Raw genomic sequence first — 54,534 nt, forward strand, 5'->3', positions numbered from 1 at the left:
TTCTATGGTCGATTTGAGCTGAAACGTCGGGTCTGCCGCCGAGAGCATCGGCGACGGATGCGCGGTGATCACATGCAGATGCGCCTTGGCCAGACTGGCGATGTCGTAGCCGTGATCAATGATGGTGCTGTGCAGATGCCGATGCTCACCATCGGCATTGCCGACATCGACGGCGGCGAGAATCACTTTGTCTTTCCACGAACCGGCGGTTTTGACCAGCAGCACCGGGGTAGGGCAGTGGCGCAGCAGCTTCCAGTCGGCCGGGGTCAGCAGGGCTTTTTTCAGCGAGCTGTCGGGGAAGTGCTGTTTGATCACCAGGCCGCAACCCTCGGCCTGCTGCACATCGATGATGGTTTCGTGCAGGCTCTCGTTCCATGCCTGTTCGGTGGTCACGCTGTACCCTTCGGCTAGCAACGCCGCCTTGAGCACACTGAGCAGGCCGGCGTGGTCATGCTTCTTGTCGCACACCAGAAGATGCAGATGGGCCTGAGTGACACCGGCGATCAGCTTTGCGCGTTTGAGCGCCAGGCTTTCTGCATGTTCAGGTTCGATGACCACCAGAATGCTGCGAATGGCTTGCATGAGCGGAGTCTCCAGCAAAGAAAAGGCACGGCGTTGCACAACTATAGTTGCTACCCGAACGTCTGCGACTTGATGCATATCAACAGCCCCCGCTGGTGGTCTGCGGACAGGCCGGTATAATCGGCGCCCTTCGCTCGAACACCTTTTACCGTGAGCCCCATGATCCTTCCCGAAATCCACGAATTCCTTGGCTGCCGCACCCCCGACGCCTGGGTCCAGGCGGCATTGGCCGACCAGGAAACCCTGCTGATCGACCACAAGAACTGCGAGTTCAAGGCTGCCAGCACGGCGCTGAGCCTGATTGCCAAGTACCACGCCCACGTCGACCTGATCAACATGATGTCGCGCCTGGCCCGGGAAGAACTGGTGCACCACGAGCAGGTCATGCGCATCATGAAACGGCGCAAGATCGAGCTGCGTCAGCTGCACGCCGGCCGTTACGCCTCGGGCCTGCGCAAAGTGGTGCGCAGCCACGAACCGGTGAAACTGGTCGACACACTGGTGGTTGGCGCGTTCATCGAAGCACGCAGTTGCGAACGCTTCGAAGCACTGGTGCCGCATCTGGATGAAGAGCTGGGCAAGTTCTATTTCGGCCTGCTGAAAAGCGAGGCGCGGCACTTTCAGGGTTATCTGAAACTGGCCTATCAGTATGGTGATGCCAAGGATGTCGCGCAGGTGATCGAGCGCGTCCGTGTGGCCGAGCAGGAACTGATCGAGTCGCCGGACGAGGAGTTCCGCTTCCACAGCGGCGTGCCGGTCGCCGCATGATCGGGTAGGAGCTGCCGCAGGCTGCGATCTTTTGATCTTGTTGTTACAAATCGAAAATCAAAATATCGCAGCCTTCGGCAGCTCCTACAGAGGTCCGCAATTCAATCGGACATCATTGTCGGATTGTAAAAAAATCTTAAAAGTATGAAACATCACCGAAAACCGGCCCAAGTGGCCGGTTTTTGCTGTCTGCCGTCATCGCCTGTGCGATGAATGCCAGCATAATATCGGCCCTTCCACGTTTGGCTTGGCAACGATCGTTATGGATAACCTGGGTTTCGGCAAAGTCCTGCTGGTCGAAGACGATGAGCGTCTCGCCGCACTGATCGCACACTTTCTTGAACAACAGGGCTACGAGGTGCGCACGGTGCATCGCGGCGATCTCGCCATGGCTGCATTCCTGGAATTCAAGCCGAAAGTGCTGGTGCTCGACCTGATGTTGCCGGGGCAGAGCGGTTTGCAGGTCTGTCGGGAAATTCGCAGTGTCTCGGACACGCCGATCGTGATCCTCACCGCCAAGGAAGACGATCTCGATCACATCCTCGGTCTGGAGTCCGGCGCTGACGATTACGTGATCAAACCGATCAAGCCGCCGGTACTGCTCGCGCGGCTGCGTGCGCTGCAACGGCGGCAGACGCCGGACAGCAGCGTGGTGAGTTTTCTTGAGTTCGGGCAATTGAGCATCGACCGCAGTTGCCGTGAAGTGCGCTTGACCGGTGAGCTGATCGAGCTGACCACCATGGAGTTCGAATTGCTCTGGTTGCTCGCCAGCGCGGCAGGCAAGATTCTTTCCCGCGATGACATTCTCAATCGCATGCGCGGCATCGCTTTCGACGGCCTCAATCGCAGCGTCGACGTCTACATCAGCAAGTTGCGCAACAAGCTCAAGGACAACCCTCGCGAGCCGGTGTGCATCAAGACCGTGTGGGGCAAGGGCTATCTGTTCAATCCGTTCGCGTGGGAGCTGTAGATGCTGCGTTTGTTCCTCGGGCTGTTTCTGGTGATGACGGTAGGGCTGGTGCTGGCGTTGCAGACGGTCGAGCACACCTTCAACGCGTTGCTCGACAGCCAGACGCAGGATTACAACCGTGAAGCCGTGCGCGGTCAGGCGTGGTCGCTGGTCGATCATCTGCAAGGCCGCCAAGGGGCCGAGCGTGAACAGAAACTCGATTCATTGCGCGCGCACTATGGTCTGTCGCTGAGTCTGGTCGAGGCCGATCAACTGGCCCTGACACCGCAGGAAAAAGCCGAGCTCGCGCGGAACCTGTTGGTGATCCGCGACGATTACACGCAGTTCATCAGCAACATCGATGGCGGCTCGCAATTGCTCAGCATCAAGCTGCCGCCGGAGCCGAGCCTGATGCCGTTCTACATCACCGCGGCGTACATGATGCTCGCAGTGCTGATCGGCATCGTTCTGTTTTTCTGGGTGCGCCCGCACTGGCGCGATCTGGAAAAGCTGCGGCTGGCGGCCGAGCGTTTCGGCGACAACGATCTGTCGGTGCGCATCCAGTTGTCGCGGCGCTCAAACATCCGCGATCTGGCCGAGCACTTCAATCTGATGGCGGCGCGCATCGAGGGCTTGATCGCCAATCAGCGCGAGCTGACCAATGCGGTGTCGCACGAATTGCGCACACCGATTGCGCGGCTTTCTTTTGAGCTCGATCAGCTCAAACAGCAACCGGACGCGAGCCAGAATCGCGAGCTGATCGCCGACATGTATGCCGACCTCGGTGAGCTGGAGGAGATGGTCTCGGAGCTGCTGACCTACGCCAGCCTTGAACACGGCGCGACAGTGATCAAACGGGAGAATATTCATGCGGCCGACTGGCTCGACAGCGTTGTCGGCAGTGTGGCGCTTGAGGCCGAAGCAGTGGGCGTGCAGTTGACGATCGCGGGTTGCCAGGTCGACACCGTAAGCATCGAGCCGCGCTTCATGGCGCGCGCGGTGATCAACCTTTTACGTAATGCCATTCGCTACGCCGAGCAGCGCGTCGAGGTGTCGCTGCTGCGCAATGGCGATGACTATGAAGTGCGGGTCAGCGATGACGGGCCGGGTGTGCCGCTGGAGGGACGGGAAAAAATCTTCGAACCGTTTTCCCGACTGGATGCCAGCCGTGATCGGCGCACCGGTGGTTTCGGACTGGGCCTGGCGCTGGTGCGGCGGGTGTCGCAGTCCCATGGCGGGCAGGTTGAGGTTGGCGACTCGGTGTGGGGCGGGGCGTTGTTCAGGATGACCTGGGCGCATCTGGACTGATTGATATTGCCTGACCCGGCCCCTTCGCGAGCAGGCTCGCTCCCACAGGGGATCGCATTCCAAATGTGGGAGCGAGCCTGCTCGCGAAGGGCGCGGTGTTCAGCGAGTTACACCGAGTCGCTCATGCCACTGGGCGATCGATTCTTCAGGATATTCATCAAACTGCTGATCCTTCGGCTTGGCCTCCACCTCGACCCACGGCGCTTTCGAGCCAAGCATCAGGTGCGTGTGTTCCGGCGGCACCGGCAGTGGCGTGTCGATCGCCGAGGCGAATGGGTGAATCAGCTCTGGCCACTCCGGGCTGAACAGCCACAGGCCGCTGCCGCACAGCGAACAGAAGTGGCGCTCGGCGCTGCTGCGATGGGCGCGCTTGTCGCCGTCAGCTTTCATCTTCGCGTGATAAATGCTGATGTTTTTGCGCCCGCGAACCTTGAGAGTGGTCGCGTCGCCGCCAAGGTTGATCGCATAACCGCCGCCGCCCTGAGTCTTGCGGCAAATCGAGCAATAGCAGCGTTGATAGGGGTAAGGATGGGCGCTGTCGAGGCTGAACGTGACTTCGCCGCAATGGCAGGAGCCTTCGAGGTGCATGGTGCTCTCCTGTGTCTGAATGGTCCGGTTCAGCCTAGAACATTCTGCTGGATGCTTGCCGGTGTGATGCGACCGGCGGGCGCAGCGTCTAGCCCCAGTGTCCCCGCGATCCCATGGGGCGAGACTTTCGGAACCCGGCATGCAAGCGCTGTTGAACGAGATCCTTGACGCCGTCCGGCCCCTGATCGGGCAGGGCAAAGTTGCTGACTATATTCCCGCCCTCGGCACGGTACCGGCCAACCAGTTGGGCATCGCCGTGTACAGTAACGATGGCGAAATGTATTGCGCCGGCGACGCTGAAACGCCGTTCTCGGTGCAGAGTATTTCCAAGGTATTCAGCCTGGTGCAGGCCATCGATCATTCCGGCGAAGCGATCTGGGAGCGGCTTGGCCACGAGCCGTCCGGCCAGCCGTTCAACTCGCTGGTGCAACTGGAATTCGAGCGCGGCCGCCCGCGCAATCCGTTCATCAATGCCGGTGCGCTGGTGATCTGCGACATCAACCAGTCGCGCTTCGCCGCGCCGACACTGTCGATGCGCGACTTCGTCCGGCGTCTGTCGGGCAACCCGCAAATCATGATCGACGGCAAGGTCGCCGACTCCGAATATCAGCATCGCGCGCGCAATGCGGCGATGGCCTATCTGATGCAGTCGTTCGGCAACTTTCACAACGATGTCGAGGCGGTGTTGCGCAGCTATTTCAGCCACTGCGCACTGCGGATGAATTGCATCGATCTGGCCCGGGCGTTCTGCTTTCTGGCCAATGACGGTTTCTGCAAGCACAGCGGCGAGCAGATCCTGACGCGCCGCCAGACCCAGCAGGTCAACTCGATCATGGCTACAAGCGGTTTGTACGACGAGGCGGGCAATTTCGCCTATCGCGTCGGCTTGCCAGGCAAGAGCGGGGTCGGCGGCGGCATCGTTGCGGTAGTGCCGGGACAGTTCAGCGTGTGCGTGTGGTCGCCGGAGTTGAACGCCGCCGGCAACTCGCTGGCGGGGATGGCGGCGCTGGAGTTGCTGAGCTCAAGGATTGGCTGGTCGGTGTTCTGAAGACACACCACGATTTCCAGTGTGGGAGCGAGCCTGCTCGCGAAGAGGTCGGCACATTCAGCATTGATGTCGTCTGCTCGGACGCTTTCGCGAGCAGGCTCGCTCCCACCGGGTGCAGTGTTGCTTTGCAGGATCGTGTTCTATACATTTTCCGGCCGCCCTCTGCATGGTGAATCCGCTTCATGTCTCTTGCGCTCGAACGTCTGGTCGCTGGCACGCCGATCCCTTTCGCTGGTAACCGTGTCACCGTGGTCAGCCCCGAACTGGCCGCGCGGTTTCAGCCCGGTGACCATCTGCTGGTCGAGCAGGTCAGTGGCGAGTTGTTGCTGATCCCCGTGGCCGATCAGCGGGCCGCCTCGGTGGCAATCGAGCGTGCGGCTGCGGCATTCACCGCGTTGTCGGCGGTGTCCGATGAAGCCATCAGCCAATTCTTCGACCTGTTTGCCCAGCGCCTGGAAAATCCTCAGTGCTGGACGCAGATCGAAGCCGCCAACCGCGCCGACATCGAGCGGGCCAAGGCGCGCGGTCGCTCGACCACACGCTTGCTCGCCGATGAACGCATGCGCCGCGACATGATCGCCGGGCTGCGCGCCTGGCGTGATGCGCCGCCCACGCGTGGCAAAGTGATCAGCAGTGTCGAGCACGACGGCTGGAAGGTTGAGCAAGTCGTCTCGCCGCTGGGCATCGTCGCGTTTGTCTTCGAAGGCCGTCCCAACGTATTTGCCGACGCCGCCGGCGTGTTGCGCACCGGCAATACGGCTGTGCTGCGCATCGGCAGCGATGCGTTGGGCACTGCGCAAGCTATCGTCACTCACGCCTTGAACCCGGCGCTGGCCGAAGCCGGTTTGCCGGTGGGGGCGGTGTCGTTGGTCGAAAGTGTCAATCACGCCGCCGGTTGGGCGATGTTTGCCGATCGGCGTCTGTCGCTGGCGGTGGCGCGCGGCTCGGGCCGTGCGGTCAGCCAGTTGGGCAGCATTGCCCAGCAGGCCGGCACTGCCGTCAGCCTGCACGGCACCGGCGGCGCGTGGCTGATTGCCGACCGTGACGCCGACGCAACACGCTTCGCGGCGGTGGTGCGCAACTCGCTGGACCGCAAGGTCTGCAATACCCTCAACGTCTGCCTGATTCAGCGTGAACGCGCCATTGAGCTTGTGCCGCTGTTCCTCGAAGCTTTGAAAGACGCCGGTACTGCGCGCGGCCAAGGCTGCAAATTGCACATTGTCGCGGGTAGTGAAAGTTGCCTGCCAAGCGAATGGCAGAACGCAACAGTCGAGGTTTATCGCGCCGAGGGTTACCAGACCGAAGCGCTGGCCGAATCCCTGCCCGAGTCGGACCTGGGCCGCGAGTGGGAATGGGAAGAAACCCCGGAAGTCAGCCTGATGATTGTTGACGATCTGGATCAGGCGATTGCGCTGTTCAACCGTTACAGCCCGCAATTCACCGTGTCGTTGATCAGCGAGGATGCGGCGGTTCAGGAACGCTTCTACAACGCGGTGAATGCGCCGTTCGTAGGCAACGGCATCACCCGTTGGGTCGATGGCCAGTACGCGTTGAACAAGCCGGAACTGGGCCTTTCGAACTGGGAGAGCGGGCGCCTGTTTGCGCGCAGTGCGATTCTTTCCGGTGACGGCGTGTTCACCGTGCGCAGCCGGATGACTCAGGTTGATCTCACGGTAAAACGCTGATCTGTTGATCGTTCCCACGCTCCGCGTGGGAATGCAGCCCGTGACGCTCCGCGTCACTGGACGCAGAGCGTCCCTAGAGGCATTCCCACGCAGAGCGTGGGAACGATCACGGTGGGGAGTCAGGCAGCGTGGCTGGCTTGCGCGCTGATCGCGCAAGTCTCAGGCTGCTCGGCCAGCGGCACAAAGGTGCGACGATCGGAAGAGAGTGCGTCGATCGAACCGGTCTCGATGTCGTAAACCCAGCCATGCAGATTCAACCGGCCTTGCTCCTGGGCCAGGCGCACACTCGGGTGGGTCTGGATATTCGCCAGTTGCGCGATCACGTTCTCGCGCACCATCGAACTCAATTTCGCCGCGTCGCTGCCATGCACGCGCGCTTCGTTGACTACCTTCGCCGATTCGGCATGCTGCAGCCAGCCACTGACAGCGGGCAGGTGATCCATGCATTTGCACTGGGCAATTGCGGTCATCGCACCACAATCGGAGTGGCCGCAAATCACGATATCGGTCACCCCCAGCACTGCCACCGCATATTCCACCGTCGCCGACACCCCGCCCGGATGCGGGCTGTAGGAGGGCACGATATTGCCGGCGTTACGGATCACGAACAGCTCGCCGGGCTCTTGCTGGGTCAGCAGCTCAGGCACCACACGGCTGTCGGAACAGGTGATGAACAGCGTGCCGGGTTGCTGAGTCGTGGCCAGGTGTTTGAACAGTTCGCTGCGTTGCGGGAAGGCTTCGTTCTGGAATTTCAGGAAGCCGTCGATCAGGGCTTTCATGGCATGTCCTCGTGGCAGAAATGAGATGGCCCGCACGCAGGTTGCGGGCCGGGCGCATCAGAACGGACGCAGCGGCAGGAACTTGCCGTCGAGGGTCACCACGGCGCGGGAGCCGCCTTCCGGGTCTTCGACTTTCTTGATGTCCAGTTTGAAGTTGATCGCACTGATGATGCCGTCACCGAACTGTTCATGAACCAGCGCTTTCAGCGTGGTGCCGTAGATCTGGATCATTTCGTAAAAACGGTAGATGGTCGGATCGGTCGGCACGCCGCTGAGGCTGCCGCGCAAAGGAATGATCTGCAGAGCGGCGACGTCATCTGCGCTGAGGTCAAGCTTGTTGCCGACCACTTGAGCAGCGTTTTCCGGCAAAGGATGCTGGCCGAGCAGGGCGGCGGTGACGTAGGCAAGGCTGAGGCCGGTGCCGTCAGCAAGATCCTGCCACGACAGATCTTTTTTCGCCTTGGCGTCGAGAACGCGGGTAGTCAGGGCCAGGCTGTTGTCGTTGTAGGCGTGGGACTGTTGCATGGTGTCACTCCTTTCAGGGGTTGGCTTGCTGTGTGTGGAAGCAATGTTGCGCCGGTCGATTCATAGCGTCCAAGACCGATATACAATGCTGCGCATAAGCCCTGCCTATAGATGGTGTACTCATGCTGTTGCGACATTTGCGTTATTTGCTCGCCGTTGCCGATCACGGTGGCTTCACCCGCGCCGCCGAAGCGCTGCATGTGTCGCAGCCGACGTTGTCGCAGCAGATCCGGCAGCTGGAAGAAACCCTCGGCGTCAGCCTGTTCGATCGCACCTCCCGCACGGTGAAACCGACCGATGCCGGCGCGGCATACATTGAATGCGCACGGCGCGTACTGGTGGAGCTGGAAGCCGGGCAGCGCGCCTTGCACGATGTGAAGGATTTGTCGCGCGGCACCCTGCGCCTGGCGATGACGCCGACGTTCATGGCGTATCTGGTCGGGCCGTTGGTGCGTGATTACAGGGCACGGTTTCCCGGGATTCATCTGGAAATCTTCGAGTTGTCGATGGACGACATCGAGGCCGGGCTGGCGGATGATTCGCTGGATGTCGCGATCGCGTTTACGCCGGTGCGCAATGCCGATATCGAATGCTTACCGGCGTTTACCGAGACGCTGGGGATCATGGTCGGGCCTGGGCATCCGCTCTATGACAGCCCTTCGGTGTTGACGCCGACGGAATTGGCTTCACTGGATTTCGCCTTGCTGGCGCCGGGCTTCATTACGCGGTTATTGGTGGATGAGTATTTCCGTGAGCAGGGGATTACGCCGCAGGTGCGGATTGAAGTGAATTCGGTGAGTACGCTGCTGGAAGTGGTGCGGCATGCGCCGCTGGCGACCATGCTGCCCGAGGCGATTGCCAGCGAAGACCGCGCGTTGCGCCGCTTGCGTGTTGAAGGGGAGGCGCCGCAGCGGGGAGCGGCGTTGTTGCGGCGCAGGAATAATTATCACAGCGCGGCGGCGTTGGCGTTTGTGGAACTGGTGCTCGGCATGAAAAGCCCCTCACCCTAACCCTCTCCCAGCGGGAGAGGGGACTGACCGAGGTGTTTGGTCAAGTCACGCCGACCTGAACGAGCTTCGTTGACTCATAATCGCCACGGTCATTCAGGTCTACGGTTGAGCTGAGGCAACTCGGTCGGCTCCCTCTCCCTCGGGAGAGGGCTGGGGTGAGGGGCGGCGGGGGCACTCACGCCGCATAACTCAAAAGAACAACAAAGGGCCTGCTCCCAATCGGAAGCAGGCCCTTAGTCAAATAATCTACAACTCAATAAAACCGATCAATCACCCGAACTTCATTTTTGTTCTGCATCGAATCCCACGCCTGTTTCAGCGTCTGCAGCACGTTCCCAATGAAGTCCTTGTCGGCCGCAGCCTTCTTGCCGACATAACCGTGGCCGCGGCGGTACATCTTCAGGCGGGCCAGCAGGTTCTGGTGATTGCGGTCGAATTCTTCTTCGCCAGCGTGGGGCGACAGGCAGTCGATGTGCACCTGGCCCGACTTGCTGATCCAGAGAATATGGCTGTCGTGGCTGTCTTTTTGCGCCGCGAACATACGCGCCAGTTCTTCGATGGTGGGTTGATTGTTCAGATTCATTGTTATGCCCCTTGACCAGTCTGGTGATCTTTCAAAGTTGATTCGCTAATACAGGTAGCCCATCGGTTAGTTGATCCCTGGCACCGAAACCAGGACGTCAGCGTTCGCCCGTGTGAAGTACGGGGTCGTGCATCTGTTGCATGTAGTCGTGTTGAATAACTGCTACGCAATAGCGTCACAACGAGGAGAAGCAGCGAAAACCGGGAGGCTCCTTGACGACAATCCAGTGTCGGCCACAAGCGTCTTGAGAATTTTCGCCAGCGCTTCTCGTCCTTGTACTGGACGTTCAGGCCAGGTCAGCTTCTTCAATCTGCCTTGTGGGCAGCGTGTATCCGGAAAAAACAACTCGGCGGTCAGACGAGTTTGCTCAAGCGTGTTACCAGTGCTCCCGATCGGGGAACGTCTTCATCATGCAAAAGCAAAACGACGCCGTCAACGGTTTTGTAGTGATTATTTTCAAGCACTACATATTGTCGGACAAAGCTGTTTTGGAATGAGAAAAGATCCGTTTCGACAACGTCGAGAAGGGAACGGCGATGCATTCAGCGAGTCGACGGACGCGCCGTGCGTTTGCGCGTACCGGCGGTTTTGCTGGCCGTCGACTTGCGCTTTTTTTTCCACGGCGCTGCGGTTTTGCCGGCAGGCGGCGGGCCGCTGATGGTCAGGCTGAGGGCGGAGCAGCGGGTGACCTGCTTGCTCATCCACGCGGCCTGTTTGGTGACGAATTCTTCCAGACTCATCTCGCCGCTCTGCACCATGTCCAGGGCCTGTTCCCAGATCGCCGTGGTGCCAGGGTCGGCGATCGCGCGAGGCACTGCGTCGATCAGGCTGAACGCGGCAGGTGTCGCCGCCAGCGCCTTGCCGTTCTTGACCAGATAACCGCGATCCAGCAGGCCCTGAATGATCGACGCGCGGGTGGCTTCGGTGCCGATGCCGGTGGTGTCCTTGAGTTTCTGTTTGAGCAGCGGATCCTCGACCAGTTTGGCGACGTTCTTCATCGCCTTGATCAGATCGCCTTCGGTGTAGGGTTTTGGTGGCTGCGTCCAAAGATCCTTGAGATTCACTTTCGCCACAGCGCATTCGACGCCCTGGCTGAGGGTCGGCAAGGTTTGCGGCGCGGGGGCTTCGCGGCCCCTGGCCGGTGCCAGTGCTTCGGGCAATGCGCGCTTCCAGCCCGCTTCGATGATCTGCTTGCCCACCGCGCGCAGGGCCTGCCCGTTGCAATCGAAATCGGCCTGGGTGCGATCGTATTCGTGGTTGGGCAGGAACTGCGCCAGGTAGCGCGCGCGAATCAGCGTGTACACCGCGCGATGTTTGCCGGTCAGACGTTCAAGATTCTTCGCGGCGATGGTGGGAATGATGCCGTGGTGAGCGCTGACCTTGGCGTCATTCCACGCCCGCGAGCGCCGTTGCGGTTCGAGATAACCCTGCAAGGCTTCAAGGCTCGGATCGGCCTGGCGCAACGCTGTGAGGATCGATGGCGCCTCACTGTGTTGGCTCAAGGGCAGAAAGCCGCAATCACTGCGCGGATAGGTGATGACTTTGTAGGTTTCGTAAAGGGCCTGGGCGATGTCGAGGGTTTCCTGCGCGCCAAGGCCAAGCTTTTTCGAGCAGACTTCCTGCAAGGTGCCAAGATCGAAGGGCAGCGGCGCCACTTCGCGCATGCGCTCGGTCTTCAGCTTGATCACCCGTGCGCTGTCAGCACTGCTGATCGCCGCCGCTGCCTGTTGCGCCAACGCCTGATTAAGGCAGCGATCCTGATCATCACAAATGTCCGACGGCGCGCGCCATTGCGCGGTAAACGCCGTTCCGTCGTGCAGCAAATCCACGTCGATTGCCCAGAACGGTACGGGGACGAAATCGGCGATGCTGCGGTCGCGGTCGACCACCAGTCGCAGGGTGGGCGTTTGCACTCGGCCCACAGGCAGCACGCCCTGATAACCCGACTGCCGGCCCAGCAAGGTGAACAGTCGACTCATGTTCATGCCGATCAGCCAGTCCGCGCGTGAACGGCCCAGCGCCGAGTGATACAGGCTGAAGGTTTCGGCCCCCGGCTTCAGCGCAGCGAGGGCCTTGCGAATCGATGCCTCGTCCAGCGCCGACAGCCACAAGCGGCGGATCGGCCCGCGATAGCGGCAGTGCTCGACCAGTTCCCGGGCGATCATCTCGCCCTCACGGTCGGCATCGGTGGCGATGATCAGTTCGCTGGCTTCGCCGAGCAGGCGCTTTACCGCTTTGTACTGGCTGGCAGTGCGCGGCTTGACGGTCATTTTCCACTTGTCCGGGATAATCGGCAGATCGGCCAGCACCCAGCGTTTGTAGCGCGCGTCGTAGGCGTCCGGCGGCGCGGTTTCGAGCAAATGGCCGATGCACCAGGTCACTGTGACGTCCGTCCCCAACCAGCAGCCGTCGCCGCGACGCTTGGCGCCGAGCACCGCCGCAATATCTTTGGCCTGAGAGGGTTTTTCACAGAGGTACAGCCGCATAGCTACCATCGCTGGTTGGTGTGTGGAGAGGGCACAGGATGGCGGGAGTTCGCGGCGGGAGCAACTTTTATCTGTATGGATATACAGATAAAAGCATTGCAGGAGGTTTAGCCGTTCGGCCGTAATCCAGTCGAGCTGCGCATCCATCAGCTATACCTGAACCGGTCTCTTCGCTGTGCTCAGGAGAACCTCATGAAAAGCCCCAGTCCCGTGATCAGCCTGGAACAACTTGCCGGCTGCCTGCTGGTGAAGTTCCACGGCATCCAGGTCGCCGCGTCCTCTCACGCGATGATCCTCAACGAAGCCAACTATCCGCCGGTGTACTACATCCCGCGCGAAGACATCGACGAAAAATACTTCGCCCGCACCGACCACACCAGCTATTGCCCGTACAAGGGCGACGCCAATTACTTCAGCCTGCAAGTGCCGGGGCATGAGGGCGCCAATGCGGTGTGGACTTATGAAAAACCCAAGATCTCGGTTGAACCGATCCGCAACTATGTGGCGTTTTATCCGGACCAGGTGAAATTCGAAGTGATCAAAGCGGACGCCTGAAGCAAAAAATGGCGAGAGAATCGCTTCCCTCGCCATTGTTGTCAGCGGGTTTTTCAGTTTTTATCGAGATCGATATTCTTCGTCTCACGCAGACAGATCATCCCCACCACCAGGCTCACCCCGGTGATCAGCACCGGATACCACAGCCCGTAGAAAATATCCCCGGTGTACACCACCAGCGCAAACGACACGGTGGGCAGGAATCCGCCGAACCAGCCGTTGCCGATGTGATAGGGCAGCGACATCGAGGTGTAGCGAATGCGGGTCGGGAACAGTTCGACCATCAACGCGGCCAGCGGGCCGTAGCACATGGCCGAGATGATGATCAGCGCGACGATCAGGGCGACGATCATCGGTTTGTTGATCTGCTGCATGTCAGCTTGTTGCGGGTAGCCGGCGAGGGTGATCGCGCCGCGCAGTGCCGCCTCATCGAAACCATCCAGCTTCACGTCGCCGACACTCACTTGCACAGCGCTGCCCGCAGGTGCAGCGACGCTGGAGTAGGGCAGGCCTTGCTTGACCAGGAAGGTCTTGACCTTGTCGCACGGACTGTCGAATTTCGCCTTGCCCACCGGATCGAACTGGAAGGTGCAAGTGGCGGGATCGGCAAGGACGGTGATCGGCGCCTGACGGCTGGCCTGATCGATCGCCGGGTTGGCGTAGTGGGCCAAGGATTTGAAGATCGGGAAGTACAGCGCGGTCGCCAGCAACAGACCGAGCATCAGCACCGGTTTGCGCCCGACCTTGTCCGAGAGCCAGCCGAAAAAGATGAAGAATGGCGCGCCGATCACCACGCTGATGATCAACAGGCTGTTGGCCACCGCCGGGTCCATTTTCAGGAACTGGGTGAGGAAGAACAGCACATAGAACTGCGCGGCGTAGAAGGTCACTGCTTGCCCGGCATTGATGCTGAACAGGGCGATCAGCACGACTTTGAGGTTTTCCCATTTGCCGAAGGATTCGCGGATCGGCGCCTTCGAGGTTTTGCCTTCTTCCTTCATTTTCAGGTAGGCTGGCGACTCGTGCAGGCTCAGGCGAATCCAGGTGGAAATGCCCAACAGGACGATCGACAGCAGGAACGGAATGCGCCAGCCCCAGACTTCAAACTGGTCGCCGGTGAAGTAGCGGCAACCGAGCACTACCAGCAGCGAGAGCAACAGGCCGAGGGTCGCGGTGGATTGAATCCAGCTGGTGTGAAAGCCGCGTTTGCCGATAGGCGCATGTTCCGCCACGTAGGTGGCCGCACCGCCGTATTCGCCACCGAGCGCCAGGCCCTGAAGCATGCGCAGCACCACCAGAATGATCGGCGCGGCGATGCCGATGCTGGCGTAGGTCGGCAGCAGGCCGACGCAGAACGTCGCCACGCCCATCAGAATGATCGTCGCCAGAAAGGTGTATTTGCGCCCGATCATGTCACCCAGACGGCCGAATACCAACGCACCGAACGGCCGTACGATGAAGCCGGCGGCGAACGCCATGAGCGCGAAGATGAACGCCGTGGTGTCATTGACCCCGGCAAAAAACTGCTTGCTGATCACCGCCGCGAGGGCGCCGTAGAGGAAGAAGTCATACCACTCGAACACCGTCCCGAGTGATGAAGCGAAGATGACTTTCTGCGTGGCGTTGCTGGTCTCGGCGCTGCCCGCAGCGTCCAGCGGCTGAACGTGTTCTGACATATCGGTATCCCTCACAGTGATTGTTTTTGTTGTTCCACTGGTGTTGCGTGTCCGGTAATGCGCGATGCCTGAGTCTGGTGATGATTGCTGTGGGAGCGAGCCTGCTCGCGAAAGCTTTTTGTCAGTTAACTCCTAGGCTGAGTGAGCTACCGCATTCGCGAGCAGGCTCGCTCCCACAGGGGAGATATCTGCAGATCTGGACAAAATCAGTTGTGCAGCCTTCTCGGCAATCATCAGCGTAGGCGAACAGGTGTTGCCCGAGGTGATGCGCGGCATGATCGACGCATCGGCAACGCGCAGACCCGGCACACCATGCACGCGCAATTGCGCATCGACCACCGCGTCACCGTCATTGCCCATGCGGCAGGTGCCGACCGGATGGAAAATCGTCGTGCCGATCTTCGCCGCCGCTTCATGCAATTGTTCTTCGCTTTGCAAGCTGTCGCCGGGCAGGTATTCGACCGGTTTGAACGCTTGCAGGGCAGGGGCGCTGACGATGCGCCGGGTCAGGCGAATGGCATCGGCGGCGACGCGCAGATCTTCTGGATGGCTGAGGTAATTGGGCTGGATCAGCGGCGCTGCTTGCGGATCGGCCGAGCGAATCTCGATGCGTCCACGGCTCTGTGGGCGCAGGTCGCACACCGAGGCGGTGAACGCCGGGAAGCTGTGCAGCGGCTCACCAAAGCGCTCCAGCGACAGCGGTTGCACGTGATATTGCAGGTTCGCCGAGGTTTGCTCGGGACCGGAGCGGGCGAATGCGCCCAACTGACTCGGCGCCATCGACAACGGCCCGCTACGGTCATACAGATAACGCAGGCCCATGCCCATCTTGCCCCACACGCTGCCGGCGATCTGGTTCAGGGTGCGGGCGTTTTCCAGCTTGTAGATCAGCCGCAGTTGCAGGTGATCCTGCAGGTTACCGCCGACGCCGGGCAGCTCATGAATCACGCCTATCCCTACGCGTTCGAGCAGCGGCCGCGGACCGATGCCGGAGCGCTGCAGAATGCTCGGCGAGCCGACTGAACCGGCGCACAAAACAATCTCCTTGCGCGCCTTGAACTGTTTGATCTGACCTTCATGCTGCGCGCTGACTTTCGCCGCGCGGCCGTTCTCCAGCAAGACGCGATCAACCTCGACGCCGGTCAGCACGGTCAGGTTCGCCCGGCTGCGCAGTGGTTTCAAAAAGGCCTTGGCCGCGTTCCAGCGTACCCCGGCTTTCTGGTTGACCTGAAAGTAACCGCAGCCCTCGTTGTCGCCCTGGTTGAAGTCATTGATGCTGGCGATGCCGCTTTGCTCGGCAGCGCTGCGAAAGGCATCCAGAATCGGCCACGACAGGCGCTGCTGTTCGACCCGCCATTCACCCTGATCGCCATGAAATTCAGCGCCGCCGGCAAAGTGGTTTTCGCTCTGTTTGAACAGCGGCAGCACATCCTTCCAGGCCCAGCCCGGATTGCCTGCGGCCGCCCAGCCGTCATAGTCGCCGGCCTGACCGCGCATGTAGATCATGCCGTTGATCGACGAACAGCCGCCCAGCACCTTGCCGCGCGGATAACTCAGCGCGCGGCCATTGAGGCCCGGTTGTTGTTCTGTTTTGAAGCACCAGTCGGTGCGCGGGTTACCGATGCAGAACAGGTAACCCACAGGAATGTGAATCCAGGCGTAGTTGTCGCGTCCGCCGGCTTCGAGCAGCAACACCCGCTGCTGTGGATCCGCAGAGAGCCGGTTGGCCAGCAAGCAACCGGCGGGGCCGGCGCCGACCACGATGTAGTCGAATTCATCCAGGGACGTCTGCATGCCCTGACCTCGCTTTTTGTTTTTATTGTCGGACACTCTAGTTGTTAGCTTTCGTTAAAAGAATGTTAGTTTTTGCGCAGCCGCTGTGCGTTTTCAAACAGCGTGCAACGACGATAGCCGACAAGGACCCGCCATGTTCGACTGGAACGACCTGCGCTTTTTTCTCGAGCTGCAACGCAGCGGCCGCCTGCTCACTGCCGCGCGCCGGCTCAACACCACCCACGCGACAGTGGCGCGGCATATTGAATCGATCGAGAAAAGCCTCGGCACTGCGCTGTTCGTCCAGCACGCCCAGGGCTATGAGATGACCCCGGCGGGGGAGGCGCTGCTCAAGCACGCCGAAGCGATGGAAAACGTCGCGCTGCTGGCGCAGGAAGAAATCACCCAGTCCACCGCGCCGCTGGGCAAGATCCGCGTCGGCGTCACCGAAGGCCTTGGCATCAAATTTCTCGCCAGTCGCATGATTGGCTTGTTCGAGCGTTATCCGGGATTGGAGGTGGAACTGGTCGCCGTGCCGCGCTTCGTCAGCATCCTCAACCGCGAAGCGGAGATCAGCATCCACCTCGAACGGCCATCCGCCGACATGCTGGTCACGCGCAAGCTCACTGACTATCGGCTCGCGCTTTACGCCAGCCAGACCTACCTCGACAAAGCGCCACCGCTGCATAGCCGCGAAGACCTGGGCCGACATGCGTGGATCGGTTACGTTGACGACCTGCTGTTCAGTCAGGAACTGATGTTCCTCAACAGCTTCTGCCGCAGCCCGCGCGTGGTCTTTCACAGCACCAGCGTCATCGCCCAGCAGGAAGCGGCGCGCTCGGGGTTGGGCATCGCCGTGCTGCCGTGTTACATGGCCGCGTCCGACCCGGATCTGGTGGCGCTGCTGCCGGATGAAAGCATCGAACGCAGCTACTGGATCAGCACGCGGCGGGAATTGCACAAATCGGTGCGGCTGCGGGTGGTCTGGGATTATGTGGTGGGGTTGTGTGAGGCGGAGCAGGGGTTGTTGCTGGGAAGATCTCAGGTTGGCTCCTCTCTTGCTTGAAAGCGCCAAGGACTTTTAGCAATGGAGAGCAGCAATGAGGGAATGGCTTACCGTTCGCGACATCAATCCGGACACCATGAAGGCCATCAGTGACGGCGTCTTACAGCATGGCCGAGCCTTGTCCGAGGCTCGCGGCGGACAAGCTGAGGCCATCGCCTGTTCGCTGATGGAGAACGGGGCACTAATCGGCGGCGCTTCCGGTAGAACCGAATTCAGGCGTCTGTTTGTCAATTACCTGTGGATCAACGCGCAATGGCGTGGAACCAGGCTGGGTACTCAGGTGTTGCACAAGCTTGAGGCATTAGCGGTTGAAAGAGCATGCGTAGATGCGTTGATCGAAACACTGGATGACGACGTCGCCCGTTGGTACACCCGCTGCGGATACCGATTGATCGCGCACGTGCCTGAGTACTGCGGCCCGTGGAGTCGCCATACGCTGTTGAAAGTGCTTGTGACAACAGGTGCTCCCTCAGGGCTTAATTCGGCGTCCCATACGGAAGTTGGTAACTACTGAGGCGGGAGTTTGTCCATTGTGCTGCCGCGCTCATTATCGATGCACGGCTGCCAGTGCACTGATTCGCGACCGGTCTTCAAGACCAATCAATGACTCATTTCTCAAATCAAAACCTCAAACCCCGCACTACCCACCACCTTTCCGTTAATCATCACCTGCACTCCATGCCGGCCGGCAAAATGCTTGCGTGTCGTGAAATCCTTGATGACCTGTCTGCGCTGCACAAGCGCCACCTCAAACCCCGGCAATTCCACCGTCTTCAACTTGAATACCTTCCTCGAAACCCCGCCATTCGCCTTCACATACTCAATCGCATAGTCGATCACCAGCCGCTGCTCATGCGCCACAGTCGACTTCACCACAAACGACAACGTAATCGCTTCCCCCAACCTCACCACCGCCGGCTCGACCCGCACATCCAGCAACTCAACCTCAGCCTTCGCCCCCGCGCCAATCACCGTCAGCGCGCGCACGTCGCCCTGTTTGATCAAGCTGCGCAGCGCATGTTTGGCAATCCAGGCCGTATGCTTGTTGTCCAGCGACCAACCTTCAATCGTGTCCAACACCCACTCCGGATGCACTTTCGTCACATCATTCAAATGATTCGCCACGGACTTGCGCACGTACAAGCTCTCATCCGCCTTCAACCGATTCAGTATCCCGGCGGCCAGCAGCGGATCCGCTTGTACCGCTTCCAACCGAAAGGACCACGGCAGGCGAGGGCGGCTGCCTTCGCTGGCTAGTCGGCGGACGTGATGGTTTTCTTCGCGGGTCCAGTCATGCATTCGTTCCAGCGAGCGCTCGAGGTCGCTGCGCAGAAAGTAACGGATGGCGAATTCGGAGGAGCCGAAAGTGGTGAAGTATTTCAGGGCATCCATGGAGGTATCGAAGGCGTGCCCGCCATAGCTCGCGACGTAGTGCGGCAGGCACATGCTGACGAACCCGCTGTTCAGCCGTGGCGCGAGTTCGAACAGCACTTCGAGGGAGTCTTCGTAGTCCAGCGGCAGCACGGCATGCAGACTTTCGCTGACACGCGCCATGCGTTGCATCACTGATAATTCAGCGAGTCCGTCCTGGGCGTGTTTGAGAAACGCCTTGGCCTTGAATGCCGGGTACACCGCGCTCATTTCGTCAGCGATGTGCTGCAAGCGCTCGGCGTTGAAGATTTCCTTTAACGCCGGGGCGGCGGTGTCGGTGGTGCTCATGGTCAGGTCATCGGTGTGCTGATGAACGCATCGGTGCCTTCTGCGTAGGCGGTGTATTCGGCGATGCGCGCATAGCGCGCGGAGTCGACCTGATCGGGCACGACGAGGTTGGTGAAGCTCCAGGCAACCGCCAGGCTTATGCCGGTCTGGGCGAGGGAGCCGTCGACCGGCAAGTCACTGTGTTCAAGTTCTTTTTCCAGCGCGGTAAATGCGGCAGCGAGTTGGCCTTCAACGCGTTCAACCCAAGGTTGATATTGAATGTCGGCCGGGCGCAAGTTGCGTTCGTAATAAAGCTGCACGGCTTTTTCGCAAGCGGCGAGGCTGAGGCCGATCAGACGCAGGGCGTGGGCGCGTTGTGTGAGATCGCTGGGCAGCAGGCTCTTGCCGGAACTGGCTTCGAGGTAGTCGAGGATGAGGGTCGAGTCCATCAGGACCACGCCGTCGTCGAGGATCAGCGTGGGCGCTTTGACCACCGGGTTGATCTGCTGGAATTGCTCGAAGTGGCGGAACACCGAGACCGACTCGTGTTCGAGGTCAATCCCCAGGCATTTGGCCGAGATTGCTACGCGGCGCACGTAGGGGGAGTCGAGCATGCCGATCAGTTTCATGACGCGTTCCTTCAAGTCGAACCGGTGGGAACGCATAACCTAGCCGAGCGAGAGGCAATTGTCAGTCGTCGAATCCGGGTTGTTCGTGAATCTCATCGACATTCAGTTCCAGCCGATAGGCCACCGCCACAAACAGCGCCTGGCACAAACACAGCGTCGCACTCAGCGAACGAAAGGCCAGCGCACTGCCTTCATTGACCAGCAACACGCTATTGGCAAGTTTCGCCAGTGGCGACAGAGGGCTGTCGGTGATGATCAGGGTATTGGCGTCCTGACGCTGCGCGAATCGCAGGCAGTGCTGGGTTTCCTTGGCGTAGGGCACAAAACTGATGGCGATGACCAGGTCGTTGGCGCGCACGCTGCGCATTTGCTCGCGATAGCTGCCGCCGATGCCGGAGACGAGATGAATGCGTTTCTGCGTGTGCTGCAGGTTGTAAACCAGATAATCGGCGACGGCGAACGAACGGCGGACCCCGACCACATAGATGTCGTCGGCATTGACGATGAGATCGACAGCTTTGTCGAACGCAGCCCCATCCAGTTCGCGGCCCAAACGTTCGATGCCCGATAGCGTTGCGTCGATGCACTCGCGGACAAGCTCGCCGCTGTTGGCGGTCTGCGATTTGTTGGCGATCAGGCTGCGGATGCGTTTTTGATAGTTCTGCGCCGGCGTGGCCTTGTGCGTCCAGGCCTGGCGGAACAGCGCCTGCATTTCGCTGAAGCCGCTGAACCCGAAGCGCTGCGAAAAACGCACGATGGCGGACGGATGCACCTCGCATTCACGAGCGATGTCGCTGATGCGGTCGACCATGATTCGCTCGCTCTGCTGGCTAATGTAACTGGCGATACGTTTAAGCTGACGCGGAAGGGCGTCATATTCGTCGCTAATCGTTTGCAGCAGACGCTCGGCAGTGATCGGGGGGCTGGCGAGCGAAAGTTCGTCGGCGGCCGGTAGATCGGTGCGGGGCATAGGACATCCTTCGGGCGGGTTGAACACGCGGTGAGCCTGATCATAGAAGGGCTGCGCGGGCTCTGCCGGGCTGAATCGATGCACCTTGCGAGAATAATTTTCGCTGTCGATGGCGGGATGGTTAGCCGTTTGTCTTCTATATACAGCCGCTGGAGTGAATTTCTTGCTATAAACGCACTCCGATGGCCGTGTGAAGCCTGTGTCAGAGCAGTTTCCTGGTCCTGTCGGACAAATTCCCTGTATTTACAGTTGCTGAGGCCTTGATCGGGCCTTAGACTGCCGCCCCTCGTAAATTGAGTGCCGGGTGGCGTTTGCAATAAAACGATGCCTTTTCGACGGCCGACACGGTTCGCCGAAACGCTCCCTTATTCGCCTTAATGCACGTTTTTTTATAGAGATATCAATGACAAAGGACAAGTTGCTGGCTATGCCGGCAGATGACTACATGAATGCAGAGCAACACGCTTTCTTCACTGAGCTGTTGCAGAACATGAAAGTCGAAACCCACGAGCGCATTGAGCAAAACCGTATCGCCATCGAAAGCCTGGACACCCCGGCTGACCCGGCGGACGCGGCTTCGGTTGAAGAAGAGCGCACCTGGCTGGTCAACGCGATCGATCGCGACCAGCGCATGCTGCCGCAGTTGGAACAAGCTCTTGAGCGCATCAAGGACGACAGCTTTGGCTGGTGCGACGACAGCGGCGAGGCCATTGGCCTGAAGCGTCTGCTGATCAGCCCGACCACCAAGTACTGCATCGAAGCTCAAGAGCGTCACGAGCAGATCGACAAGCACCAGCGTCAGGCCTGATTCTGTGGGGTGACCCTTTCAACAGGGGCGCCTTGAAAAGATCGCAGCCTTCGGCAGCTCTACACGGAGTTGCGCGAGGCTGCGATCTTTGTTTTTGCTCGTCTGCGATATTTCCCCGTCGTTCCCTTGACCTGCCACAGACCTCACGACTAACGGACCATGGATAATGGCGTTGTAGTGGCGTTTAATGCAGTCACAACAATGAGAACAAACGTGGGGTGATCAAGATGACGAGAGATGGATCTCTGGTTGCGGCGCTGCCTGCACCAGTGCTTTTGCCGAAAAACCGCTGGATCGCGCCGACCCTGCAAAGCATCGCTCTGATGCTGTTGCTGGCCGGCATGGCTCTGGCCGAATGGTCGCTTTACCTCGGCATGCCGCTGGCGGTGCTGATTGTCTGGCTGCCGCGCCTACGTTCGCGCAACGTTCCAGCTGCTGTCCCGGTCGATAGTGCGAGCGCATTGTCCGCACTGACTCGCGATCTCTCCTACACCACCAGTCACAACGCACTGTCTGCCGCCGGCGTGGCGTTTTCGGTCAAAGCGCTAGCCAGCAAACTTGAATCGCAACTCGACGCGGCGGCGCAGATCGTCAGCAACGCCGAAGTGATGATCGCCACCGAGCAGGCGACTTCACAGCTCAGTCGCGACGCGCTGGACGCCGCCAGCCAAGCGCATCACAGCAGCGCGGCGGGGCGCAGCGAACTGCTCGACTCGATTTCGCGCATGCAGCAACTCAGTCAACGCGCCAACGCCAGTCGCGAGCTGATCGAGGCCCTGAGTGTGCGCAGCGACGACATTCAGCGGGTGACGCTGGTGATTCAGTCGATCGCCAGCCAGACCAATCTGCTGGCCTTGAACGCAGCTATTGAAGCGGCCAGGGCGGGCGAACATGGTCGCGGTTTCGCCGTGGTCGCCGATGAAGTACGCGGATTGGCGGCACGGACGGCGGCGGCCACGGGCGAAGTCGGTGAGATGGTTGCAGACATTCAGCAGCGCACCGCGCAAGTGGTGGCGCAGATTCGCGAGTTGTCGAGTGATCTGCATACCGGCGTCGAACAGGTCGAGCACACCGGTCAGCATCTGGAGAACATCGCGCGACTTGCCGCCGGAGTGGAAACCCAGGTCAGCGAAATCGCCCGTGGCGCGCAAACCAATCGCGAGCAGCTTGATGCGCTGTTCAGCGCGATTGAGCAAATGCGTAGCGATCTGGCGATCAGCGATCAGCAGACCCGCCGCCTCGCCGAGGCGGCGGTGCAGATGGAAGGGCAGGCGGAAACCATCAGCGAACGCTTGGCCGAAGTCGGTCTGGACGACTATCACCAGCGCATTTATGACCTGGCGCGCGAAGGTGCGAGCCTGATCGCAGCGCGCTTCGAAGCTGATGTCGAGCAGGGGCGGATCAGCCTGGATGATTTGTTCGATCGCAGCTACCAGCCGATTCCGGGTACCGAACCAGCCAAATTTCAGACCAGGTTTGATCAGTACACAGATCAGGTCTTGCCCGCGATTCAAGAGCCTCTGTTAGCGCGTCATGAAGGTTTGGTTTTCGCGATCGCCTGCACGCAGCAGGGTTATGTGCCGACGCATAACCAGGCATTCAGCCAGCCGTTGACCGGTGATGTGCAGGTCGACACGGTAAATAACCGCACCAAACGCAAATTCGCTGACCGCACCGGTATCCGTTGCGGCAGCCATCAACAACCAGTTTTGCTGCAGACTTACACGCGCGATACGGGTGAGCTGATGCATGATCTTTCGGTGCCGATCATGATCAAGGGCCGGCATTGGGGCGGATTGCGGCTGGGCTACAAACCGGAGAATCCACGCTGAGATTGTTACCGTTGACGCAATGAATCTGTGCACGGCGGTTGCTGTTTCCTCTCGAAGGAAAGCTTTAACCTGCGACTTAGTTAGGTAGCTAATTATTTCGGAGGGCACATGCAGTGCAGGGTAGACGTGGCAGTGATGATCGGCAGCGGTGTTCCGGCCGGCTTACGCGCGATGGGGCGCAGTGTGTGCTGGGTGGTTTTGCTCAACGGGGAGCGACGCGGCACAGCCTTCGCCAGTCGCGATGAAGCGGAGGAGTGCAAGGCTGCCTGGCTCGAACAACTGAACATCGAGCCCGGCGACAGCCTGCACTGATCGCCCTTATTTACCGCGATGCAGGCGCACGTTCAGCTCATCGACAGTTATCGCTTCCTCACCGTCAGCACGCAGCCACTCTTTGAGTAATTGCGCCTGTTGGGGCGTCCAGAAATCGGCATCGATCAATTTGATATCAGATTTCAAAGGGTGGGCTTCGACAAAATTATTGATCGACGCTTCATCGGCCGGTAGGCCCAGCTGTTCGAAAAGGGTGGTCAGGTTATGCTCGGTTGGCAGTTCCATCATCTACTCCTGAATTGGTGCCGGTACGGCTTGTTCGTTCACTCCCTTATCAGAGGCAGGCGCTGGCGCGGAGTTCGATTTTTGATTCAAGCGAGCGGGCGAGGGCGCAGGCTTCGTTGTGATTGCCGCGGAAACCTCTGACACGTCCCGTGGATATCTCCTTGATGTGAAAGAACGCAATACCTGCCGGCACCACTTGAAAGTGCGGGGTTCGATGATTGTTAGAAGATGTCGGAAGGTTGTCGAGGTCGGCAACCTTCATCGTCAGAGGTGTGTTGATTCGCGCGTCGGCCGACGTGGCAAAATGAGTCAAAGTGCACATATGAAGTCCTTTTCATCAGTCGGCCGGGATTTAACGGCCGTTGCGGGTAGTCGTAATGAGCATCGCTGCTCTAGAATCGCCAGTACCTATTGACGACCGGGCTTATCTAAAGCAATTTTTCGCCAGCGATATGTCGGAAAAGTGCTTTTTTTCGTGAGAAATTTCCCTGAAGTTCGTAGTCAGAATTGCTCTAGTCGCACTTGAGGCGTTTTCCTTCAAGCTTTGGCGATTTCAGAGCAGGTTTCACTAATGACAATCCAGTAGTCTACGAACCTCGCGATTCAAGAGTGCTTTGCTCGCTTCGGGTGTTTGAATGTTTTTGCAGTTTTCATCGGCCTGGCCGTTTCTTTGCCGTGGGCGTTTTTCGCTGCGCGGTTTTTCAAATGTGGGGATGTTTCTTTGGCAGTCAGTAACCTCGATATGCATGCTTTGTTCGTGCTGGGTGATTTGCGTGCAAAGCTGGTCAAGCAATTCCAATCACGTTTTGTTTACATCACCGAGCAAAACGCCGAAGGCATTTACATCGCCGAAATCGACACCGAAAGTGCATTGGTAGTCGATGACAAACCGGGACTCAAACTCAAGGTTGGCGACCATTTCATCGCGTCAGTTTTGCCCAGCCGTGAAGGCGGCAAGATGGACATTCGTTTTCGCGACATCAAACTGACGGTCTACGGCCTGGGCGATTACGCCTTTGTCAGCACGGCCGACGGTCACGCGATCCTGTTCAAGGAAGGCCATAGCGTCGTCACCGTGTTCGCCGCCAATGAGCAGCTGCAGGAAGGTTTGACCAAAACCCTCAAAGCCGTCACTGCCAAAGCCGCCAAATGGCGCAAGGGCGAGCTGGTGACCTTCAAGGCCAGCGAGTGAAGCGCGCGGATTTCCATGCGCAAAATCTCGACAGCGCACGCGAAGAAGCTCAGCGCTTGTTCGCCCGCAAGGCCGAACTGCAAGGTGCCTGGCTGAGTTGGGTAGCGTCGCAGCTCTATGCATTGCAACCGGCGGCATACGCCAGCATGGTCAGACGTGAGCTGCAAAGCCTGCAGGAAAAGTCTGAAACGTAACCTCGCACGCAGCGGACCCCGGAAAAAGCAGGAACCTCGGCTAAAGTCAGTTGACTGAGTCATTCAGAGGCTTGCGTTTCTGTCAGGCCAACTGCCATTGCTGTGAACAGCACGAGGTGCGATGCATGAACGGATTTCGACGGTTACTGGCCGCCAGCGTGGCCACCTTTGGTTTGCTGACGTCAGCGCAATCGCTGCAGGCGGCACAGGCGCCGATCCACTTTGCCGACCTGAACTGGGAAAGCGGCAGCCTGATTACCGAGGTGCTGCGGGTGATCGTCGAGAAAGGCTATGGCCTGCCGACCGACACTTTGCCCGGGACCACCATCACCCTTGAGACCGCGTTGGCGAACAATGACATCCAGGTGATTGGCGAGGAGTGGGCCGGACGCAGTCCGGTCTGGGTCAAGGCCGAAGCCGAGGGCAAAGTGGTCGGCCTGGGCGATACGGTAAAAGGCGCCACTGAAGGCTGGTGGGTGCCGGAGTACGTGATCAAGGGCGATCCGGCCAAAGGCATCAAGCCGCTGGCGCCGGATCTGCGCAGTGTCACTGATCTGAAGAAATACAAGGACGTGTTCAAAGACCCGGAAAGCCCGGGCAAAGGGCGTTTCCTCAACAGCCCGATCGGCTGGACTTCGGAAGTGGTCAACAAGCAGAAGCTCACGGCGTATGGCTTGCAGGACGACTACACCAACTTCCGCAGCGGTTCCGGCGCTGCGCTGGATGCCGAGATCAGCTCTTCGATTCGTCGCGGCAAACCGGTGTTGTTCTATTACTGGTCGCCGACGCCACTGCTTGGCAAATTCAAACTGGTGCAACTGGAAGAGCCGCCGTTCGATGCCGAGGCGTGGAAGACGCTGACAGACGCCGATAATCCCAATCCCAAACCAACCCGCTCGCTGGCATCGAAGCTGTCGATTGGCGTGTCTACGCCGTTTCAAAAGCAGAACCCGCAAATCGCCGAGTTCTTCAGCAAGGTCGATTTTCCCATCGAGCCGCTGAACAAGGCACTGGCGGATATGAGTGACAAGCACACCGCACCTCGTGAGGCGGCGGTCGCGTTCATGAAAGCGCATCCGGACGTGTGGCAGGCCTGGTTACCCAAGGATGTGGCTGACAAGGTGACGGCTGATCTGAAATAACGCGGTCAACGCAGCGCACCGCCGACCGGTCGTGCAGGGGCAAAAAATCCGACTAGGATGGTTTGTTCAAATCCCTTTGAAGGATTTCAACCATGACCTTTGTGTTGGCTCAATGGCTGGTGACTGTGTTCGCAGCAATCGGCCTGATGCACGTGTATTGGGCGTTGGGTGGGCAATGGGCGGCTGCGGTGGTGGTGCCGCAGGTGCCGGTGTCGGGCTTCGTCGCCACGGTACGCCCGGCCTTCAAGCCCTCAGGCTGGCTGACGCTGGCAGTCGCCGCTGCGCTGCTGATAATTGCCGCGCTGGTTTGTATGCGGGTCGGTTGGGGCGTGCCGGCGGTGCAGCACAAGGCACTGCAATGGGTGATCAGCGCAATTGCGTTGTTGATGTTCGCCCGAGCGATCGGTGATTCGAACCTGGTCGGATTTTTCAAGGAAGTGAAGGATTCGCGATTCGCGCGGCTCGATACCTGGGTGTATTCGCCGTTGTGTGCGCTGCTGGGAGCGGGGTTGTTGGCGGTGGCTTGGGTTTGAGCTGATCCGGAATTGGCGACGCCCCGACTGGCCTCTTCGCGAGCAGGCTCGCTCCCACATGGGAGAGCGGATTCCTGGTGTAGCGATGGCGCCATCACAGGCGCCACATGATCATCAGTTACCACTTTCAGTCTGACGACTGCTCACCTCTGCCGGCACATCATCCCCGGCCATCCGCTTGCGGAACAACGCCGCCCGCGCCAGCAGCAGGGTGGTCACTGGCACGGTGATCGCCAACAGAACCGGAATCAGCCAGGCATGCACCACTGGCCCGGACTTCAGCGCTGAAAAGCAAATGATCGACGCCAGTGCCACACACCAGGCACCGATTGTCGAGGCCAGCGCTGGCGGGTGCATACGCTGGAAATAATCCTTCATGCGCAGCAATCCGGTTGCGCCCAGCAGGGTAAACACGCCGCTGAGCACCAGCAGGACCGCCACCGGAATCTCGACCCACAAAGACAATTCGGCGTTCATTCGATCACCTCGCCACGCAGCAGGAATTTCGCCAGGGCAAACGAGCCGACGAAGCCGAACAGCGCAATCAGCAGCGCCGCTTCAAAGTAGGTATCACTGGCGTAGCGAATGCCCAGGGTCAGCATCATCAGCATGGCGACGATATACAGGTAATCCAGCGCCAGTACCCGATCCTGCGCTGATGGGCCTTTGAACAGGCGCACCAGGGTCAGCGTCATCGCCACGCAGTACAGAAACAACGTCAGCAGAATCGCATTCGACAGCAATGGGCTCATTCGAAAATCTCCATCAACGGTCGCTCGTAAGTGCTTTTGAAGTGCTCGATAAACTGCGCCTCGTCGTGCAGGTCCCAGACGTGCAGCAACAGAACGCTGCGGTCCAGCGCCAGTTCCGACCATACGGTGCCGGGCACCACGGTGCAGATCATCGCCAGTGCCGCCAGACCATGAGCATCGCGCAGATCGAGCGGCACCTTGATAAAGCATGAGCTGGGCGGGCGCCGTCCGGCGTTGAGTACGCCCCAGGCGACGATCAGGTTGGACATGATCACGTCACGACCGACCAGGAGAAACAGGCGCAGTACGGCCACCGGATTGCGAATGCGCGCACGTTTCGGCCGCAATTTGCGCATCATCAGCGGCGCGGCGAAACCCAGCGCGGCGCCGAGCAGCAGGTTGCCCGGGCTGACGGACAGGTTCAGGGTCAGCCACAAGACCCACAGCGCCAGCGATAACCACGGAGCCGGAAACAGTCGATTCATGGCTGCACCTCGAGCATGTCGGCTCTGGCTTGCGGGCTCGGCACCGCACGTGTACCGAGAACTGCGAGCACATATTGCTGCGGATTGTTCAGCGCATCGGCCGTAGCCTGGGTGTAGCGCAACAGCGGTTCAGCCTTGAACGTCAGAACAATGCTCAGCCCGAGCAGCAGAAAAATCGGCGCGCATTCGAGTTTGCGCAGCAGTGGTGACGGGCGCTCCTCCGGCGTCCAGAAGCGCTGGATACCCAGGCGAGAGAAGGCCATGAGGGAGGCCAGACCGGTCAGGATCAACAGGGCCAGCAATCCCCATGCGCCGGGAGGCAGCGGCGCCGCAGTGCCAAGTCCCGACGGGTTGAGCAATGCCCCGATCAGGCTGAGCTTGCCGATAAATCCGGAGAGCGGTGGCATGCCGATAATCAACAGCGCGCAGGCAATGAAGCTCAAACCGAGAAAGGCCATGGTCCACGGGATGACCTGACCGACCACGGCTTTCTGTTCGTCGTCGAGGTTGATGCCCTTGGGCGGTTGCAGCGATTCCTGCGGGCGCGGAAGCAGTTCGCTTTCGTCCTCCAGCGGAATTTCGTTGGCCGAGCGCGAGCGCTCGATCAGTTCGGCCAAGAGGAACAGCGCGCTCAGCGCCAGGGTCGAGCTGACCAGATAGAACAGCGCAGCGCCGATCAGGTTCGGCTGGGCGAAGCCGATCGCCGAGAGCAGGATCCCCGCCGACACCAGAATGCTCAGGCTGGCCATGCGCTCCAGGCGTTGCGCGGCGATAATCGCCAGCCCTGCGCAAGCCATGGTCGCCATGCCGCCGTAGATGAGCCAGTCGCCGCCGAAGAATGCCGAGGCGCCGGCCTGACCGGAAAACAACAGGGTCCACAAGCGCAGCAGGGTGTAGACGCCGACCTTGGTCATGATCGCGAACATTGCCGCCACCGGCGCGCTGGCGGATGAATAAGCCGGCACCAGCCAGAAGTTCAGCGGCCACATCCCGGCCTTGGCCAGAAACGCTACCGCAAGAATCCCCGCGCCAGCATGCAGCAAACCACGATCGGCTTCCGGCACCAGCGGAATCTTCATCGCCAGATCAGCCATGTTCAGCGTGCCGGTCACCCCGTAGATCAATGCAGCGCCGATCAAAAACAGTGACGATGCCAACAGGTTGATCGAAATGTAATGCAACCCCGACGACACCCGCGCCCGGCCCGAGCCGTGCAGCAACAAACCATAGGATGCCGCGAGCAACACTTCGAAGAATACGAACAGGTTGAACAGATCCGCCGTCAGGAACGCGCCATACAGGCCCATCAGCTGGATCTGGAACAGAGCGTGAAAGCTTGAGCCGGCGCCGTCCCAGCGGGCCATGGCAAACAGCAACGCGCTGACGCCGATAACGCCGGTCAGCACCAGCATCAGTGCCGACAGACGATCAACCACCAGGACGATGCCGAACGGTGCCTGCCAGTTGCCCGGCAGGTACACACCGATGGAGCCGGGCACCCCGGTGGTCTGCGTCCATTGCAGCAGCATCACTGAAATAAACAGGCCGAGGAGGCTGGAGAACAGGTTGATTTTCGCCTTCAGCGGCCGGTGTTTCTCGCCGAGCATCAGCATGATTGCGGCGGTCAGCAGCGGCAGCAGGATCGGTGCAGCGATCAGGTGAGTCATCGCCATCATTCTTTAGGCTCCCGGCCGTCGACATGGTCGGTGCCGGTCAAGCCGCGCGAGGCGAGCAATACGACGAGGAACAGTGCGGTCATGGCGAAGCTGATGACGATCGCCGTCAGCACCAGCGCCTGGGGCAGCGGGTCGGTGTAATGCAGCAAGTCCTGGGTCACGCCGTCCTTGATCACCGGCTCCTTGCCGATGAACAGGCTGCCCATGCTGAAAATGAACAGGTTGACCGCATACGACAATAGACACAGGCCCATGACCACCTGAAAGGTACGCGGGCGCAGGATCAGCCAGACCCCGGAGGCGGCGAGAATGCCGATGGCGATTGCGATGACTTCTTCCATCAGACGGCTCCTTTGCTGGCGACTGACTTGGGCAGCGAGGCCGTCTTGTGGCCGCGCACCGATTGGTGGGCGAGGGCGGTGAGAATCAGCAGCGTCGACCCGACCACCACGGCGTACACGCCAATGTCGAAGAACAGCGCACTGGCGATATGGATGTCGCCCAGCACCGGCACGCTGATGTGCCAGGTGTGAGTGGTGAGGAACGGATAGCCGACCAGCATCGCACCGAGGCCGGTGGCGGTGGCGAACAGCAGACCGGTGCCCATCCAGCGCAATGGACGCAGGCTCATTTGCGCCTCGACCCACTGCGTGCCGGCAACCATGTATTGCAGGATAAAGGCCACCGACATCACCAGCCCGGCGACAAAACCGCCGCCCGGCTGATTGTGCCCGCGCATGAACAGGTAAAACGACACCACCAGCGCGACAGGCAGCAGCAGGCGCACTAGCACCGCCGGCACCATCATGAAGCCGAGCGCGGTGTCGCTGGCCGAACGCGGATTGACCAGATCGGTGACCACGTCCGGTGCCAGCAGGCGTTGCTGCGCCGGCAACTGCAGGCTTTCCTTCGGCGGGCGGAAGCGGCGCAGCAGGGCGAACACGGTGAGCGCCACGGCGACCAGCACGGTGATTTCACCGAGGGTGTCGAAGCCACGGAAGTCCACCAGCATCACGTTGACGACGTTGCTGCCGCCGCCCTCGGGCAGGGCGCGACTGAGGTAGAAAGAGGAAATATGGTTCGGCGTCTGCCGGGTGAGCATGGCGTAGGACAACAGCGCCATCCCCGCACCGACCGCAATCGACAGCAGCAAGTCGCGCAGACGACGGATACGCGCCTTGCGCAGGCTGCCTGGCAGTGGTGAGACCTCTTCGATGCGTCGTGGCAACCAGCGCAGACCAAGCAGGATCAACACCGTGGTCACCACTTCGACCGCCAGTTGCGTCAGCGCCAGATCAGGCGCGGAGAACCAGACGAAGGTCACGCAGGTCATCAGGCCGCAGACGCTGACCATGGTCAGTGCAGCGAGACGGTGATATTTGGCCTGCCATGCGGCGCCGAGCGCACAGGCGATCGCCAACAGCCACAGGGTCACGAAGACGATGGAACCAGGTATTTTCGGCCGGTCGCCCCAGGTCAGCGTGCTGTGCAGCATCGGGATCAGACCGGCGAGCACGGCGGCCGAAACCATCAGGAACAGCTGCATCTGCAAGCGCTTGGTGCCGAGGCGCCGCTCGACGCGCCGGGCGATGCGCATCATCACGACCAGACTGCGCTCGAACAAACGCTTGCCGTTGAAGCGGCCGACCAGCGGCGGATACTTGAAATGGCCGAGCTTGAACTGCTTGCGCAGCAGCAGATAGAGGATGATGCCGCCGGACATGGCGATCAGGCTCATGATCATCGGTGCGTTCAAACCGTGCCAAATGGCCAGGCTGTATTCCGGCAACTCACCACCGACCACCGGCAGTGCCGCAGCGGCGAGTAATGGTCCGACGATCTGCGCCGGGAAAATCCCCACCAGCAGACAGGTGAAGACCAGCAACTCGACCGGGGCGCGCATCCAGCGCGGCGGCTCGTGCGGCGTGTGTGGCAGGTCAGTGGCGGTGGGGCCGAAGAACACGTCGACGGTGAAACGCAGGGAATAGGCAACGCTGAACATGCCGGCGATGGTCGCGACGATTGGCAGACTGGTCTCGACCCACGCGGTGGCGTTGATGAACACGGTTTCGGCGAAGAACATTTCTTTCGACAGGAAACCGTTGAGCAGCGGCACGCCGGCCATTGAGGCACTGGCGACCATGGCCAGCGTCGCCGTATAGGGAATCAGTTTGATCAGACCGCTGAGCTTGCGGATATCACGGGTGCCGCTTTCGTGGTCGATGATGCCGGCGGCCATGAACAGCGAGGCTTTGAACGTCGCGTGGTTGAGAATGTGAAAAACTGCTGCCACTGCGGCCAGTGAACTATTGAGGCCCAGGAGCAAAGTGATCAGACCGAGATGGCTGATGGTCGAATAGGCCAGCAAACCTTTGAGATCGTTCTGGAACATCGCGCAGTACGCGCCAAGCAACAGTGTACAGGCGCCCGCTCCGCTGACGATGTAGAACCATTCCTCACTGCCGGACAGCGACGGCCACAGACGTGCCAAAAGGAAAACCCCGGCCTTGACCATGGTCGCCGAGTGCAGATAGGCCGAGACGGGCGTCGGTGCCGCCATCGCGTGGGGCAGCCAGAAGTGAAACGGGAATTGCGCGCTTTTGCTCAGCGCGCCGATCAGGATGAGTGGCAAAAGAACAGGGTAGAGGGCATGTGCACGAATCAGATCGCCGGCGGCCAGGACCTTGTCCAGGTCATAGCTGCCGACGACATGGCCGAGAATCATGACCCCCGCCAGCAGACATAACCCGCCGGCACCGGTGACCATCAGCGCCATATAAGCCCCGCGCCGCGCATCGGCGCGGTGGTGCCAGTAGCCGATCAGCAGGAACGAGAAGAGGCTGGTCAATTCCCAGAAGAACACGATCTGAATCAGGTTGCCGGAGATTACCAGGCCAAGCATGGCGCCCATGAACGCGAGAAAAAACGCGAAAAAACGCGGCACCGGATCGTCCGGCGACATGTAATAACGGGCATATAAAGAAACAAGTGTGCCGATGCCCAGCACCAGCATCGAGAACAGCCAGGCGAAGCCGTCCATGCGCAAAATGAAGTTCAGCCCGAGGCTGGGCAACCACATGAATTCTTCGCGGATCACGCCGCCGTGGGCGATTTGCGGGTACAGCATTGCGACCTGAACGGTGCCGATCAAAGCGACCAGACCCGCCAGGAGCGATTCGGCATTGCGCGCATTGTGCGGCAGCACCGCTGCCAGACAGCTGCCGATGAACGGCAGAAGCAGTAGAACTATCAGGGACATAGGCTTCTAATCTGCGGAAGTTTGTGAAGCATCATACGTGCCAGCTCCCTGATCACCAAACGCGAGGATGTCTCAGAATCCTACAAAGTAGTCTGGAATTTTGTGTTTGGCGTTGTTTCAGAGGCAACAATGGTGCGGCGCTTTCGCGAGCAGCCAGAAAAGATTGCGGGTCACGCCTGCGTTTCCCGCTCCAGCTCAGCTTCTGCCTCTGTGGTCCTTCCCTTGGTCTTCAACTCACTGACAATCACCGCCGCCACAATCAGCCCGGCGCCCACCAGTGCAATCGCCGGCAAGCGCTCTCCGGCAATCCGTCCGACAATCCCGGCCCACACCGGTTCACCGGCATAGATCAACGTCGCCCGAGTCGGCGAAACACTCTTCTGCGCCCAGTTCATCGCCACCTGAATCGCCGCACTTGCTGCGCCCAGACCCAAAGCGGTCACCAGCAACAACCAGGAAAATTCCGGAATCACTTCACCGGTCGGGACCACCAGCAAGAACGACAACACCGCCGTCACCGCCAGTTGCACCACCGTCACCCGCCGCACATCAACCTGCCCGGCGAAAGTGCTGATCAAAATGATTTCAGCAGCAATCGCAACGGCGCTGATCAAGGTCGAAATTTCTCCCGGACTGAAATTCAACGCCGCCCCCGAAGGACCCGACAACAGCATCAACCCGGTAAACGCCAACATGATACCGATGCTCGGCATCAATCCTGGGCGACGGCCAAGTACCAGCCATTGCAGCAGCGGCACAAACGGCACATACAGCGCGGTAATGAACGCCGACTGACTGCTCGGAATACTTTGCAATCCGACCGTCTGCAGGCCGTAACCGAGCATGATCGCTACACCGATGAACGACCCTGCCTTGACTTCGAACAAGGTCAGTTCGCGCAGATGACGCCAGGAGAACATCGCCACGATCGCCGCCGCGGCGGCAAAGCGCAGGCCGACAAAAAACATCGGGCCGCTGACCGTCATGGCATGTTGCACAATCAGAAACGTGCCGCCCCAGATCATGGTGATCAGCACCAGCACGCACTCGGCTTTGCTGAAGCGGGAAAAGCGGATTCGGGACGCAGAATTGTTTGGCGACATCATGACCTTGCGCACATTAAAAGGGAGGCCGCACAATGCCGCCAACGTTGCGCAGTATACTGCCCAACCCCACCGAGTGAGCAATATAGTGCACAAAGATTCGACTCAGCGAGCCTCCGTCCTGCAACACGTCAGCCAGAACGTTCGACGCCTGCGGCATGCGGCGGATATGAGCCAGACCGCACTGGCGGAAAAGTCCGGGGTCAGCCGACGGATGCTGGTGGCGATCGAGGCGGGGGAAAAGAATGTCAGCCTGACCACGCTTGATCGCGTCGCCGAAGCGCTCGACGTTGCGTTCAGTGATCTGATCCAGGCGCACGATGCGCGCGATCCGAGCCGTATCAACGAGGTTGCCTGGGCTGGCACGATTGCGGGCAGCAGGGCCGTGCTACTGTCCAAAGCCACCGCGAGCCGCGAAGTCGAGCAATGGGAGTGGTGCCTGCAACCGGGCGAAGTTTATCCGTCACAACCGGACGCCGATGGCTGGAGCGAGCAGATCTACGTATTTGAGGGTTGCCTGACGCTGATGCTCGGGGATCAGCCGCAGTACATCAACAAAGGAGAGTTTTTCATGTTCGCCAGCAATCAACCGCATGCCTACCGCAACGATGGCGATGTGGCTGCGCGGTTCGTGCGTAATGTGGTGATCTGAATGGAGCAGACTGCGGACATCCTGATCATCGGCGGCGGCCTCAGCGGCACGATGCTGGCAGTGCAATTGCTGCGCCTGCCGGGGCAACGAAAGATTCTCATCATCGAGCCTCGCGCTGAACTGGGCCGGGGCGAGGCTTACAGCGCAGTCGAGTTGGGGCATACGCTGAACGGCAACGCGGCGCGGATGAGCGTCGATCCGGATAATCCTGATGATCTGACGCAGTGGCTGACCGCGCATATTGCCGGCGGCGGCTGGCCGGAATCTGCCGAGCAGGACGTGCCGGTCAGTGAGCTGTTTCCGCCGCGCGGCCTGTTCGGGGTCTATGTGCAGCAGCGTCTGGCTGAGGCCCGGGCGGTGGGCGCGCTGCAAGGTTCGACCGTTGAACATATTTGTGCTGAAGCCGTCGACCTGCAAAGCGATTCCGGCTCAATGCAGCTCACCTTGAGCGATGGCCGGATTTTGCGTGGATCGCAGGCGGTGCTGGCCACCGGCATGTTTCCCGCCGCTCGCACGCCGCAGACGCAATCCAGTGGCCTTAACGCCGCAGCGCTTGATCCCTGGGATGTGGCGGCCATGCGCGAACTCGACCCGCAGTCCACCGTGGTGATCATCGGCTCCGGTCTGACCATGGTCGATGCCGTGGTGTCGCTGGAGCAGGCCGGGCACCGTGGGCCGATCGAGGTATTCTCCCGGCATGGCCTGCTGCCGCACGTGCGCCGTCAACCGCCGGCCTGGGTGGATTTTCTGGCAGCAGATCACAGCATCCGCACGCCACGCCAGTTGGTGCGCGAATTGCGCCGACATTGTCGCGACGCAATCGCCCAAGGCATCGACTGGCAGGCGCCGCTGGATACGGTTCGCGCGCATATCGCGCGGTTGTGGAGTCAGGCGACTGACGTGCAGCGTCGACAATTCGTACGGCATGTACGGCCATGGTGGGAGAGTCACCACCATCGTTCGCCGCCACTGAGTGCCGAGTTGATCGAACGGCTGCACAAGGAAGGACGCTTGCGCATTCACGCCGCGTCATTCAAGGGCATTGAGCCCGGCGCTGGCGATGCTGTGACCATTCGCATCCGTCCTCGGGGTGAGGCTGAAACATCTACTGTAAGTGGTGCGGCGCTGATCAACTCCAGCGGTATTGAATACGACTGGCGGCGAGTCGCACGACCGTTGCCGCAGCAGTTGCTGGCGCGGGGGCTGGTGCGGCCGGGGCCGTTGGCGCTGGGGATCTCGGCAAAGGATGGCGCAGTGGTGGATGCCGAAGGGCGGGTGAGTAGTCAGCTGTTTGCCATGGGCCCGCCGTTGCGCGGGATGTGGTGGGAGAGTACGGCGGTGACGGACGTCGCTGCGCAGGCTAAAGCGTTGGCTCGGCGGTTGGTGGATAGCCTGAGAGACTGATGTGTTTTTCTTGGGCCTCTTCGCGAGCAGGCTCGCTACCACAATGGGATTCAGGTTGTGACTACAATTTGCGGCACACCATAAATCCTGTGGGAGCGAGCTTGCTCGCGAAAGCGTCATCTGATTCAACGTCTCTGTTGAATGAAAGACCGCTATCGCTGGCAAGCCAGCTCCCACATTGGGCTTTTGTGACGGCTTGAGATTATGCGACTACCCGGTAGCAAGGCACATACGCCGCGCCACCCGGAAGTTTCATCCGGTGCTGGGCGACGAAGGCTTTGAGCAGTGCATCAAGCGGCTGCATGATCGCCGCATCGCCACGGATCTGATACGGCCCGTGCTCTTCGATCAGGCGAATGCCCTTGTCCTTGACGTTACCGGCGACGATCCCGGAAAACGCCCGACGCAGATTGGCCGCCAGTTCATGCGGTGGCTGGTCGCGGTGCAGTTTCAGGTTGGCCATGTTTTCGTGGGTCGGATCGAACGGACGCTGAAAGCCCTCATCGATCTTCAACAGCCAGTTGAAATGGAACGCATCGTTACGCTCGCGGCGGAACTGCTTCACCGCTTTCAAGCCTTGAGTCATCTGCCGCGCTACTTCGGCCGGATCATCGATGATGATCTCGTAATGCTGTTTGGCTTCTTCGCCGAGGGTCGCGATGACAAACGCATCCAGCTGTTCCAGATACGGCGCGGCATGCTTCGGCCCGGTGAGGATCACCGGGAACGGCAGACCTTCATTGTCCGGGTGCATCAGGATGCCGAGCAGGTACAGGAACTCTTCGGCCGTACCGGCGCCGCCCGGGAAAATGATGATGCCGTGGCCAACACGGACGAAGGCTTCCAGACGTTTTTCGATGTCCGGCAGGATCACCAGCTCATTGACGATCGGGTTCGGCGCTTCGGCGGCGATGATGCCTGGCTCGGTCAGGCCGAGGTAGCGACCGCCGTGAATGCGTTGTTTGGCATGGGCAATGGTCGCGCCCTTCATCGGACCTTTCATCACGCCAGGGCCGCAACCAGTGCAGATGTCGAGGCTGCGCAGGCCCAGTTCGTGGCCGACTTTCTTGGTGTATTTGTATTCTTCGGTATTGATCGAGTGGCCGCCCCAGCACACCACGATCTTCGGCTCGACGCCCGGGCGCAGGGTGCGCGCGTTGCGCAGCAGGTGGAACACGTAGTCGCTGATGCCTTGGGAATTGCTCAGGTCGATGCGCTGGCTGTCGAGTTCGTTCTCGGTGTAGACGATGTCGCGCAGGGCGCTGAAGAGCATTTCGCGGGTGCTGGCGATCATCTCGCCGTCGACGAACGCGTCGGCCGGAGCGTTCAGCAGCTCCAGGCGTACGCCGCGATCCTGTTGGTGAATACGGATTTCGAAGTCCTTGTAGGCTTCGAGGATGGTCTTGGCATTGTCGACATGCGCGCCGGTGTTGAGGATGGCCAGGGCGCACTGGCGGAAGAGGGTATAGGTACTGCCGGATCCGGCTTCGCTCAGTTGCTGGACTTCACGTTGAGAAAGGGTTTCCAGACTGCCTTTCGGGCTGACCGAGGCATTGATTACGTGTCGTTGGGTCATGCAGTGATCCTTAAAACGATGTCATCCACAACGCAGCGGATGGCATCCGAATAGTGTGTATCCATGAATGAAGATGGCACGATCTGCGCTATACCGCCATGTCCCGTTGGACTTTGAAAAGATGAAAAGGAGCCCCAGCATAGCTAAAACCCGGTGCGATGCGATAATGCGCTGGCGAGTTTTTTCCGTTGCGCGTTTTGCCACTCAAGGAAGTCATTTTCGATGTTCGAGATTCAGCCGATGGACCCCGCTACCTTTCGTCAGCAGACCCGCCGCAGCACGATTATCGTCGCCGTGCTGTTTCTGCTGCTGGCCATGCTGTTTTCCTCGGTTGCGGTGGCAGTGTTCGGTGAACCCGACGGGGATAACCTGCGTTTCAATGTCGGCGGCGTATTCGTGGCGTTTCTGCTGACGGCGGCGCTGTTGCGCGGGCGTTTCTGGCATCAGACCTGGATGGCCCCGGCGGTGTACAGCTGGCGCCTCAAGCGCAATCTGATGAGCATCACCAATGTCATGCATCAGGTGACAGCGGCAGTGCAGACCAACGATCCGACGGCGATGAAGGTGTTGCGTTTCTATCACCTCGGATTGCTGCAAATGCATGAGCTGGACGGCAACTCCAGCGATCATGGACAACTGCGTGATGAAGTCGAACAGCACAAGGCGCGGATGCAGGCGCTGGGCCTTGATCCTGACCAGCCACGCTTCGATCCGCAGTGGCTGGAAACGTTGAAACCGGCCTCGCGTTAAAACGGAATGCGCCGGGCGCGACGCAGTTTCCACGAGCGCAGCAGTCGTGCGTACACCAACAGGTTGACCGCCAGCACCACGCTGCCAAGTGCCAGTTGAATCTGCGGCGTCAGACCGGCCGGGTAGATGATCGGCCAGATGTAATGCTCAATGAAACCGCCGGCGTATTCGGTCTGCCCGGCCGCGTGGCGCATGAGATTTTCCCAGTAGGTCAACGGACAGGTCAGGTGCAACACCTCGACCGCTACGCCCCAGGCAGCCGCCGGCAGGTGCAGCCACATCAACCGTGGCCAGCGCAGCACCAGCAGCCCGCCGAACAGTACGAACAAGATGAAACACAAGTGAAACAGCACCAGCCCGTCGGCGGCGATTCGGTACAGCATGGCGTCTTCCTGACGTAAGGGGAGATGGCGCTATGGTACGCCGCGCGGGACAAAATGCGTTGGTGAATCTGGGCGCGCAAAAGTGTTCTACCCTTTAACGATCATCAACTGTTCTGAGGTGAGGTGCACATGGCAACTGAGCAAACGCGCGCGGAAGATGATGAGCCAACGGAAGAAGAAATCGAGCAGCAGAAGAGGCAGGAAAAAACCTGGAAGCATGATGACAGCCGCGAGCTGTCGGACCGCGATCAGGAGCGTCCTCTGAAACCTTGAACAGCGCATACGAAGAGCCCCGCAGCGGCGGGGCTCTTCGCGTTTCAGAAGTCTTCCAGCTGCGTGAAATCCGGGTAGGTCGCTCGATACCCCAACGTTCGATCGATCCACGCATTGAGCTCATTGACCATCACCGGCGGATGGCCGGGATATCCCTCGAGGGTGCTGCGCAGGGTGCGTTCGATATCGGGCACGCTGTACAGGTTTCGGGTCTTGATGTAATGGCCGATAAAACAGTCGAGTTCCAGGCGTTCTGTCTTGGACAGATGGACACACTTCAGGCCGCTGACCTGTTTGATTGCAAAATCGTCGCTCACTTATTTCTCTGCAAGGCTTGAAAGTTGTTGATGGATTCCTGATTTCTTTGACTCTTTGGTCAACTGGTATACCAATCGGAAAGGCGGCGCGCATGCTATCCGCAGCGCGGGGAAATGTATGTATGACTGTCGAAATGTCTGACAGGCGGTTGATTCGCTCAAACGGCTGTTTTATGGGGGTTGTATCGCGGTTGAAACACTTATTGTAACGCGCGGGATTCAGTGACGGGCTCGCTTGATTACGCAGCAGTGAAGTAATTATTTAGTCGACTCGTTCTATCAATTGCGCACCTTGATTACGCGTATTACCGACCGCTTTGCCGACTTTGTACCATTCGAAGGCCTCACTGGGCTCGCCTTCAAACAGCAGCATCTGCTCGGCGCGTTCCAGCGGCGTAGCCGGATCAAGCCATTCCCGAGCCCGCGTCGAATCGAAGACCACTGGGCGGCGGTCGTGAATATCGAGGAGGCCGCCCAGGCTGTCAGCGGTGATGATGACGAACCCGTCGTCCTCCCTCGGCGCAACCCCCGGTGCCGGAAACTGGCCGATACCAGCACAGAAAACCGGAGCCTGATCCGCCCGACGAATCAACCAGGGCTGTCGGGATTTTTCCCCGGTATCAACCCATTCAAACCAGTTGTCGACCGGCACAATTAGCCGCTGCCGCCAGATCGCCCGGAAGAACGCGCCGTGGGCGACTTTTTCCACCCGTGCGTTGATGGGCGCGGCACGATCCTTGGCCCAATGCGGCCGCCAGCCCCAGCGCAGATTGTCGGCATGAATGGCCTGTTCGTGCTGGTGCAGAACCGCCAGCGCAGTGGTGGGCGCTGCGTTGTAGCGATTGAGCGGCGCATCGCCAACGTGATTGATCAACGCATCGGGGATGCTGAGCACCGCGACGAAATCGTGAATCCCACGGTACTGCGTGAGTCTTCCGCACATGGCTGAAATCTCCTTGAGGAAATTTGAGTCTAGTCGGACATGCCGATGTGCCTGGCCGATGACGCACTGAAACCAGCACCGGAACCAAACCCTGTGTACCTTATCCAACCTGCGCTCGCGGATAGCCGCGCAGGGATGGACAAAGGCGAGGGAGGTTTGCCATTCGACAACACCACGGCCGCGGCCTCGGGGCAAGACATGACATCCGGATGCAAACTTCTTTGTGTTGCGCTCATCGCGCTCGGTCTGGCCGGTTGCATCGCCGCGCCGATTGAAATGACCACGCAAACCGAAACGCGCCTGAAGGCTCAGGCCCCCGTACGTTTTCTGCTGACGTTTGACGATGGCCCCAGCGCTTCAGGATGGTGGAATCCCACGGCGACGGTGCTCGACAGCCTCAAAAGCAATCCGCTGCAGCCAAACATCAAAGCCGTGTTTTTCGCGCAGACCCGAGCACCCAGGGCAGGCGACAGCGAGATCGGTCGCAGCCTGATGCGTCGTGAACACGCCGAGGGGCATATTCTCGCCTTTCACACTGCAACCCACTGGCACACCAACCATCGCTCACTCGATCCGCAAGAGCTGGAGCAATCGCTGACCGATGGCAGCGCTGACATTGCCGCCATCACCGGAGCGCTGCCCAAGCTGTTGCGCCCACCGTTCTGGAACTACGACAAGCGCACATTTGCGGCCTATCAAAAACACGGCTTGCACGTCTTGCTCACGGACCTGAGTGCCAACGACGGCAAGATCTGGGGCTTCAACGCCAGCCCTCGGCGTCGGGCGAACATGCTGCGGCAGTTATCGGAAGTGCGCGAGCGCATCGCCGTGGGTCAATTGCCGACCGTGGATGGCGTGATTCCGGTCGTGGTGACGTTCCATGATCTCAATCGCTACACCGCGCGCCACACTCGCGAATATCTGCAGATTCTGCTCGATAGCGCGGCGGCGACCGGGGTCAGACTGGCGGACGAGCCGTTCTACGACGATCAGGCCGCACTGGAAAAAGCCGCGTTGGCGCGTACGGTTCAGCAAAGCGCTGAGCCGGTGAATCTGCCCGGTATGTGGAACTGGATCTGGGATCACGACGCGCATTGAATTGCGTGAGTGATTTGTGATCGGCTTGGCATTCCCGAGCGGGCAATTAACAGACCGTGGGTCTATGATCGATGGATCGATTCTCCGCCTGCGAGGCGCCCGCCCATGCTTGCCATTGCCGATATTTGCCGGATCGTCGAGTCAGGCTTCCCCACGTTCAAGTGTGATTGCACACCGACCGGACAAGGTCTGTTGCGGATCAAGGTGTATGAGCCGGGCAGTGGGCGTGTCGAGTTGTTGCTTGACGGCGTTTCTCCCGAACATCTGGTGACGATTCGCGATATTTCCAATTTCATCGGTGAGTTGCGCACGGAAATCAGCGCCGGTCGCCGGGCGTTCGCCGGCTGATCGTTATAAACGCCGTTGAAAGGCCTGCACGATGCGCCGTGTCGCGTCATTGGTTTCAAGATTGTGCACGGCATCGAGCGGGTACCAGATGCAATCGACGATTTCATTCTGCGGGCGCACCTCGTCGATGTTGACCACCGACGCCTCATAAACGTGATGTCGCGTACTGCCCGCCTGCAGATCCATCAGATACAGGACGTCCTCGGCATTCAGCCCGGTTTCTTCTTCCAGCTCGCGAACGGCAGCCGCCGCGCGGGTTTCCCCGGGCTCGATCTTGCCTCCGGGCAGCGACCAGTGATGGCGGGGTTTGCGCACCAGGAGGATATGCCGATCCTGTTCGCAAATGACGGTAGCGCGTACTTTCATGAATGCCCTGTTGATGTGTGTCATAAATCTGTAATCAAACTGCAATATTCGAGCCGCAGGCGATTTTAAAGGTTCCTTCTTGATTCGGAGCCATTTACATAGCAAAAAGTGCCAGTGAATTGACAGGTGCCAGGGTGAATCCGGTTCACACCGCAGCGGGGAGCGGGTGTAAGGTAAGCCCGTACACCGAAAACACCGTTGACGAAATGGAGGTGCTTATGAGCATTCCAATGCTGAACAAGCTGCGCATGAACGGTTATGACGTGCTAAGCGTGAACAACGGCCCATGGCGGGTCTGCACCCTGGGCGACCGGTTGGCGTCATTCACCAGCAGGGAGGAAGCGATGGCCTATGCGGCGGCGCTTCCCGGTTACAAAAAGCGCTCCCGGCAGGGTCAAAGCCACAATGGCGGTTGAGGCTGTGTAACGAAAGAGCCCCGGTCTTGACCGGGGCCTCTTATTTGTGGCTTTGGAACGCTTGTCAGTGCACCTTGATTCGGCTGATGGTCCGGGCTTTTACCTCCTTGGCATAGATCTGCAATCTCTCTTCGTCGCTTTGCAGGATTTCGCACGACCGCAACACGGTCTGGGCGTCTGCCTCGTTGCCGGATTTACGCAGTTGTTCAGCGATGCGCTTGAGATCGACCGCCGACCATCTCAGGTCCGACGCCACGCTTTGCAAATCCCGTTGAAGTTCGTGTTCGTATTCATTGAGCCGCATGATCACCTCCTGAACGTTCTCGGTAGAAAAGAGTAGTCGCATTTTCCCGGATGCGGCCAAGTCATCTGACGCCCGGCTGAACCGATGTGAAAAATTGTCCAAACGCCGGTAACGGCGGGTTGCCACGATGGATGTGCAAGCAGTTAAACGGTACATTCAGCTTTTTTCCGCACAGGTAAACAACATGCGCGTATGGATCGGCAGTCTGGCACTTGCTCTGTTGACGGGGTGCTCGTTACCGGCGTCGCTGGTGCCGGGCGAGCCAAACCTCAGCAAGACCAGTGACAAGCCACCCAAGGAATATGCTGCGTGTTTGTTACCGTTGTGGCAGAAGGATGTTGCCAGGACCTCGCAGACGTCGATTTCCAACGGCTACCGGATTACCGCGCCGAGCATTATCACGGCGGATGAGATTCTCGATATCGTCAAATACAAGGACGGCAGCAAGGTGTCCCTCTACCAGGGGCCGCCGTGGGCCAAGTCCGGATCGCTGCGCCAATCGGTGCGTGATTGCCTGTAACCGGGCGCCCGGATCTCAAAAAAGGCAGACACCGAAGTTCGATGTCTGCCTTTTTTCATCGGATGGAGACTCCAGCCAAACGCTCGCAATGAGCTGTGACAGTTGCCCGCGAGGCGCTGCCGAATCCTTGACTAGGCTTTGAATGTCGGCCCGTGACGGGTTCGGCATGACTGAAAGGAGCCTCGGATCATGGATGATCTGGTCAAGGACATCATTCCGCTGTTGCAGTATCTAATCCCAGGTTTTGTATCGACCTGGATCTTCTATTCACTTACGGCATTCAAGCGACCGGATACGTTCGGCCAGATCGTGCAGGCGCTGATATTTACTTTTGTGATTCAGGGCGCGGTGTTGGCGGTGGGCAACCTCTGTTTGTGGATTGGCTCGAAGGGTTTTTCATTAGGAAACTGGGATGATCGGGCGCAAACGCTCTGGGCATTTGTGTTTTCGCTGATGCTGGGTTTGTTTGCCTGTTACCTGGCTACGAGTGACAAGTTGCACGGCTGGTTACGTAAGCGAAACGTCACGAAACAATCTTCTTTCCCCAGTGAATGGTTCTGCGCCTTTGCCCAATTCGACCGGTTCATAACCCTGCATTTACATGACGAGAGGCGCGTGTTTGGCTGGCCTGTCGAGTGGCCGTCCGAATCCAGTTGCGGCCAGTTCGTGATGCAGAATCCACGTTGGGTCAATGACGATGGCAAGTCGACTCCTTTTGGTGCCGAAATTTTGCTGATAGATTCCGCGCAAGTTAAGTGGGTTGAATTCAGCCCGGTATCAGAGGGTTCATCATGACGACTGCAAGAGCACCGCGACCAATGCCAAAGCAATACGAACGCCTGTTCACAGGGCCTGACGGCAAGCCGCTGGAGGAGCCGTTGATCAAAGCCCCGAGCGCTCCGCCTCCGCTCAAATACAGGTTGCCACAATAATTTTCAGCCCCAACCCTGCACCACCGCCCGGCGAATCGCCTCCAGCAACATCGCGAACGCCGGGTTGTCATTGTTCTCCCGCCAGATCAGATGCAGTTCGCTTTGCACCCCTTCGCCCAGATCGATCTCGCGAAACACCACATTCCTGAACACCACGCTGGTAGCGCAACGCGGTACCAGCGCCAGACCCATGCCAGCGTTGACCAGCGCCAGAATCGTCAGCGACGAGCCCAGCCACTGCACGTAATCCGGCGCCACCCGCGCTGAGCGTAGCGTGCCGGTCAACAGTTCGTTGAACGGCGGATAGGCTTCATGGGAGTACATCAGGAACGGTTGTTTATCCAGATCGGCGACAGACACTTCAGTCGCGTTTGCCAACTTGTGCCCGCTGGGCACTGCCAGCACAAATGGTTCGCGCACCAGGCATTCGGTGGCATAGCCCGGTTCCTGCAATGGCGCCCGTGCGATGCCCAGGTCGATACGGCGAGCTCGCAACGCCTCGTGCTGTTGATAGGTGTTCATCTCTGCCAGATCGATTTTCACCTGGGGCTGTTTAAGTCGCGCTTCGGCGATCACCTTGGGCAAAAACTCATACACCGCGCTGCCGACAAACGCGATGTTTACCGAACCAATATCGCCCTCGGCAAACCGGCGTGCGGTGATCGCTGCTTGCTGGGCGCGCTCCAGCAGATTCTGCGCTTCAACGAAAAATGCCCGGCCTGCCGCCGTCAGCGCAACGCTGCGTGTGCTGCGGGTGAACAGCTCGACGCCAAGGTGATGCTCCAGCAACTGGATCTGCCGACTCAGCGGCGGCTGCGTCATGTTCAGACGCTCGGCGGCGCGGCGGAAGTTGAGTTCGGTGGCGACCGTGGTAAAGCAGCGCAGTTGGGTGAGTTCGAACATTGATCTAATCCAGGTATCAATCGAATGCCTGTTTAGATTAGACGGGATCAATGCACGACGTCCATGATCGGCTCATTGCTTCAAGTCATCCCTAAAAAAACAAGATCGGGAGTCGCCCCTTGAAAACCCTCCAGAGTCCGCCGGACATCACGGTGCTCGCCCGCGCCGCCGCCAAGGTCAAACGCCATGTGCTGCCGCTGTTCGTGGTGATGTTCATCGTCAACTACATCGACCGGGTCAATATCGGTTTCGTGCGCAGTCATCTGGAGACCGATCTGGGTATTGGCGCAGCAGCTTATGGACTTGGCGCCGGATTGTTTTTCATCGGTTACGCACTGTTCGAAGTGCCGTCGAACATGCTGTTGCAGTGCTACGGCGCGCGTGTCTGGCTGACGCGGATCATGTTTACCTGGGGCGCTGCGGCCATGGCCATGGCTTTTGTCCAGGGCGAAACCAGTTTCTACGTACTGCGCTTTATTCTTGGCGCGGCTGAGGCCGGGTTCTTCCCGGGAATCATTTACTACTTCACCCAATGGCTGCCAGCGTCCGAGCGCGGCAAAACCATGGCGGTGTTCCTTAGCGGCTCGGCGATTGCCTCGGTCATTTCCGGCCCGGTGTCCGGTGCGCTGTTGCATATCAGCGGATTGGGCATGCACGGCTGGCAGTGGATGTTTCTGATCGAAGGCGCTGCGTCGGTGGTGCTGTGTGCTTTCGTCTGGTTCTGGCTGCAATCGCACCCGCGCCAAGCCAAGTGGCTGAGCGAGGAGGAGCGTGAAGCGCTGGTCGCGGCGATTGCCGAGGAGCAGCGCGCTCGCGAAGCGGTACAAGTCGCCAAGCCGTCGATGTTCAAGCTGTTGGCCGACCGGCAGATCGCGCTGTTCTGCTTCATCTACTTTTCCATTGCCCTGACCATCTACGGCGCAACCTTCTGGCTACCGAGCATGATCAAGAAGATGGGCAACCTCGGTGATTTCCAGGTCGGGCTGCTCAACTCCATTCCGTGGATCATTTCGATTGTCGCCATGTACGGCTTCGCGGCGCTGGCCGGCAAGTGGAAATTCCAGCAGGCCTGGGTCGCGCTGACCCTGGTGATCGCCGCCATCGGTATGTTCATGTCGACCACCGGCGGGCCGGTGTTTGCCTTTGTCGCGATCTGCTTCGCCGCCATCGGTTTCAAAGCGGCGTCGGCGCTGTTCTGGCCGATTCCGCAGAGCTATCTGGATGCGCGCATTGCTGCGGCGGTGATCGCGCTGATCAACTCCATCGGCAACCTTGGCGGCTTCGTCGCGCCGACCGCGTTCGGCATCCTTGAACAAACCACCGGCTCCATCGAGGGCGGCCTGTATGGCCTGGCGGCGACATCGCTGATCGCTGCCGTGGTGATCTTCTTCGCCCGCACGGCGCCTGGCGCCAAAGATAAAACCCCGGCAAAGCCAAGTGACGAAGCCGCCGTTGTGGCGCCGGCTCGTCCGGCTGCGAGCCACTGAATCGATTGTTGATCTGTCAGGAGCGTTATCTTGAAAATCACCCGTGTCAGCGTCACCCCGATTGCCTTTCGCGATCCGCCACTGCTAAACGCCAGCGGCATCCACGAACCCTTTGCCCTGCGCTCGATCATCGAGATTGAAAGTGACAACGGCTACATCGGCCTCGGCGAAAGCTACGGCGATGCCCCGGCGCTGGCGATCCAGCAACAATTGCAGAGCCAGTTGATCGGCCTCGATCCGTTCAACCTCAATCAATTGCGCGCGATCGTGCAGGCCACCGTGGCGGCGAATAAACCCGCCGGCGTCGCTGGTGCCGAACTGGCCCCCGGTTCCCACGCCAGCAAAGCGGTGAGCAATGCCTACTCGGCATTCGAAGTGGCGTTTCTCGATTTGCAGGCGCACTACCTGAACGTGCCGCTGGTGGACCTGCTCGGCGGGGCGATCCGCGATGAAGTGCCGTTCAGCGCCTACCTGTTTTTCAAATACGCCGAACATATCGACTCCCCCTACAAGCCGGACAACTGGGGCGAGGCGCTGAGCGAGCAACAGATCGTCGCGCAGGCAGCGCGGATGATCGAGGCGTACGGTTTCAAGAGCATCAAGCTCAAGGCCGGCACCTTGCCGCCGGAGCATGAGGTGGCATGCATCAAGGCACTGAAGAAAGCCTTTCCGGGATTTCCGCTTCGCATCGATCCGAACGGCAACTGGTCGCTGGAGACGGCGATTCGCATGGCCGAACTGCTCGGCGATGATCTGCAGTATTACGAAGACCCGACCCCGGGCCTTGATGGCATGGCCGAACTGCACAAGCGCACCGGTCTGCCCTTGGCGACCAATATGGTCGTCACCGATTTCGACGAGTTCCGCCGCAGCGTTGCGCAGAACAGCGTGCAAATCGTCCTCGCCGACCACCATTATTGGGGTGGCCTGCGGGATACGCAGACGCTGGCGAAAATGTGCGATGTGTTTGGCCTCGGCGTGTCGATGCATTCCAACTCGCACCTGGGCATCAGCCTGATGGCCATGGCGCACGTCGCGGCGGCGGTGCCGAATCTGGATTACGCCTGCGACACCCACTACCCGTGGCAGGAGCCGGACGAGGAAGTGATCAAGGGCGGCAAGCTGCCGATTGTCGATGGCTGTGTGAAGATCAGCCGTGCGCCGGGGTTGGGGCTGGAACTGGACCATGAGCAACTGGCCAAGCTGCATGACCAGTACCTGACGTGCGGGATTCGCCAGCGCGATGATGTGCGGCAGATGCAGCGGTACAAGGCGGATTGGCGGGCGGTCAAGCCGAGGTTTTAAGTTCGTTGCGACTGGCTTCTTCGCGAGCAGGCTCGCTCCCACACTTGACATACGTTTCCCTGTGGGAGCGAGCCTGCTCGCGAATGGCCGCGACTCGATCCTTCAGAGGGTATCAATCAGCCAATCCCTGAACGCCTTCAACGAAGGCAAATTCTCATTACGCGGCGGATACACCAGGTAATAGCTGCGTCGGCTGGTAATCGGCTCGCCCAGTTGCAGCAATTCGCCCTTGAGCAATTCGTCTTCGACCAGAATTCGCGGCACCAGGCCAACACCGATATTGGCGCGTACCGCCTGGATCAAGTGCGAGGTCATTTCAAAGCTCGGTCCGATCCGCATGCTGCGATGCGCAAGTTGGTGATGGCTGAACCATTCCGCCCATGCCTGGGCATTGCTGCTGACGTTGAGCAGCAACTGCCCGGCAATGTGCCGTTCGGCCTCCTCGCGTTCCGTTGCCGACAACTGCGCGCTGGCAATGGCCACCAGTTCTTCGGTGTGCAGGGGCAGGGCGGTCAGGCCTGGCCATTCACCGCCGCCGACGCAGATCGCCGCGTCGATTTCGCTGGTATCGAAGTCGATGGTTTCGATCCGCGAGTGCAGGTGCACGGTCATGCCCGGGTGCGCCGTGTAGAAATCCTTAAGCCGTGGAAGCAGCCATTTCGAGCCGAAGGTCGGCAGCGTCGCCAGGCGCAGGCTGTGGATGCCCGAACCAAACGCCATTGCCTGCAAGGTTGCGCTGCGAATCTGCCCGAGGGCTTCGCTGAGTTCGCGCTGATACATGCGACCGACATCGGTCAGCACCACCTGCCGGCCTTCGCGGCTGAACAAGCGCATGCCGAGCATCTTCTCGAGAATCTGTACCTGACGGCTGACCGCGCTCTGCGTCAGTGACAGTTCATGGGCGGCGCGGGTGTAGCTCTCGTGTCGAGCGGCGGCCTCGAAAGCCAGCAGCAGCGACATGGACGGTGTGAGGGTGCGCGGATTCATTCGTAAAACTCATCGATAGCGGGTCGAAATTACGCTTGTTCCATGGCTGGCCAGCAATGAACATGGGCGCAATCAGATGGCGGAGCCTGACGCAATCATTCCTTGCGCACAACTGTTCACCGCCACACAGCCCGATTTGACCGAGATGACCTGACCGATGATTGCCCAGCTGTCGCCTGCCAAAGCCCTGACCGGCGATTACCAACAATTCCTCGCCGCCCTGAAAGACAGCGGCTTTCGCGGTGAAATCAGCGCTGATTACGCCAGCCGCGTGGTACTCGCGACCGACAACTCGATCTATCAACGCCTGCCGCAAGCGGCGGTGTTTCCGCTGGATGCGGACGATGTGGCGCGGGTGGCACGGCTGATTGCCGAACCGGCGTACGAGAAAGTGGTGATCACCCCCCGTGGCGGTGGCACCGGCACCAACGGCCAATCGCTGACGGACGGCATCGTCGTCGACCTGTCGCGGCACATGAATCGCATTCTGGAAATCAACGTTGAACAGCGCTGGGTGCGGGTGCAGGCCGGGGTGGTCAAGGATCAGCTCAACGCCGCGCTGAAATCCGCCGGGCTGTTTTTTGCTCCGGAACTGTCGACCTCGAACCGCGCCACGGTCGGCGGCATGATCAACACCGACGCCAGCGGCCAGGGCAGTTGCACCTACGGCAAGACCCGCGACCATGTGCTGGAACTGGAGATGATCCTGCGCGGCGGCGAGCGTTTGCGCGGTCTGCCGCTGACCGAGGATGAGCTTGCAGCGCAGTGCGCCCGTGACGACCGGGTCGGCGAAGTCTATCGTTGTGCGCGGCTGATCATTGATGAACAGGGCGAGCTGATCAAGGCACGCTTTCCGGATCTCAACCGCTGCCTGACCGGTTATGACCTGGCGCACCTGCGTGAGGCCGATCAGCGCTTCAACCTCAACAGCGTGCTGTGTGGCGCGGAGGGCTCGCTGGGCTTCGTCGTCGAAGCGCGGCTCAACGTGCTGCCGATTCCCAAGCACACGATGCTGGTGAATATCCGCTACGCCGGGTTCATGGATGCCTTGCGCGATGCACGGGCGTTGATGGCGCTCAAGCCGTTGTCGATCGAAACCGTCGATTCCAAGGTTTTGCTGCTGGCGATGCAGGACATCGTCTGGCACGGCGTTGCCGAATATTTTCCTGAAAATGCTGAGCGGCCGACTCTGGGCATCAACCTGGTCGAGTTCTGCGGTGACGATCCCGAAGACCTGCAGCGCCGCGTCGAAGCGTTCCTCGAACATCTGCAAAGCGACCGCACGGTGGAGCGCCTCGGGCATACGCTGGCGGTCGGTCAGGCAGCGGTGAACAAGGTTTACGGCATGCGCAAACGGGCGGTGGGCCTGCTCGGCAACGTCGCCGGCGAAGCCCGCCCGCAGCCTTTCGTCGAAGACACCGCAGTGCCGCCGCAGCATTTGGCCGAATACATCGCCGAGCTGCGCGAGCTGCTCGACAGCCACGGTTTGCAGTACGGTATGTTCGGCCATGTCGACGCCGGCGTACTGCACGTGCGGCCGATTCTCGACATGAAAGACCCGCAGCAAGCGGCGCTGGTACGCCCGGTGTCCGATGGCGTCGCCGCTTTGACCCAGCGCTACGGCGGCCTGCTCTGGGGCGAACATGGCAAGGGCCTGCGTTCGGAGTACGCGCCGGCATTCTTCGGCGAGTTGTACCCGGCGCTGCAAGCCTTGAAAGCCGCGTTCGACCCGTTCAACCAGTTCAATCCGGGCAAAATCGCCACGCCGGCCAACAGCGGCGCAGCACTGCTGAAGATCGACGAAGTGACCCTGCGCGGCGAGCTGGATCGACAGATCGACGAGAAAGTCTGGCAAAGCTACGGCGCGGCCATGCACTGCAATGGCAACGGCGCCTGCTACAACTTCGATCCTGATGACGCCATGTGCCCGTCGTGGAAAGCCACCCGCGAACGCGCGCAGTCGCCCAAGGGTCGCGCTTCGCTGATTCGCGAATGGCTGCGGTTGCAGGGCGAGGCGGGCGTCGACGTGCTCTCGGATGCGATTCGCAAACCGGCTTTTTTCCGCTCGCTGTGGCAGCGCTGGCGCAACAGCCGCGATCCGTCGGCGGACTTCTCCCATGAAGTGTATGACGCCATGGCCGGTTGCCTGGCCTGCAAATCCTGCGCGGGGCAGTGCCCGGTCAAGGTCAACGTGCCGGAATTCCGCTCGCGTTTTCTCGAGCTGTATCACAGTCGTTATCTGCGGCCGGCACGGGATTACCTGATTGCCTCGCTGGAATACACCATTCCCTATATGGCGCGGATTCCGGCGCTGTACAACGGTGTGATGGGCGCCGGCTGGGTGCGTGGCGCACTGGCGCGGATCGGTGGCATGGTCGATGTGCCGTTGCTCAGCCGTTTCGATTTCTACGCGGCGATGCGCCGTTGGCAGGTGCAGCCGGCAACCGTCGCAACGCTGTCGGCGCTGAGCCCAGAGCAACGCGAACGCAGCGTGATCATCGTGCAGGACGCCTTCACCCGCTACTTCGAAGCCCCGTTGTTGGCGGATCTGGTCGAGCTGATTTCACGCCTGGGTTATCAGGTCTATCTCGCGCCGTTCAGCGCCAATGGCAAACCGCTGCATGTGCAGGGCTTTCTCTCGGCGTTCAATCGCGCGGCGTTGCGTAACGCTGAGCAGTTGCAGGCCCTGGCGCAGACCGGCGTGCCGTTGTTGGGGCTCGATCCGGCGATGACCCTGGTCTATCGCCAGGAATACCTGAAAGTACCGGGCCTGAATGAATGTCCTGAAGTGGCGCTGGTGCAGGAATGGTTGCTCAAGGTCATGCCAGAACGGACGCCTGATGCTCAGCCGAAAGCGTTCCGTCTGCTCGCCCATTGTACGGAGAAAACCAACGCGCCGGCCGCGACCCGCCAATGGGAACAGGTGTTCCAACGGGCCGGCTTGCAGCTGGCCACGCAAGCCACCGGTTGCTGCGGCATGTCCGGTACCTACGGCCACGAAGCACGTAATCGCCAGACCTCGGCAGTCATTTATGAGCAATCGTGGGCGCGTCAGGTGCAGGCTTCGGCGGAGCAGGGCGAGGCGTTGGCGACTGGCTATTCTTGCCGCAGCCAGGTCAAGCGCCAGTCGGATCAGGCGCTGCGCCATCCGTTGCAGGTGCTGCTCCAGACGCTGCGTCGCTGACCGTGTCGCTGGTTTCCTTGTCCCAGATCAGGCGCGGGTCGAAACTCATCGCCGCGAGCATGGTGAACACCACGACCAGGCCGAAGAAGAGGATGCCCGGTCGTGGCTCGATATCGCCCAGCGCCTGGAATTTCACCAGCGCAGCAACCAGCGCGACCACCAGCACATCGAGCATCGACCAGTAACCGATCAGCTCGACGAAGCGATACAGCTTGGAACGCTCCTTGCGCGCCCAGTCGCTGTTGCGCTGCACGGTGACGAGCAGCAAGGTCAGGGCGACGAATTTGACCCCCGGCACCGCGATGCTGGCGATGAAAATGATCAGGGCAATGTCCCACGCCCCGGCCTCCCAGAACTCCAGCACGCCACTCATGATCGTGCTGTCGGCACCGTTGCCAAGCATCACCGTATTCATCACCGGCAGCAGATTGGCAGGAACATAAAACGCCAGCGCGGCGAGCATGTACGCCCAGGTGCGCGCCAGCGAATTGGTCTTGCGCCGGTGCAACGGCGCATCACAGCGCGGGCACTGGTGTGGCTCGTCGGTCATGTCACAGGCCAGGCCACAGCTGTGGCACAGGCACAGGTTGAGTTCGCTGGCGGTCGGTGGACGCTTCATAAAATGTCCCACAGTTCACGAATGTCCCGGCCGGCAATGCGGATCATCATCAGGCTCAGCACCGCCAGGGCGAACAGGCCGATCCCGGGCAGCACATCGAGCAAGCCGGCGAGTTTGAACACCGCGACCATCGCCCCCAGCAGACACACTTCGAGCATGCTCCACGGGCGCAGGGTTTCCAGCCAGCGCATGCACAGGTTGAATCCCGGTGCCCGACGCAGGCCGAGGGCAAAACTCAACACCCAGACCAGCAACACCAGCTGAAATGCCGGGGCGATGATGATCGCGATCGCCGCGACCATGGCGATAAAGGTGATCGGCCCCTGGCTCAGCGCGAGCACCGAATCCCATAGGGTCGCGCTGTTTTTCATGCCTTTGAGGCTGATGCTCATCACCGGGTAGAAATTGGCGAACAGCCACAGCATCGCCGCCGTGAACGTCAGCGCCAGACGCTGCTCGATGGTCAGGCCGTTGAAGCGCTGCAGCACGCCACCGCAGCGCACGCACAGGGTTTTCTGGTGTTTGGCGAGCACGACTTTCTCGTACACACAATCACAGTGCTCGCAGATGATCAGATGTTCGGTGTTGACCATGGACAACGCTCGAGGAGGGCCGCGACAGCAGGGCAGACCTGTTCACTATAGAAGCCCGGGGCCGATGGGCAACCTTGATCCTGACTTGTTTGGGTTTTGCTTTTTTGATGTTATAAGGTAACGCTAATTTGCGGGCGGCGTTGCGGCCGTCCGGTGTTATTCCTCTCGATTGCGAAAGATCCATGACCCCTGTGCTTCCCCGTTCTGCCCCATTGACGACTGGCCGGCTGCTGTCTATTGATGCGCTCCGAGGCCTGGTGATCCTGTTCATGCTGCTCGATCACGTGCGCGAAACCTTTCTCTTGCACCGACAGGTCTCCGATCCGATGGACATCGCCAGCACCGAGCCGGCGCTGTTTTTCAGCCGCACATTGGCGCATTTGTGTGCGCCGGTATTTGTCTTGCTGACCGGTTTGTCGGCATGGCTCTACGGCGAAAAATACGCTGGCAAAGCCGATGTCAGCGCGTTTCTGTTCAAGCGCGGATTGTTCCTCGTGGCGCTGGAATTCACTTTGGTCAACTTCGCCTGGACGTTCCAGTTGCCGCCCAGCGTGATCTACCTGCAAGTGATCTGGGCGATCGGCCTGAGCATGATCGCTCTGGCATTACTGGTCTGGTTGCCACGTGCGCTGCTGCTGACGCTGAGCCTGGCGATCATCGCCGGGCACAACTTGCTTGATACGCTGCATTTCCCGGTCGAGTCGGCGCTGCATGTGCCTTGGGCGATTCTGCATGATCGAGGCTGGATCGAGATCAGCGACACCCTGCGCCTGCGCACCTCGTACCCGCTGCTGCCGTGGATTGGTGTAATCGGCCTGGGCTATGCACTGGGACCGTGGTTTGCCCGGGGCATGGATGCGGCGGTGCGTCAGCGTCGTTTGCTGATTGCCGGGGGCGGTGGATTGCTGGGATTTGTGGTGCTGCGCTTGATTAACGGCTACGGCGAAAAACCGTGGGCGATC

59 protein-coding genes (2 of these 59 cut by a window edge) are annotated in these 54,534 nt (G+C 59.9%); 29 read left to right on the top strand and 30 right to left on the bottom strand.

Features of this window, described 5'->3' with window-relative positions:
* Positions 1–582, bottom strand: partial view of a universal stress protein gene (locus ACV8MC_RS17940; RefSeq protein WP_041480840.1) — the 5' portion only. It extends 282 nt beyond the left edge of the window; the window shows 582 of its 864 coding nt (coding positions 1–582); it begins with the start codon at positions 580–582; the stop codon falls past the left edge of the window.
* 159 nt (positions 583–741) lie between these two features.
* Between ACV8MC_RS17940 and miaE the strand changes: the two genes are divergently transcribed.
* From miaE to ACV8MC_RS17955, 3 genes are all read left to right on the top strand, one after another.
* A complete protein-coding gene (miaE, locus tag ACV8MC_RS17945; RefSeq protein WP_056789213.1) occupies positions 742–1,350 on the top strand; it encodes a tRNA-(ms[2]io[6]A)-hydroxylase in 609 nt (202 codons plus the stop codon).
* 262 nt (positions 1,351–1,612) lie between these two features.
* A complete protein-coding gene (locus tag ACV8MC_RS17950; protein ID WP_252886374.1) occupies positions 1,613–2,320 on the top strand; it encodes a response regulator in 708 nt (235 codons plus the stop codon).
* Positions 2,321–3,607, top strand: coding sequence for an ATP-binding protein (locus tag ACV8MC_RS17955; RefSeq protein WP_095180248.1), 1,287 nt, complete (start codon positions 2,321–2,323; stop codon positions 3,605–3,607).
* Between the two features lie 99 nt (positions 3,608–3,706).
* Here ACV8MC_RS17955 and ACV8MC_RS17960 read toward each other — a convergent pair whose 3' ends face one another.
* Complete coding sequence (locus ACV8MC_RS17960; protein WP_137214906.1) at positions 3,707–4,195, bottom strand: GFA family protein; 489 nt, start codon at positions 4,193–4,195, stop codon at positions 3,707–3,709.
* A 139-nt stretch (positions 4,196–4,334) separates the two neighbouring features.
* Between ACV8MC_RS17960 and glsB the strand changes: the two genes are divergently transcribed.
* Both glsB and ACV8MC_RS17970 read left to right on the top strand, forming a co-directional pair.
* Positions 4,335–5,243: a glutaminase B gene (gene glsB / locus ACV8MC_RS17965; RefSeq protein WP_024013269.1), complete on the top strand. Its 909-nt coding sequence runs from the start codon at positions 4,335–4,337 to the stop codon at positions 5,241–5,243.
* A gap of 182 nt (positions 5,244–5,425) precedes the next feature.
* Complete coding sequence (locus ACV8MC_RS17970; protein WP_310216571.1) at positions 5,426–6,928, top strand: aldehyde dehydrogenase family protein; 1,503 nt, start codon at positions 5,426–5,428, stop codon at positions 6,926–6,928.
* A gap of 119 nt (positions 6,929–7,047) precedes the next feature.
* Here ACV8MC_RS17970 and ACV8MC_RS17975 read toward each other — a convergent pair whose 3' ends face one another.
* On the bottom strand, positions 7,048–7,707 hold the full coding sequence (locus ACV8MC_RS17975; protein ID WP_252878442.1) for a carbonic anhydrase: 660 nt from the start codon (positions 7,705–7,707) through the stop codon (positions 7,048–7,050).
* 57 nt (positions 7,708–7,764) lie between these two features.
* Positions 7,765–8,232 (bottom strand): cyanase, encoded by a 468-nt coding sequence (gene cynS, locus ACV8MC_RS17980; RefSeq protein ID WP_310216566.1) that lies wholly within the window; start codon positions 8,230–8,232, stop codon positions 7,765–7,767.
* A gap of 122 nt (positions 8,233–8,354) precedes the next feature.
* Here cynS and cynR point away from each other — a divergent pair, with 122 nt between their 5' ends.
* Positions 8,355–9,242, top strand: coding sequence for a transcriptional regulator CynR (gene cynR / locus ACV8MC_RS17985; RefSeq protein ID WP_457262837.1), 888 nt, complete (start codon positions 8,355–8,357; stop codon positions 9,240–9,242).
* A gap of 253 nt (positions 9,243–9,495) precedes the next feature.
* On the opposite strand, the gene ACV8MC_RS17990 is transcribed toward cynR, so the two are convergent.
* Together ACV8MC_RS17990 and ACV8MC_RS17995 are read right to left on the bottom strand one after the other, a co-directional pair.
* On the bottom strand, positions 9,496–9,825 hold the full coding sequence (locus tag ACV8MC_RS17990; protein ID WP_056789230.1) for a hypothetical protein: 330 nt from the start codon (positions 9,823–9,825) through the stop codon (positions 9,496–9,498).
* A gap of 542 nt (positions 9,826–10,367) precedes the next feature.
* Positions 10,368–12,311: a DNA topoisomerase III gene (locus ACV8MC_RS17995; RefSeq protein ID WP_457262839.1), complete on the bottom strand. Its 1,944-nt coding sequence runs from the start codon at positions 12,309–12,311 to the stop codon at positions 10,368–10,370.
* A gap of 192 nt (positions 12,312–12,503) precedes the next feature.
* Between ACV8MC_RS17995 and ACV8MC_RS18000 the strand changes: the two genes are divergently transcribed.
* Positions 12,504–12,866, top strand: coding sequence for a DUF427 domain-containing protein (locus tag ACV8MC_RS18000; RefSeq protein ID WP_056789235.1), 363 nt, complete (start codon positions 12,504–12,506; stop codon positions 12,864–12,866).
* A 53-nt stretch (positions 12,867–12,919) separates the two neighbouring features.
* Here ACV8MC_RS18000 and ACV8MC_RS18005 read toward each other — a convergent pair whose 3' ends face one another.
* Positions 12,920–14,542 carry an MFS transporter gene (locus ACV8MC_RS18005; RefSeq protein ID WP_024013261.1) on the bottom strand — a complete coding sequence of 541 codons (1,623 nt, stop codon included), beginning with the start codon at positions 14,540–14,542 and terminating at the stop codon, positions 12,920–12,922.
* A 132-nt stretch (positions 14,543–14,674) separates the two neighbouring features.
* Positions 14,675–16,336 carry a GMC family oxidoreductase gene (locus tag ACV8MC_RS18010; RefSeq protein WP_095180242.1) on the bottom strand — a complete coding sequence of 554 codons (1,662 nt, stop codon included), beginning with the start codon at positions 16,334–16,336 and terminating at the stop codon, positions 14,675–14,677.
* Positions 16,337–16,469: 133 nt separating this feature from the next.
* Here ACV8MC_RS18010 and ACV8MC_RS18015 point away from each other — a divergent pair, with 133 nt between their 5' ends.
* Both ACV8MC_RS18015 and ACV8MC_RS18020 read left to right on the top strand, forming a co-directional pair.
* The gene (locus tag ACV8MC_RS18015; RefSeq protein ID WP_056789240.1) at positions 16,470–17,381 is read left to right on the top strand and encodes a LysR family transcriptional regulator; all 912 of its coding nucleotides are present in this window, start codon (positions 16,470–16,472) and stop codon (positions 17,379–17,381) included.
* A 34-nt stretch (positions 17,382–17,415) separates the two neighbouring features.
* The gene (locus ACV8MC_RS18020) at positions 17,416–17,895 is read left to right on the top strand and encodes a GNAT family N-acetyltransferase (RefSeq protein ID WP_056789243.1); all 480 of its coding nucleotides are present in this window, start codon (positions 17,416–17,418) and stop codon (positions 17,893–17,895) included.
* 101 nt (positions 17,896–17,996) lie between these two features.
* On the opposite strand, the gene ACV8MC_RS18025 is transcribed toward ACV8MC_RS18020, so the two are convergent.
* From ACV8MC_RS18025 to ACV8MC_RS18035, 3 genes are all read right to left on the bottom strand, one after another.
* Complete coding sequence (locus ACV8MC_RS18025; protein WP_457262842.1) at positions 17,997–19,100, bottom strand: DNA alkylation repair protein; 1,104 nt, start codon at positions 19,098–19,100, stop codon at positions 17,997–17,999.
* A gap of 2 nt (positions 19,101–19,102) precedes the next feature.
* Entirely contained in the window at positions 19,103–19,708 is a 606-nt protein-coding gene (locus tag ACV8MC_RS18030; protein WP_150635039.1) for a glutathione S-transferase, read from the bottom strand.
* Between the two features lie 61 nt (positions 19,709–19,769).
* Positions 19,770–20,678 (bottom strand): MurR/RpiR family transcriptional regulator, encoded by a 909-nt coding sequence (locus ACV8MC_RS18035; protein ID WP_457262844.1) that lies wholly within the window; start codon positions 20,676–20,678, stop codon positions 19,770–19,772.
* Between the two features lie 403 nt (positions 20,679–21,081).
* On the opposite strand from ACV8MC_RS18035, the gene ACV8MC_RS18040 reads away from it, so the two are divergent.
* The 3 genes from ACV8MC_RS18040 to ACV8MC_RS18050 all read left to right on the top strand — a co-directional run bounded on the left by ACV8MC_RS18040 (position 21,082) and on the right by ACV8MC_RS18050 (position 23,630).
* Positions 21,082–21,486: a TraR/DksA family transcriptional regulator gene (locus ACV8MC_RS18040; protein WP_016775095.1), complete on the top strand. Its 405-nt coding sequence runs from the start codon at positions 21,082–21,084 to the stop codon at positions 21,484–21,486.
* 608 nt (positions 21,487–22,094) lie between these two features.
* On the top strand, positions 22,095–23,318 hold the full coding sequence (locus ACV8MC_RS18045; protein WP_457265567.1) for a methyl-accepting chemotaxis protein: 1,224 nt from the start codon (positions 22,095–22,097) through the stop codon (positions 23,316–23,318).
* A 108-nt stretch (positions 23,319–23,426) separates the two neighbouring features.
* Positions 23,427–23,630: a hypothetical protein gene (locus ACV8MC_RS18050; protein ID WP_016775093.1), complete on the top strand. Its 204-nt coding sequence runs from the start codon at positions 23,427–23,429 to the stop codon at positions 23,628–23,630.
* Between the two features lie 6 nt (positions 23,631–23,636).
* Here the strand turns inward: ACV8MC_RS18050 and ACV8MC_RS18055 are convergent, their stop codons facing one another.
* On the bottom strand, positions 23,637–23,876 hold the full coding sequence (locus ACV8MC_RS18055) for a DUF2789 family protein (protein WP_252867780.1): 240 nt from the start codon (positions 23,874–23,876) through the stop codon (positions 23,637–23,639).
* A 49-nt stretch (positions 23,877–23,925) separates the two neighbouring features.
* Positions 23,926–24,138 (bottom strand): hypothetical protein, encoded by a 213-nt coding sequence (locus ACV8MC_RS18060; RefSeq protein ID WP_236168680.1) that lies wholly within the window; start codon positions 24,136–24,138, stop codon positions 23,926–23,928.
* Positions 24,139–24,597: 459 nt separating this feature from the next.
* Here ACV8MC_RS18060 and ACV8MC_RS18065 point away from each other — a divergent pair, with 459 nt between their 5' ends.
* From ACV8MC_RS18065 to ACV8MC_RS18080, 4 genes are all read left to right on the top strand, one after another.
* Complete coding sequence (locus tag ACV8MC_RS18065; protein WP_039763128.1) at positions 24,598–25,068, top strand: hypothetical protein; 471 nt, start codon at positions 24,598–24,600, stop codon at positions 25,066–25,068.
* Positions 25,065–25,262 (top strand): hypothetical protein, encoded by a 198-nt coding sequence (locus ACV8MC_RS18070; RefSeq protein ID WP_076562405.1) that lies wholly within the window; start codon positions 25,065–25,067, stop codon positions 25,260–25,262. Before ACV8MC_RS18065 ends, ACV8MC_RS18070 begins: the two co-directional genes overlap by 4 nt.
* A 125-nt stretch (positions 25,263–25,387) precedes the next feature.
* The gene (locus ACV8MC_RS18075; RefSeq protein WP_076562406.1) at positions 25,388–26,404 is read left to right on the top strand and encodes an ABC transporter substrate-binding protein; all 1,017 of its coding nucleotides are present in this window, start codon (positions 25,388–25,390) and stop codon (positions 26,402–26,404) included.
* A gap of 92 nt (positions 26,405–26,496) precedes the next feature.
* Positions 26,497–26,937: a DUF3995 domain-containing protein gene (locus ACV8MC_RS18080; RefSeq protein WP_071172759.1), complete on the top strand. Its 441-nt coding sequence runs from the start codon at positions 26,497–26,499 to the stop codon at positions 26,935–26,937.
* Between the two features lie 114 nt (positions 26,938–27,051).
* Here the strand turns inward: ACV8MC_RS18080 and ACV8MC_RS18085 are convergent, their stop codons facing one another.
* From ACV8MC_RS18085 to ACV8MC_RS18115, 7 genes are all read right to left on the bottom strand, one after another.
* The gene (locus ACV8MC_RS18085) at positions 27,052–27,414 is read right to left on the bottom strand and encodes a Na+/H+ antiporter subunit G (RefSeq protein WP_041480808.1); all 363 of its coding nucleotides are present in this window, start codon (positions 27,412–27,414) and stop codon (positions 27,052–27,054) included.
* On the bottom strand, positions 27,411–27,689 hold the full coding sequence (locus ACV8MC_RS18090) for a K+/H+ antiporter subunit F (RefSeq protein WP_041480807.1): 279 nt from the start codon (positions 27,687–27,689) through the stop codon (positions 27,411–27,413). The genes ACV8MC_RS18085 and ACV8MC_RS18090 overlap by 4 nt, the downstream gene beginning before the upstream one ends.
* Positions 27,686–28,174 carry a Na+/H+ antiporter subunit E gene (locus ACV8MC_RS18095; RefSeq protein WP_457262847.1) on the bottom strand — a complete coding sequence of 163 codons (489 nt, stop codon included), beginning with the start codon at positions 28,172–28,174 and terminating at the stop codon, positions 27,686–27,688. Before ACV8MC_RS18095 ends, ACV8MC_RS18090 begins: the two co-directional genes overlap by 4 nt.
* Positions 28,171–29,850, bottom strand: coding sequence for a monovalent cation/H+ antiporter subunit D (locus ACV8MC_RS18100; RefSeq protein ID WP_095180236.1), 1,680 nt, complete (start codon positions 29,848–29,850; stop codon positions 28,171–28,173). The genes ACV8MC_RS18095 and ACV8MC_RS18100 overlap by 4 nt, the downstream gene beginning before the upstream one ends.
* On the bottom strand, positions 29,847–30,191 hold the full coding sequence (locus ACV8MC_RS18105; RefSeq protein WP_016775082.1) for a Na+/H+ antiporter subunit C: 345 nt from the start codon (positions 30,189–30,191) through the stop codon (positions 29,847–29,849). Before ACV8MC_RS18105 ends, ACV8MC_RS18100 begins: the two co-directional genes overlap by 4 nt.
* A complete protein-coding gene (locus tag ACV8MC_RS18110; protein WP_150635048.1) occupies positions 30,191–33,109 on the bottom strand; it encodes a monovalent cation/H+ antiporter subunit A in 2,919 nt (972 codons plus the stop codon). The genes ACV8MC_RS18105 and ACV8MC_RS18110 overlap by 1 nt, the downstream gene beginning before the upstream one ends.
* Before the next feature lie 170 nt (positions 33,110–33,279).
* Complete coding sequence (locus ACV8MC_RS18115; RefSeq protein ID WP_457262849.1) at positions 33,280–34,215, bottom strand: DMT family transporter; 936 nt, start codon at positions 34,213–34,215, stop codon at positions 33,280–33,282.
* Between the two features lie 85 nt (positions 34,216–34,300).
* Here ACV8MC_RS18115 and ACV8MC_RS18120 point away from each other — a divergent pair, with 85 nt between their 5' ends.
* Both ACV8MC_RS18120 and ACV8MC_RS18125 read left to right on the top strand, forming a co-directional pair.
* On the top strand, positions 34,301–34,864 hold the full coding sequence (locus ACV8MC_RS18120; protein WP_076562418.1) for a helix-turn-helix domain-containing protein: 564 nt from the start codon (positions 34,301–34,303) through the stop codon (positions 34,862–34,864).
* Complete coding sequence (locus ACV8MC_RS18125) at positions 34,865–36,268, top strand: FAD/NAD(P)-binding protein (protein WP_457262852.1); 1,404 nt, start codon at positions 34,865–34,867, stop codon at positions 36,266–36,268.
* Between the two features lie 202 nt (positions 36,269–36,470).
* Here the strand turns inward: ACV8MC_RS18125 and ppnN are convergent, their stop codons facing one another.
* Positions 36,471–37,844 (bottom strand): nucleotide 5'-monophosphate nucleosidase PpnN, encoded by a 1,374-nt coding sequence (gene ppnN, locus ACV8MC_RS18130; protein ID WP_056789275.1) that lies wholly within the window; start codon positions 37,842–37,844, stop codon positions 36,471–36,473.
* A 222-nt stretch (positions 37,845–38,066) separates the two neighbouring features.
* Here ppnN and ACV8MC_RS18135 point away from each other — a divergent pair, with 222 nt between their 5' ends.
* Positions 38,067–38,594, top strand: coding sequence for a DUF3087 domain-containing protein (locus ACV8MC_RS18135; protein WP_056789277.1), 528 nt, complete (start codon positions 38,067–38,069; stop codon positions 38,592–38,594).
* On the opposite strand, the gene ACV8MC_RS18140 is transcribed toward ACV8MC_RS18135, so the two are convergent.
* The gene (locus ACV8MC_RS18140) at positions 38,591–38,977 is read right to left on the bottom strand and encodes a DUF2784 domain-containing protein (RefSeq protein ID WP_041480792.1); all 387 of its coding nucleotides are present in this window, start codon (positions 38,975–38,977) and stop codon (positions 38,591–38,593) included. The genes ACV8MC_RS18135 and ACV8MC_RS18140 overlap by 4 nt on opposite strands.
* A gap of 129 nt (positions 38,978–39,106) precedes the next feature.
* On the opposite strand from ACV8MC_RS18140, the gene ACV8MC_RS18145 reads away from it, so the two are divergent.
* Positions 39,107–39,250 (top strand): hypothetical protein, encoded by a 144-nt coding sequence (locus tag ACV8MC_RS18145; protein WP_164488351.1) that lies wholly within the window; start codon positions 39,107–39,109, stop codon positions 39,248–39,250.
* A 44-nt stretch (positions 39,251–39,294) separates the two neighbouring features.
* On the opposite strand, the gene ACV8MC_RS18150 is transcribed toward ACV8MC_RS18145, so the two are convergent.
* The gene (locus ACV8MC_RS18150) at positions 39,295–39,567 is read right to left on the bottom strand and encodes a hypothetical protein (protein WP_457262855.1); all 273 of its coding nucleotides are present in this window, start codon (positions 39,565–39,567) and stop codon (positions 39,295–39,297) included.
* A gap of 262 nt (positions 39,568–39,829) precedes the next feature.
* Complete coding sequence (locus tag ACV8MC_RS18155) at positions 39,830–40,510, bottom strand: SOS response-associated peptidase (RefSeq protein ID WP_457262857.1); 681 nt, start codon at positions 40,508–40,510, stop codon at positions 39,830–39,832.
* 198 nt (positions 40,511–40,708) lie between these two features.
* Between ACV8MC_RS18155 and ACV8MC_RS18160 the strand changes: the two genes are divergently transcribed.
* Together ACV8MC_RS18160 and ACV8MC_RS18165 are read left to right on the top strand one after the other, a co-directional pair.
* Complete coding sequence (locus tag ACV8MC_RS18160; RefSeq protein WP_457262859.1) at positions 40,709–41,608, top strand: polysaccharide deacetylase family protein; 900 nt, start codon at positions 40,709–40,711, stop codon at positions 41,606–41,608.
* A 105-nt stretch (positions 41,609–41,713) separates the two neighbouring features.
* On the top strand, positions 41,714–41,956 hold the full coding sequence (locus ACV8MC_RS18165; RefSeq protein WP_016775073.1) for a DUF1652 domain-containing protein: 243 nt from the start codon (positions 41,714–41,716) through the stop codon (positions 41,954–41,956).
* A gap of 3 nt (positions 41,957–41,959) precedes the next feature.
* On the opposite strand, the gene ACV8MC_RS18170 is transcribed toward ACV8MC_RS18165, so the two are convergent.
* The gene (locus tag ACV8MC_RS18170) at positions 41,960–42,322 is read right to left on the bottom strand and encodes an NUDIX hydrolase (protein ID WP_150635054.1); all 363 of its coding nucleotides are present in this window, start codon (positions 42,320–42,322) and stop codon (positions 41,960–41,962) included.
* A gap of 218 nt (positions 42,323–42,540) precedes the next feature.
* Between ACV8MC_RS18170 and ACV8MC_RS18175 the strand changes: the two genes are divergently transcribed.
* A complete protein-coding gene (locus ACV8MC_RS18175) occupies positions 42,541–42,738 on the top strand; it encodes a DUF2188 domain-containing protein (protein ID WP_095180231.1) in 198 nt (65 codons plus the stop codon).
* 64 nt (positions 42,739–42,802) lie between these two features.
* On the opposite strand, the gene ACV8MC_RS18180 is transcribed toward ACV8MC_RS18175, so the two are convergent.
* Entirely contained in the window at positions 42,803–43,042 is a 240-nt protein-coding gene (locus tag ACV8MC_RS18180) for a hypothetical protein (protein WP_041480783.1), read from the bottom strand.
* A 184-nt stretch (positions 43,043–43,226) separates the two neighbouring features.
* Here ACV8MC_RS18180 and ACV8MC_RS18185 point away from each other — a divergent pair, with 184 nt between their 5' ends.
* Positions 43,227–43,562 (top strand): hypothetical protein, encoded by a 336-nt coding sequence (locus ACV8MC_RS18185; RefSeq protein ID WP_150635055.1) that lies wholly within the window; start codon positions 43,227–43,229, stop codon positions 43,560–43,562.
* A 189-nt stretch (positions 43,563–43,751) separates the two neighbouring features.
* Positions 43,752–44,357, top strand: a complete 606-nt coding sequence (locus tag ACV8MC_RS18190; RefSeq protein ID WP_457262862.1) for a DUF6338 family protein — start codon at positions 43,752–43,754, stop codon at positions 44,355–44,357.
* Positions 44,358–44,497: 140 nt separating this feature from the next.
* Here the strand turns inward: ACV8MC_RS18190 and ACV8MC_RS18195 are convergent, their stop codons facing one another.
* A complete protein-coding gene (locus ACV8MC_RS18195; protein WP_056789291.1) occupies positions 44,498–45,397 on the bottom strand; it encodes a LysR family transcriptional regulator in 900 nt (299 codons plus the stop codon).
* Between the two features lie 119 nt (positions 45,398–45,516).
* On the opposite strand from ACV8MC_RS18195, the gene ACV8MC_RS18200 reads away from it, so the two are divergent.
* On the top strand, positions 45,517–46,884 hold the full coding sequence (locus tag ACV8MC_RS18200) for an MFS transporter (RefSeq protein WP_150635056.1): 1,368 nt from the start codon (positions 45,517–45,519) through the stop codon (positions 46,882–46,884).
* A gap of 30 nt (positions 46,885–46,914) precedes the next feature.
* Positions 46,915–48,189, top strand: a complete 1,275-nt coding sequence (locus tag ACV8MC_RS18205; protein ID WP_095180228.1) for a glucarate dehydratase family protein — start codon at positions 46,915–46,917, stop codon at positions 48,187–48,189.
* 102 nt (positions 48,190–48,291) lie between these two features.
* On the opposite strand, the gene ACV8MC_RS18210 is transcribed toward ACV8MC_RS18205, so the two are convergent.
* The gene (locus tag ACV8MC_RS18210) at positions 48,292–49,176 is read right to left on the bottom strand and encodes a LysR substrate-binding domain-containing protein (protein WP_236168672.1); all 885 of its coding nucleotides are present in this window, start codon (positions 49,174–49,176) and stop codon (positions 48,292–48,294) included.
* A 157-nt stretch (positions 49,177–49,333) separates the two neighbouring features.
* Between ACV8MC_RS18210 and ydiJ the strand changes: the two genes are divergently transcribed.
* Positions 49,334–52,360: a D-2-hydroxyglutarate dehydrogenase YdiJ gene (gene ydiJ, locus ACV8MC_RS18215; RefSeq protein ID WP_457262865.1), complete on the top strand. Its 3,027-nt coding sequence runs from the start codon at positions 49,334–49,336 to the stop codon at positions 52,358–52,360.
* Here ydiJ and ACV8MC_RS18220 read toward each other — a convergent pair.
* Entirely contained in the window at positions 52,293–52,979 is a 687-nt protein-coding gene (locus ACV8MC_RS18220) for a paraquat-inducible protein A (protein ID WP_056789305.1), read from the bottom strand. The two genes, ydiJ and ACV8MC_RS18220, sit on opposite strands and share 68 nt — an antisense overlap.
* On the bottom strand, positions 52,976–53,572 hold the full coding sequence (locus ACV8MC_RS18225) for a paraquat-inducible protein A (RefSeq protein WP_016775060.1): 597 nt from the start codon (positions 53,570–53,572) through the stop codon (positions 52,976–52,978). The genes ACV8MC_RS18220 and ACV8MC_RS18225 overlap by 4 nt, the downstream gene beginning before the upstream one ends.
* 182 nt (positions 53,573–53,754) lie before the next feature.
* Between ACV8MC_RS18225 and ACV8MC_RS18230 the strand changes: the two genes are divergently transcribed.
* A protein-coding gene (locus ACV8MC_RS18230; RefSeq protein WP_236168673.1) for a DUF1624 domain-containing protein crosses the window boundary here: on the top strand, positions 53,755–54,534 show its 5' portion. Its footprint extends 390 nt past the window's final position; 780 of the gene's 1,170 nt are visible here — the first part of the coding sequence; it begins with the start codon at positions 53,755–53,757; its stop codon lies beyond the right edge, outside the window.

The organism is Pseudomonas sp. PK-RTE-24, assembly GCF_054052265.1.

Excerpts from the sequence above, each read along its gene's own strand:
- ACV8MC_RS18040 (WP_016775095.1), top strand. The coding sequence starts at position 21,082 with ATGACAAAGGACAAGTTGCTGGCTATGCCGGCAGATGACTACATGAAT.
- ACV8MC_RS18160 (WP_457262859.1), top strand. The coding sequence starts at position 40,709 with ATGACATCCGGATGCAAACTTCTTTGTGTTGCGCTCATCGCGCTCGGT.
- ACV8MC_RS17960 (WP_137214906.1), bottom strand. The coding sequence starts at position 4,195 with ATGCACCTCGAAGGCTCCTGCCATTGCGGCGAAGTCACGTTCAGCCTC.
- ACV8MC_RS17995 (WP_457262839.1), bottom strand. The coding sequence starts at position 12,311 with ATGCGGCTGTACCTCTGTGAAAAACCCTCTCAGGCCAAAGATATTGCG.
- ACV8MC_RS17970 (WP_310216571.1), top strand. The coding sequence starts at position 5,426 with ATGTCTCTTGCGCTCGAACGTCTGGTCGCTGGCACGCCGATCCCTTTC.
- ACV8MC_RS18035 (WP_457262844.1), bottom strand. The coding sequence starts at position 20,678 with ATGCCCCGCACCGATCTACCGGCCGCCGACGAACTTTCGCTCGCCAGC.
- ACV8MC_RS18115 (WP_457262849.1), bottom strand. The coding sequence starts at position 34,215 with ATGATGTCGCCAAACAATTCTGCGTCCCGAATCCGCTTTTCCCGCTTC.
- ydiJ (WP_457262865.1), top strand. The coding sequence starts at position 49,334 with ATGATTGCCCAGCTGTCGCCTGCCAAAGCCCTGACCGGCGATTACCAA.
- ACV8MC_RS18085 (WP_041480808.1), bottom strand. The coding sequence starts at position 27,414 with ATGAACGCCGAATTGTCTTTGTGGGTCGAGATTCCGGTGGCGGTCCTG.
- ACV8MC_RS18145 (WP_164488351.1), top strand. The coding sequence starts at position 39,107 with ATGGCAACTGAGCAAACGCGCGCGGAAGATGATGAGCCAACGGAAGAA.
- ACV8MC_RS18135 (WP_056789277.1), top strand. The coding sequence starts at position 38,067 with ATGTTCGAGATTCAGCCGATGGACCCCGCTACCTTTCGTCAGCAGACC.
- ACV8MC_RS18170 (WP_150635054.1), bottom strand. The coding sequence starts at position 42,322 with ATGAAAGTACGCGCTACCGTCATTTGCGAACAGGATCGGCATATCCTC.
- ACV8MC_RS17955 (WP_095180248.1), top strand. The coding sequence starts at position 2,321 with ATGCTGCGTTTGTTCCTCGGGCTGTTTCTGGTGATGACGGTAGGGCTG.
- miaE (WP_056789213.1), top strand. The coding sequence starts at position 742 with ATGATCCTTCCCGAAATCCACGAATTCCTTGGCTGCCGCACCCCCGAC.
- ACV8MC_RS18105 (WP_016775082.1), bottom strand. The coding sequence starts at position 30,191 with ATGGAAGAAGTCATCGCAATCGCCATCGGCATTCTCGCCGCCTCCGGG.
- ACV8MC_RS18060 (WP_236168680.1), bottom strand. The coding sequence starts at position 24,138 with ATGAAGGTTGCCGACCTCGACAACCTTCCGACATCTTCTAACAATCAT.
- ACV8MC_RS18005 (WP_024013261.1), bottom strand. The coding sequence starts at position 14,542 with ATGTCAGAACACGTTCAGCCGCTGGACGCTGCGGGCAGCGCCGAGACC.
- ACV8MC_RS18220 (WP_056789305.1), bottom strand. The coding sequence starts at position 52,979 with ATGAAGCGTCCACCGACCGCCAGCGAACTCAACCTGTGCCTGTGCCAC.
- ACV8MC_RS18155 (WP_457262857.1), bottom strand. The coding sequence starts at position 40,510 with ATGTGCGGAAGACTCACGCAGTACCGTGGGATTCACGATTTCGTCGCG.
- ACV8MC_RS18045 (WP_457265567.1), top strand. The coding sequence starts at position 22,095 with ATGATCGCCACCGAGCAGGCGACTTCACAGCTCAGTCGCGACGCGCTG.
- ACV8MC_RS18025 (WP_457262842.1), bottom strand. The coding sequence starts at position 19,100 with ATGAGCACCACCGACACCGCCGCCCCGGCGTTAAAGGAAATCTTCAAC.
- ACV8MC_RS18110 (WP_150635048.1), bottom strand. The coding sequence starts at position 33,109 with ATGTCCCTGATAGTTCTACTGCTTCTGCCGTTCATCGGCAGCTGTCTG.
- ppnN (WP_056789275.1), bottom strand. The coding sequence starts at position 37,844 with ATGACCCAACGACACGTAATCAATGCCTCGGTCAGCCCGAAAGGCAGT.
- ACV8MC_RS18030 (WP_150635039.1), bottom strand. The coding sequence starts at position 19,708 with ATGAAACTGATCGGCATGCTCGACTCCCCCTACGTGCGCCGCGTAGCA.
- ACV8MC_RS18175 (WP_095180231.1), top strand. The coding sequence starts at position 42,541 with ATGAGCATTCCAATGCTGAACAAGCTGCGCATGAACGGTTATGACGTG.
- ACV8MC_RS18210 (WP_236168672.1), bottom strand. The coding sequence starts at position 49,176 with ATGAATCCGCGCACCCTCACACCGTCCATGTCGCTGCTGCTGGCTTTC.
- glsB (WP_024013269.1), top strand. The coding sequence starts at position 4,335 with ATGCAAGCGCTGTTGAACGAGATCCTTGACGCCGTCCGGCCCCTGATC.
- ACV8MC_RS18225 (WP_016775060.1), bottom strand. The coding sequence starts at position 53,572 with ATGGTCAACACCGAACATCTGATCATCTGCGAGCACTGTGATTGTGTG.
- ACV8MC_RS17990 (WP_056789230.1), bottom strand. The coding sequence starts at position 9,825 with ATGAATCTGAACAATCAACCCACCATCGAAGAACTGGCGCGTATGTTC.
- ACV8MC_RS18050 (WP_016775093.1), top strand. The coding sequence starts at position 23,427 with ATGCAGTGCAGGGTAGACGTGGCAGTGATGATCGGCAGCGGTGTTCCG.
- ACV8MC_RS18140 (WP_041480792.1), bottom strand. The coding sequence starts at position 38,977 with ATGCTGTACCGAATCGCCGCCGACGGGCTGGTGCTGTTTCACTTGTGT.
- ACV8MC_RS18095 (WP_457262847.1), bottom strand. The coding sequence starts at position 28,174 with ATGAATCGACTGTTTCCGGCTCCGTGGTTATCGCTGGCGCTGTGGGTC.
- ACV8MC_RS18180 (WP_041480783.1), bottom strand. The coding sequence starts at position 43,042 with ATGCGGCTCAATGAATACGAACACGAACTTCAACGGGATTTGCAAAGC.
- ACV8MC_RS18080 (WP_071172759.1), top strand. The coding sequence starts at position 26,497 with ATGACCTTTGTGTTGGCTCAATGGCTGGTGACTGTGTTCGCAGCAATC.
- ACV8MC_RS18190 (WP_457262862.1), top strand. The coding sequence starts at position 43,752 with ATGGATGATCTGGTCAAGGACATCATTCCGCTGTTGCAGTATCTAATC.
- ACV8MC_RS17950 (WP_252886374.1), top strand. The coding sequence starts at position 1,613 with ATGGATAACCTGGGTTTCGGCAAAGTCCTGCTGGTCGAAGACGATGAG.
- ACV8MC_RS18010 (WP_095180242.1), bottom strand. The coding sequence starts at position 16,336 with ATGCAGACGTCCCTGGATGAATTCGACTACATCGTGGTCGGCGCCGGC.
- ACV8MC_RS18165 (WP_016775073.1), top strand. The coding sequence starts at position 41,714 with ATGCTTGCCATTGCCGATATTTGCCGGATCGTCGAGTCAGGCTTCCCC.
- ACV8MC_RS18125 (WP_457262852.1), top strand. The coding sequence starts at position 34,865 with ATGGAGCAGACTGCGGACATCCTGATCATCGGCGGCGGCCTCAGCGGC.
- ACV8MC_RS18020 (WP_056789243.1), top strand. The coding sequence starts at position 17,416 with ATGAGGGAATGGCTTACCGTTCGCGACATCAATCCGGACACCATGAAG.
- ACV8MC_RS18015 (WP_056789240.1), top strand. The coding sequence starts at position 16,470 with ATGTTCGACTGGAACGACCTGCGCTTTTTTCTCGAGCTGCAACGCAGC.
- ACV8MC_RS18195 (WP_056789291.1), bottom strand. The coding sequence starts at position 45,397 with ATGTTCGAACTCACCCAACTGCGCTGCTTTACCACGGTCGCCACCGAA.
- ACV8MC_RS18000 (WP_056789235.1), top strand. The coding sequence starts at position 12,504 with ATGAAAAGCCCCAGTCCCGTGATCAGCCTGGAACAACTTGCCGGCTGC.
- ACV8MC_RS18185 (WP_150635055.1), top strand. The coding sequence starts at position 43,227 with ATGCGCGTATGGATCGGCAGTCTGGCACTTGCTCTGTTGACGGGGTGC.
- ACV8MC_RS18055 (WP_252867780.1), bottom strand. The coding sequence starts at position 23,876 with ATGGAACTGCCAACCGAGCATAACCTGACCACCCTTTTCGAACAGCTG.
- ACV8MC_RS18100 (WP_095180236.1), bottom strand. The coding sequence starts at position 29,850 with ATGATGGCGATGACTCACCTGATCGCTGCACCGATCCTGCTGCCGCTG.
- ACV8MC_RS17975 (WP_252878442.1), bottom strand. The coding sequence starts at position 7,707 with ATGAAAGCCCTGATCGACGGCTTCCTGAAATTCCAGAACGAAGCCTTC.
- cynR (WP_457262837.1), top strand. The coding sequence starts at position 8,355 with ATGCTGTTGCGACATTTGCGTTATTTGCTCGCCGTTGCCGATCACGGT.
- cynS (WP_310216566.1), bottom strand. The coding sequence starts at position 8,232 with ATGCAACAGTCCCACGCCTACAACGACAACAGCCTGGCCCTGACTACC.
- ACV8MC_RS18075 (WP_076562406.1), top strand. The coding sequence starts at position 25,388 with ATGAACGGATTTCGACGGTTACTGGCCGCCAGCGTGGCCACCTTTGGT.
- ACV8MC_RS18090 (WP_041480807.1), bottom strand. The coding sequence starts at position 27,689 with ATGAGCCCATTGCTGTCGAATGCGATTCTGCTGACGTTGTTTCTGTAC.